At 66.9% G+C, this 57,671-nt stretch carries 31 protein-coding genes and 5 pseudogenes (2 of these 36 running past the window's edge); 19 read left to right on the top strand and 17 right to left on the bottom strand.

Going from position 1 to position 57,671, the window contains the following annotated elements:
- Window positions 1-1,384, top strand: partial view of a GAF domain-containing sensor histidine kinase gene (locus AO501_RS24095; protein ID WP_197419939.1) — the 3' portion only. Its footprint begins 266 nt before the window's first position; the window shows 1,384 of its 1,650 coding nt (coding positions 267-1,650); its start codon lies off the left edge, out of view; its stop codon occupies window positions 1,382-1,384.
- Between the two features lie 11 nt (window positions 1,385-1,395).
- Here AO501_RS24095 and AO501_RS24090 read toward each other — a convergent pair whose 3' ends face one another.
- Window positions 1,396-2,208: a universal stress protein gene (locus AO501_RS24090; protein ID WP_055580083.1), complete on the bottom strand. Its 813-nt coding sequence runs from the start codon at window positions 2,206-2,208 to the stop codon at window positions 1,396-1,398.
- A 209-nt stretch (window positions 2,209-2,417) separates the two neighbouring features.
- On the opposite strand from AO501_RS24090, the gene AO501_RS24085 reads away from it, so the two are divergent.
- Window positions 2,418-3,296, top strand: a complete 879-nt coding sequence (locus AO501_RS24085; protein ID WP_055580082.1) for a universal stress protein — start codon at window positions 2,418-2,420, stop codon at window positions 3,294-3,296.
- 9 nt (window positions 3,297-3,305) lie between these two features.
- Here AO501_RS24085 and AO501_RS24080 read toward each other — a convergent pair whose 3' ends face one another.
- The 4 genes from AO501_RS24080 to AO501_RS24065 all read right to left on the bottom strand — a co-directional run bounded on the left by AO501_RS24080 (window position 3,306) and on the right by AO501_RS24065 (window position 5,750).
- Window positions 3,306-3,854 carry a thioredoxin family protein gene (locus tag AO501_RS24080; protein WP_055580081.1) on the bottom strand — a complete coding sequence of 183 codons (549 nt, stop codon included), beginning with the start codon at window positions 3,852-3,854 and terminating at the stop codon, window positions 3,306-3,308.
- A gap of 42 nt (window positions 3,855-3,896) precedes the next feature.
- Complete coding sequence (locus AO501_RS24075) at window positions 3,897-4,226, bottom strand: DUF3253 domain-containing protein (RefSeq protein ID WP_231752591.1); 330 nt, start codon at window positions 4,224-4,226, stop codon at window positions 3,897-3,899.
- Window positions 4,227-4,357: 131 nt separating this feature from the next.
- Entirely contained in the window at window positions 4,358-4,810 is a 453-nt protein-coding gene (locus AO501_RS24070; protein WP_055580080.1) for a DUF5994 family protein, read from the bottom strand.
- Window positions 4,811-4,946: 136 nt separating this feature from the next.
- Complete coding sequence (locus tag AO501_RS24065) at window positions 4,947-5,750, bottom strand: transglutaminase-like domain-containing protein (protein WP_197419938.1); 804 nt, start codon at window positions 5,748-5,750, stop codon at window positions 4,947-4,949.
- Between the two features lie 442 nt (window positions 5,751-6,192).
- Here AO501_RS24065 and AO501_RS24060 point away from each other — a divergent pair, with 442 nt between their 5' ends.
- The 3 genes from AO501_RS24060 to AO501_RS24050 all read left to right on the top strand — a co-directional run bounded on the left by AO501_RS24060 (window position 6,193) and on the right by AO501_RS24050 (window position 9,341).
- Window positions 6,193-7,710 carry a wax ester/triacylglycerol synthase domain-containing protein gene (locus tag AO501_RS24060; protein WP_231752590.1) on the top strand — a complete coding sequence of 506 codons (1,518 nt, stop codon included), beginning with the start codon at window positions 6,193-6,195 and terminating at the stop codon, window positions 7,708-7,710.
- A gap of 248 nt (window positions 7,711-7,958) precedes the next feature.
- Window positions 7,959-8,741: a ParA family protein gene (locus AO501_RS24055; protein ID WP_231752596.1), complete on the top strand. Its 783-nt coding sequence runs from the start codon at window positions 7,959-7,961 to the stop codon at window positions 8,739-8,741.
- A gap of 30 nt (window positions 8,742-8,771) precedes the next feature.
- On the top strand, window positions 8,772-9,341 hold the full coding sequence (locus tag AO501_RS24050) for a dihydrofolate reductase family protein (RefSeq protein WP_055580078.1): 570 nt from the start codon (window positions 8,772-8,774) through the stop codon (window positions 9,339-9,341).
- On the opposite strand, the gene AO501_RS24045 is transcribed toward AO501_RS24050, so the two are convergent.
- Together AO501_RS24045 and AO501_RS24040 are read right to left on the bottom strand one after the other, a co-directional pair.
- A complete protein-coding gene (locus AO501_RS24045) occupies window positions 9,304-10,221 on the bottom strand; it encodes an SGNH/GDSL hydrolase family protein (protein WP_082658805.1) in 918 nt (305 codons plus the stop codon). The two genes, AO501_RS24050 and AO501_RS24045, sit on opposite strands and share 38 nt — an antisense overlap.
- A gap of 47 nt (window positions 10,222-10,268) precedes the next feature.
- Window positions 10,269-10,703: pseudogene (locus AO501_RS24040) on the bottom strand (DUF4383 domain-containing protein).
- 551 nt (window positions 10,704-11,254) lie between these two features.
- Between AO501_RS24040 and AO501_RS39625 the strand changes: the two are divergent.
- Window positions 11,255-11,470, top strand: a pseudogene (locus AO501_RS39625) (PE family protein); the annotation flags it as partial.
- Here AO501_RS39625 and AO501_RS39620 read toward each other — a convergent pair.
- Window positions 11,470-11,787, bottom strand: coding sequence for a hypothetical protein (locus tag AO501_RS39620; protein WP_055580075.1), 318 nt, complete (start codon window positions 11,785-11,787; stop codon window positions 11,470-11,472). The pseudogene AO501_RS39625 and the gene AO501_RS39620 overlap by 1 nt on opposite strands.
- On the opposite strand from AO501_RS39620, the pseudogene AO501_RS40800 reads away from it, so the two are divergent.
- A pseudogene (locus AO501_RS40800) lies at window positions 11,735-11,971 on the top strand (cellulose binding domain-containing protein); the annotation flags it as partial. The gene AO501_RS39620 and the pseudogene AO501_RS40800 sit on opposite strands and share 53 nt — an antisense overlap.
- 56 nt (window positions 11,972-12,027) lie before the next feature.
- Here AO501_RS40800 and AO501_RS40345 read toward each other — a convergent pair.
- Window positions 12,028-12,150: a hypothetical protein gene (locus AO501_RS40345; protein ID WP_269435188.1), complete on the bottom strand. Its 123-nt coding sequence runs from the start codon at window positions 12,148-12,150 to the stop codon at window positions 12,028-12,030.
- On the opposite strand from AO501_RS40345, the pseudogene AO501_RS39615 reads away from it, so the two are divergent.
- Together AO501_RS39615 and AO501_RS39610 are read left to right on the top strand one after the other, a co-directional pair.
- Window positions 12,104-12,343: pseudogene (locus tag AO501_RS39615) on the top strand (cellulose binding domain-containing protein); the annotation flags it as partial. The gene AO501_RS40345 and the pseudogene AO501_RS39615 overlap by 47 nt on opposite strands.
- Complete coding sequence (locus AO501_RS39610) at window positions 12,244-13,161, top strand: GH12 family glycosyl hydrolase domain-containing protein (RefSeq protein ID WP_055580074.1); 918 nt, start codon at window positions 12,244-12,246, stop codon at window positions 13,159-13,161. The pseudogene AO501_RS39615 and the gene AO501_RS39610, both read left to right, overlap by 100 nt.
- Before the next feature lie 25 nt (window positions 13,162-13,186).
- On the opposite strand, the gene AO501_RS24020 is transcribed toward AO501_RS39610, so the two are convergent.
- The 3 genes from AO501_RS24020 to AO501_RS24010 all read right to left on the bottom strand — a co-directional run bounded on the left by AO501_RS24020 (window position 13,187) and on the right by AO501_RS24010 (window position 16,617).
- Complete coding sequence (locus tag AO501_RS24020; protein ID WP_055580073.1) at window positions 13,187-13,882, bottom strand: hypothetical protein; 696 nt, start codon at window positions 13,880-13,882, stop codon at window positions 13,187-13,189.
- Window positions 13,883-13,952: 70 nt separating this feature from the next.
- A complete protein-coding gene (locus tag AO501_RS24015; protein WP_055580072.1) occupies window positions 13,953-15,509 on the bottom strand; it encodes a succinic semialdehyde dehydrogenase in 1,557 nt (518 codons plus the stop codon).
- A gap of 91 nt (window positions 15,510-15,600) precedes the next feature.
- A complete protein-coding gene (locus AO501_RS24010) occupies window positions 15,601-16,617 on the bottom strand; it encodes a TIGR03617 family F420-dependent LLM class oxidoreductase (protein ID WP_055580071.1) in 1,017 nt (338 codons plus the stop codon).
- A gap of 408 nt (window positions 16,618-17,025) precedes the next feature.
- Here AO501_RS24010 and AO501_RS24000 point away from each other — a divergent pair, with 408 nt between their 5' ends.
- The 5 genes and pseudogenes from AO501_RS24000 to AO501_RS23980 all read left to right on the top strand — a co-directional run bounded on the left by AO501_RS24000 (window position 17,026) and on the right by AO501_RS23980 (window position 44,626).
- Window positions 17,026-17,250 carry an MbtH family protein gene (locus AO501_RS24000; protein ID WP_055580069.1) on the top strand — a complete coding sequence of 75 codons (225 nt, stop codon included), beginning with the start codon at window positions 17,026-17,028 and terminating at the stop codon, window positions 17,248-17,250.
- Window positions 17,251-38,610, top strand: a pseudogene (locus AO501_RS40555) (non-ribosomal peptide synthase/polyketide synthase); the annotation flags it as partial.
- A complete protein-coding gene (locus AO501_RS23990; RefSeq protein ID WP_055580067.1) occupies window positions 38,604-40,319 on the top strand; it encodes an ABC transporter ATP-binding protein in 1,716 nt (571 codons plus the stop codon). The pseudogene AO501_RS40555 and the gene AO501_RS23990, both read left to right, overlap by 7 nt.
- A 21-nt stretch (window positions 40,320-40,340) precedes the next feature.
- Window positions 40,341-42,569, top strand: coding sequence for an MMPL family transporter (locus AO501_RS23985; RefSeq protein WP_055580066.1), 2,229 nt, complete (start codon window positions 40,341-40,343; stop codon window positions 42,567-42,569).
- Window positions 42,570-42,697: 128 nt separating this feature from the next.
- Window positions 42,698-44,626, top strand: a complete 1,929-nt coding sequence (locus tag AO501_RS23980; RefSeq protein ID WP_055580065.1) for a serine/threonine-protein kinase — start codon at window positions 42,698-42,700, stop codon at window positions 44,624-44,626.
- Between the two features lie 18 nt (window positions 44,627-44,644).
- Here the strand turns inward: AO501_RS23980 and AO501_RS23975 are convergent, their stop codons facing one another.
- The 4 genes from AO501_RS23975 to AO501_RS23960 all read right to left on the bottom strand — a co-directional run bounded on the left by AO501_RS23975 (window position 44,645) and on the right by AO501_RS23960 (window position 48,686).
- Window positions 44,645-45,091 (bottom strand): pyridoxamine 5'-phosphate oxidase family protein, encoded by a 447-nt coding sequence (locus AO501_RS23975; protein ID WP_055580064.1) that lies wholly within the window; start codon window positions 45,089-45,091, stop codon window positions 44,645-44,647.
- Between the two features lie 79 nt (window positions 45,092-45,170).
- Entirely contained in the window at window positions 45,171-45,914 is a 744-nt protein-coding gene (locus AO501_RS23970; RefSeq protein ID WP_055580063.1) for a VIT1/CCC1 transporter family protein, read from the bottom strand.
- Between the two features lie 48 nt (window positions 45,915-45,962).
- Window positions 45,963-47,240: an APC family permease gene (locus AO501_RS23965; protein WP_055580062.1), complete on the bottom strand. Its 1,278-nt coding sequence runs from the start codon at window positions 47,238-47,240 to the stop codon at window positions 45,963-45,965.
- A 9-nt stretch (window positions 47,241-47,249) separates the two neighbouring features.
- Window positions 47,250-48,686: a WS/DGAT/MGAT family O-acyltransferase gene (locus tag AO501_RS23960; RefSeq protein WP_055580061.1), complete on the bottom strand. Its 1,437-nt coding sequence runs from the start codon at window positions 48,684-48,686 to the stop codon at window positions 47,250-47,252.
- 168 nt (window positions 48,687-48,854) lie between these two features.
- Between AO501_RS23960 and AO501_RS23955 the strand changes: the two genes are divergently transcribed.
- Entirely contained in the window at window positions 48,855-51,032 is a 2,178-nt protein-coding gene (locus AO501_RS23955) for a glutamine synthetase III (protein ID WP_055580060.1), read from the top strand.
- 58 nt (window positions 51,033-51,090) lie between these two features.
- Here AO501_RS23955 and AO501_RS23950 read toward each other — a convergent pair whose 3' ends face one another.
- Window positions 51,091-52,497, bottom strand: coding sequence for a PPE domain-containing protein (locus tag AO501_RS23950; protein WP_371934957.1), 1,407 nt, complete (start codon window positions 52,495-52,497; stop codon window positions 51,091-51,093).
- A 276-nt stretch (window positions 52,498-52,773) separates the two neighbouring features.
- Between AO501_RS23950 and AO501_RS23945 the strand changes: the two genes are divergently transcribed.
- The 4 genes in view from AO501_RS23945 to AO501_RS23930 are tightly spaced (at most 57 nt apart) and all read left to right on the top strand, a layout consistent with a single transcriptional unit that may run on beyond the window.
- On the top strand, window positions 52,774-54,600 hold the full coding sequence (locus AO501_RS23945; protein ID WP_055580058.1) for a serine/threonine protein kinase PknE: 1,827 nt from the start codon (window positions 52,774-52,776) through the stop codon (window positions 54,598-54,600).
- A gap of 4 nt (window positions 54,601-54,604) precedes the next feature.
- Window positions 54,605-55,090, top strand: coding sequence for an SRPBCC family protein (locus AO501_RS23940; protein ID WP_055580057.1), 486 nt, complete (start codon window positions 54,605-54,607; stop codon window positions 55,088-55,090).
- A 54-nt stretch (window positions 55,091-55,144) separates the two neighbouring features.
- On the top strand, window positions 55,145-57,496 hold the full coding sequence (locus AO501_RS23935; protein ID WP_371935010.1) for a Tex family protein: 2,352 nt from the start codon (window positions 55,145-55,147) through the stop codon (window positions 57,494-57,496).
- Window positions 57,497-57,553: 57 nt separating this feature from the next.
- Window positions 57,554-57,671: the start of an acyltransferase family protein gene (locus AO501_RS23930; RefSeq protein WP_055580055.1), read on the top strand. 1,214 nt of this gene lie beyond the right edge of the window; only the first 118 of its 1,332 coding nucleotides appear in the window; the start codon lies at window positions 57,554-57,556; its stop codon lies beyond the right edge, outside the window.

Here is a 57,671-nt window from a genome sequence, read left to right as displayed (position 1 = left end):
CGTCTCGCTCGTCGAGACGCCCGCGCTTCGGCTGGAAGACCTGACCCGCCATCCGGCTGCGGTGGGCTTTCCCGAGCACCACCCACCGATGCGCGCATTTCTCGGTGTCCCGATCATGATCCGCGGGGTGGTGTTCGGCAGCCTCTATCTGACCCACGTCGACCCGGGCCGAACGTTCACCGAGTCCGACGAGTTCGCGGCTCGCGCGTTGGCGTTCGCCGCGGCGGTGGCCATCGACAACGCGCAGGTCTTCGAGCGCGAGCGGACCTCCGTCAAGTGGATGGAGGCGAGTCGTGAAATCACCACCGCGCTGCTGGCCGGCGATCATGCCCACCGACGTCCCTTGCAGCTGATCGCCGAGCGCGCCCGCACCCTTACCGGATCGGAGCAGGGGATCGTCCTGGTGCCCATCGACAGCGACCTGCCGTTGGACGAAGCGGACACACTGGTGGTCTCCGCGGCGGTCGGCAGGCACGCCGACGAGGTGATCGGGCAGCGGGTTCCGGTGGACGGCTCTACCAGCGGTGCCGTGTTTCGCTCGGGCAAACCGTTGATCACCGAGTCGTTGAGCTATCCGATCCAGGCTTTCACCGACGTCGGTCAGCGCTCTGCGATCGTCATGCCGCTGCGTGCCCACGATCAGACGGCGGGCGTGCTGGCCCTTGCCCGCGACGCCTATCAGCCGCCGTTCGAGGACAGCGACCTCGATCTGGTCGGCCAGTTCGCCACCCATGCCGCGATAGCGCTGATGCTGGCGTCAGGGCGGGAGAACGCGCGGCAGCTGACGATTTTGGCCGAGCGGGAGCGGATCGCCCACGACCTCCATGACCACGTCATCCAACGACTCTTCGCCGCCGGAATGGATCTACAGGGGACACTGGCCCGGGCCCGCTCGCCCGAAGTCGCCGACCGGCTCAACCGCACGCTCGATGACTTACAGAAGATCATCGAAGAGATTCGCACGACGATCTTCCAGCTGAAGCTGCCGGTGGGGTCCGACGGGGGCTTCCGGCACCGTCTGCAGCGGATCGTCGCGGATCTCACCGACGACCGCGACATCTACACCACCGTCCACATGGACGGCCCCATGAGCGCGGTCGACGGTGAGCTCGCCGATCACGCGGAAGCCGTTGCGACAGAGGCGATCAGCAACGTGATTCGGCATTCCGGCGCTTCGAGGCTGACCATCGAGGTCAGTGCCGCCGACATGTTCACCATGACGATCAGCGACAACGGCCACGGCGTCCCGGCCGACAATCGCCGGCGCAGTGGTCTGGCGAACCTGGAGCATCGGGCTCAACAACTCGGTGGCACTTGCGAAGTCAGCAGTTCGCCTGCCGACGGGACCCGGGTCCATTGGACGGTGCCGCTGCCCGTGGGCTGATCGGTCCGCGGTCAGCGCACCACCAGCACCGAACGTCCGGCGTGCCCGAAATGGGGATCGAGCGGCCCCACCATTTTGGCGACCTTGCCCGCGTCGCCGGCGCCTATCACCGCAAGGTGCACGGGTTCTTGTGTGTCGCCGAGGAATTCGGCGGCACCGTCGCGGGCGGCGGCCGGGCGGACATGCACACCGGGGTACTGGTTCACCCACCGGCCCAGCCGGTGCTCCAGCTGGGAGTAGGGGATCTCGCCAAATCCCCAGCGCCACACGCCGAGCGCCAGGATCGGTGCGGACCGCAGCCCTGCTTCCCGGAAGCCGTGCTCGAGCACCAGGTCGTTGTCCGCGGAATCGTCGACGACGACGGCGATCGAGCCGGAGGCCGGCGCTTCGGCGCCGCGACTCGTCCGGATGACGGCCGCTGGGCACAACGCGCCCCGCGCCACCTCCTCGGCGGTGGAACCCAGCACCCGCCGTGCGAAGCGTCCGATGCCCACGGAGCCGACGCAAACCATTGCCGCACTGCGGGATTCGTCAATCAAGACCCGCCCGGGCAAGCCGGTCACCAGGTCGGTCTCGATTTTCACCGGCTGCCCGGTCGCGTGCACCGCGGCACAGGCGGCACGCAGTGCGGTCTCACCGTACTCGGTGTCGAGGTTTTCTTCCCCCGGGGGCGCGTCCGCCGGAGGTGGCGTGACGGCATAGACCAGACGCAGTGGGATGTCGAGGGCGCCGGCCTCTGGAACGGCCCACCGGGCGGCGTTGATCGCCGCGTCCGACCCGTCGATTCCCACCACTACCGACCTCGGGGACTCTTTGTGGTCCATAGCGCAGACGCTATCGTGCGATTTGGGCCTGCCGGCAGGGTCGTTTGGCACCTGGCGGCGCGAATTTGGTCCCGTGAGCGGGCTTGGGCCGCAACAACGAAGGGTCTCACGACTTACGCGGTCGAGGACTTAAGGCCCGTGACCAGACACCTCCGGAGCAATAGCGTCATAGTCAGGGCGTCACAGATCAGGCGTCGAAGGAGGACACCATGTCTGGCACCGTGACTCGTTATGGCGTCGTCGTCGGCGTCGACGGATCGGCCGCATCCAATGCCGCCGTCTTCTGGGCGGCCCATGAGGCGGCGATGCGACACGTCCCACTGACCCTGGTCCACATGTACAACCCGGTCGTGCCGGCGTATCCGCAGGTGCCGACGGCGGCGGGAGTCACGTTGTGGCAGAAGGACGATGGCCGCGAGCTTCTCGAGCACGCGGTCAAGATCGCCGAGGACGCCCTGTCGACGGACCGGACGATCGGCATAACCAGCGAAGTGAAGGCGTCGGCCCCGGTACCCACCCTGATCGAGATGTCTCGGGACGCCGAGATGGTCGTGGTGGGTTCCACCGGGCGCAGCGCGGTCGAGCGCGTCCTGCTGGGGTCGGTCAGCTCGGGTGTGGCGCACAGTGCGAAGTGCCCGGTCGCCATCATCCGCGAGGAAGCCTCGTGGATGCCGCAGTCCAAGAGCGCGCCGGTAGTGGTGGGCATCGACTGCTCCCCGACTTCTGAGCACGCGCTGGCCCTCGCCCTTGATGAAGCATCACGACGCGGGGTCGAACTCACCGCTGTGCACGCCTGGAGCGACATGGCGGTTTACCAGTTGCCCTGGCTGGAATGGCGCGAGGAAGCCGAGCGCAACCTGGCCGAGTACCTGGCGGGGTGGCAGGAGCGGTATCCCGACGTCAAGGTCAACCGGGTGATCGTTCTCGACCATCCCGGTCGCGCCCTGATCGAAGAGTCCGAACGCGCGCAGCTCGTCGTCGTCGGCAGCCACGGCCGAGGCGGCCTGTCCGGCATGCTGCTGGGGTCGGTCAGTAACGGCGTGGTGCACGCGGTGCGGGCGCCGGTGATCGTGGCGCACCAGTCCTGACGGCCGGCCTCAACGCCACTTGATGCCGCAGCCGATCGACGGTCGCTGATTCGGGTCGACCGGCCGTCCGGCAAGGACCGCTTCCACCGCGCCACGTACGTCGGCCGCCGTTACCGGCAGTTCGTTCTTGGGCCGGGAATCGTCGAGCTGACCCCGATAAACCAGGCGACGGTCAGCGTCGAACACGAATGTGTCGGGAGTGCAGGCGGCCGAGAACGCGCGTGCGACGTCCTGGCTCTCGTCGTAGAGGTACGGGAAGGTCCAGCCGTGGCGCTCGGCCTCGGCGACCATCTGATCGGGACCGTCCTGTGGATACGCCACGACGTCGTTGCTGGAAATGGCGACCATCGGCACCCCCCGTTCGACGAGGTCGCGGCCCAGTTCGGCGAGGCCGTCGGCGACGTGCTGGACGTAGGGGCAGTGATTGCAGATGAAGGTGACGACCAGCGCTGGGCCGGTCAGGTCGTCGAGGCTCAGGGTGGCGCCGGTCGCGTGTTCGGGCAGGGCGAAGTGCGGTGCGGGAGTGCCGAGCTCGAGCATTGTCGATTCGATAGCCATTCCGCCAGCGTACGTCGGCGGCCCGTCACGACGAGGCGAGCGTCAGCCCCGGACGGCGCGGATGCGGATGGGGCCACGCCACTCGGTGGCGGGATCGAGCACATTTCCGCGTTGTGTGATTTCCACGCGGCCGGATTTGGCCAGCTCCCGTGCGATGGCGCGCGCCTCGTCCATCAGCTCACGCCACTGCTTGCCACCGACGGCCCGGGCCGCATCCGACGGGCAGGTGCTGCTGTCCGGACCACGCAGCTCTGCCAGAGCGAGGATCGCGGACTCCAGTCGTTGCCCCACCGGACCGTCACCCAGGGCGGTCTGGGCGTAAGGCGCTTCCGGTCTTGCTTCGTCTACGGCGCGGCCTAGTTCGGCGCGCATTCGGTCGACCATACTTCCATTCAAGTCCTAGCCGGACGTGCTTTCCACTGAGCGGGTCCGGTATTCCGAGCCCGACGACTCACAGCCGTAAGTCGTTGCGCTTCAACGGCTAGGCCGAATGGTGCCGCTTTCTAGTCCGCGATGCGCTCCAGAAGGTCCATGACCGTCGACGCGTTGTTGGGCCCGGCAGCGGCCATCAACACCGCGTGCGCCCGGGTCGGCTCAGTTTCCGGGGAAACCACCAGTAGCACGACCTTATTGCGATTCAAACCAAGAATCTCGACGGTGTTAGCAGGCTGGCGGCTATATCCGTCGAGTCGTACCACCCGACCGCCGGTCCTGAATTTGGCTGGGGAGCTTCGCCATTCGCCCACGTTGTAGATCACCCGGCAAATGGGACCGAGGCGAACCGAGAGGACCGACAGCAGATCGGGCAGCTCGGTTTCAAGCCTGTCGCTGCGCGGTTGCCAGGCACCGTCGACATAGCCGCTCAGTGGCGCCTTGGGCTTGAGCTTCAGCCGCGGTGTGTGCTCGGGTGGGGGGTGCCGGTTGCCGGCTTCCAACTGACCATTTCTCGGCGCCATGACGACGCTCCCGTCTTGACCGCGAGACTGGCCAAATCCTTCGAATCGCCAATGACACGACCTTGACTGATCATGCACGAGTTATTGCCGATGTTTTCCACTGTACGCCAGGTGTATTCGGGCCCGGTATGCGTTCTCAGCGAATGGAAACCAATTGATCGATCGAGTCAGCCGGCAAGTCGCCGTCGACGACAGCAGTCACCGACAGCTGGTTCAAGGTGATGGCGCCTTTGTGGTTGTCGAGAAATGCGGTGTCTGCGGCGTCACGACCGGTGGCGATCCGCACCAATGTCTGCCGAGGCGCCAACAGCGTCGCATCGACTACGCGCCACTGCCCTTCGACGAATGCCTCGGCCACCGCGTGAAAATCCATGGGATACAAGCCTGGTGCGTACACGGAAACCAGCCGGGCCGGAACGTTCACCGCACGGAGTAGGGCCACCACCAGATGGGCAAAGTCCCTACAAACGCCCTTGCCGGCAAGCAAGGTGTCTACTGCTCCGTCGATCGGATCGCTGGACCCCGGCACATAATTCAACCGGGTGCCCACCCATGAGCTGACATTCTCCAAGAGCGTCGCCGAATCGTTGTACGAGCCGAATTCGGTTGCGGCGAAACCATAGAACTTGTCGGCCTCGGCGTAGCGGCTGGGCCGCAGATACATCGACTGGTCGTATTCGGTGACCGGAGCCGGATCGGTCTGACCCACGATGGTCGCCGAGTACTCGACCTTCAGAGTCCCCACCGCTGCATCGAACTTGTGGATCCGGTTGCCATGGACGCCGCTGACCTCCAACGGTTGGATGAGGTCTCCGTTGAGAAGGAAGCGCAATGACTCGAATACCTCGGTGTGCGGATGCGGTGCAACGGCGATCTGAAATTCCAGGGTCGTAGGGGCGGTGATTTGCACTTCCATCTCGGTGCCCACTTCTCGTCTCATGGCGCGATAATGCGCCAATCGTGAGGGATTCGCCAGGCGAGCCGCGTGCTCTGTCATCTGGGGGCGGCCATGGTTCTGCGGGTGCTCGGTCGATTCCATCGCTACGAATCCGTCGTCCCGATCGATTCCCCGAAGCCGGGGTAGCGTGGGGGGATCAAGGTCGTCATGAAGAGCGCGGCCGCTGTAAATCGCTTCGTCGACGATGCGGCGAGATCTGGCCATTGTGGTCAAGACGGGAGCGTCCTGATGACGCGCGAATTGTCCGACGCGGTGGCCGGATCACCGGCCGACGCTATCAGCTTGTCGCCTCATAATTCGCTGGCGGCATAGTGCGCGTCCGCCGACCAGGGACAGCGCGACGACCTCCGGAACCATCGTCTGCCGCACCCACTGTTTCAGCGTTGTCTGAAAATACTTCTGGGGTAAGCGGTTTCGCAGCAGAATGTGCGACACATTGGTAACGCGCCTTTCCGGGCCCGCTGCTTTGTCGCTGCAGACGGAAGGCCCGTCGACACCTGCCCACAGTGTCGCGATCATCATCCTCGATGGCTCCGATCGGCTCAGCCACCAAAGCCTGCACCAACTGGTGGTCTCCTCGTTGCCGCGATTGGCCCGCTTCCGTAGTCGGCTAGTGACCAAGCCTCTCGGCATCGGCCACCCGGTATGGGCCGAGATCGCGGACTATGACCCGTCGGAGCACATTCACCGCGCAACGGCTCCGGCGCCTGGTGGTCGTGCCGAATTGGCACGGTTGGTTGCGGAATTGTCCAGCGGTCATCGTGAATGCCGCGAACGGCTCTGGGAGGCTTGGACTGTCGACGGACTGGCGGACGGTCGGTGGGCGCTGGTGGTAAGGATGTCACCCGTCCTGAACGACAGGTTCGCAGGGTGGGGGTCGGTATGGCCCAGACTGCTGAGTCGCGGTCCGCACCTTGGTGTGGTCGACGATCTACCGACCGAGCCGAGCCTGGGCACTGCGCCGTCCGTCGGTGAACTTGTGATCGATATGGTGACCGAGATCGTCGAGAACCAGGTCACGGGTGCGTGGCTGATTGCAGAGACGGTATTGGGCGCCCTGCAGACAGCGCATGGCCGACTTCTCGGAGCCGATCGGCGCCGCTCAACGCCTACATCATCCCAACCGACCCGGCCGACGCCCCAGACGGCGTTCAACTCGCCGCTGACCAAACGGCGCGCGGTCGCTTTCACCACACTGTCGTTGGCCGATGTCAGGGCGGTCAGCAAGGCTTTTGGGGGTAGCGACACCAATGTGATGCTGGCTGCGTGCACCCTGTCGCTGCGGGCCTGGCTACGCCGGCAAGACCAGTTGCCCGCCGATCCGCTGTCGATGCGGATACCATTCGAATTGCCGGCGAGGGACCCCGCGCGGGTCGGCCGGACTCTGTCGGTCGGGCGGCTTCGTCTACCGGTGCACCTGGACGACCCCGTCCAGGTTTTGGCGATCCTGCACACCGCCACCGAACGGCTCAATACTGTGCGTCGTGGCACTGACGAAAGTAGTTATTCTGCCGTCGATTTCATGGCAATCACGTCCCTGGTTCCGCCGAACATAGCTCGTGTCGCGATGCAGCTCTACACTCGCTGTGGCCTGCGGCGTCTGTTCGAGCCGACCTGTCACGGCAGCATCAGTTATGTGGTTGTAGGACCGACTCCCGCCTACTGTGCCGGCTCGAGGGTCGCTGGCGTTCACGCCCTGTCGCCGCTGGCCGAGTCCAGTGGTCTGAACATCGCGTTCACAGCGCGCGGTGACGAGCTCGACGTGAGCGTGTATGCGTGTCCCGACAATGTGCCCGCGATCGACGACATCGCCACCGGGATCGTCGACTCAATTAAGGTATTGCTGGCGGCGGCTCAGGACTCTCCGCGCGGTCAGGGCCGTTCTGTCGTCACCGAGATGGCGTCGCATCCGGCGAATCGATCACGCGGCCGCACGTACTGACCGGGGCATCGCACCGGCAACCGTCCACGCGGCCGGATTTGTGCACCTGGGTGGGCGTCCCAAAGACATCGTGGAATTGAAGGGCTTCAGGTTCAGTCATGGCTATGCTTGTGCACGCTGGGAGGCCCCACGTGTGCGCCCGGTAAGGCGATTTGCGCCCGTGCTTTCCGCTCGGTCGGTGCTGACGCATGGTTGAGTATTCGTTTGCCGCAGAAGTTCCGGAAGGTGAGGCGAGACAGTTGGCAGCAGTGTCAGCCGTGGTGCTCTCGGGCAAGGGCGGAACAGCCAAGACGTTGTGGCAGATGATGCTGGCGGGGGAGGCCTCGCGGCTGGGGATCTCCACGTTGCTGGTCGACGCGGACCCGGAGCGCAACCTGTCCAACCACTTCGGGGTGTCGCAGCACTCGACCGGGCTGGGCTCGGTGCTCGAGGACGCCGGCATCAATTTCTGGGGCGATCCCGGCACCGCGGCCAAGCGGGTCGATGAGGAGATCATCGACACCAAATGGCCGCACGTCGAACTGCTACCGGCAGGGGCGTCGTTGACCCGGGTGGCCGGGGTCGGCGTCTCGGACACCGGCCTGCTCCGTGGCATCTTCACCGCGGCGGGCGTGTTCGAGCGCTATGAACTCGTTCTGATCGACACCGGTGGCCGCACGGGCTCGCTCGAGGCGCTCGCCATGCACCTGGCCGATGTGGCTTATGCGCCGATCGCGCCTACCGGCGACGCGGTCCGCAAGGCCATCGAGGCGCGCAACAGGGTCGAGCGCATCCAGCGCATTCACCCGCTCAAATGGTGCGGGGTCGTGCTGTCCGGCTTCGACAGCCGCAACGGCATCGAGCAGTCGATCCGCGAAACGGTGTACAAGGAGTTCGGCGACGAGGTGCGCGCCGAAGTCCCCCGGCGCGCCATCATCAACGAGGTGTTCCAACTGGGAGATCGGCTGGGCGACCGCCACGAGTGGGTCGCGCGACAGCTTGCGCCCATCTTTCGCCGATTTCTGGAGGAGGACCTGCTGGGTCGGCGATGAGTCTCGGGTCTTCCCACGGTCGGTAATGACATGCGCTCACTGATCATCACGCAGAACATCACCCTGGACGGCTCGATAGAGATGCTCGGGGACTGGTTCAATCCCGAGACACACGACGATGAACTGACGGCTGAACTGCGCCGTCAGGACGAAACCGCCGACGCTCTGTTGCTGGGCCGACAGACATTCCAGGACTTCCGCAGCTACTGGCCGCACCAGACCGACGACCCCACCGGCATCGCGGACTACATCAACGGTGTCACCAAGTACGTGGTGTCCTCGACGATCACCGATCCGCAGTGGAGCAACTCGGTCATCGTGTCCGGCGATGCCGTGGAGCAGGTCAGGACGCTCAAGGCCGCCGCGGGCGGCGATATCGTCGCCACCGGCAGCATTACGTTGTGCCACAACCTGATTGCCGCGGGTCTGGTCGATGAATATCGGCTGTTCATCTACCCGTACATCCAAGGCGGCGGGCGGCGGCTGTTCCCGGACGGCACCACCATTTCGGGGCTCGTCCCGGCAGCCGCACCTGTGACGTTTCCCGGCGGCGTCACGCTGGCTAGCTGGACGGCCCGGACGTCGGCGGCTCGTCGCTGAGCGTCAGCTCGCCGGCGAGCGCGCTACCGACTGCTCCGGCTCCTAATGCGTTGGGGTGCAGGGGCGCGGCAAGATGTGAGAGCTCGAATCCTTCGATGTACCTGTCGCCGGGGGCGGCGCACATGTCGTGTCCCACCGAGACCGGTCGGGTATCGAAGAAGTCGACTTGCAACTTGGTGGCCAATCTCCGCTGCTGATCGTCGATCTCGTCTACCTTGGCCTGGAAGTAGTCGGCATCCGTGGGATTGATGGGCTGCGCTGCGAAACATCCCCCGGGCCGTATGTACGTCGCATAACCGACCAGCACGACGCGGGCCCGCGGGGCTTTCGCCCGCACAGCGCCAATCATGGCTTCCCACAACGGTATCTGCGTGCGGATAGCCGCGCTGAACCGGTCACTGCCGCCCGCGACGAAGTCGTTGAAGCAGGGCGGCTGCGTCAAGGAACTCCGGCGACACTGAGCCGCGCTGGCGGCCAGGCCGACGTCGTTGCCGCCGATCGTGATGGTGACCAGTTCGGTGTCCACAGAGACAGCGTCGATCTGCCGGGGCACCTTCCCGCCGCTGGTCGACTGTTCTCGATCAGTGATATCGGCGGCGGTGGCGCCGCTGCAACTGACGTCGACGAAGCTGGCGGCGCCGATGCGGCGGGCCAAGACCGCGGGATAGTCGTTCGTCGACTTGAAGCACCCGGGAGGGTCGGCCGCATCGGGTACCAGCGGCGCCGCAGCCGCAGAGTCGCCGAGCGCTACGTATTTGACGCCCCGGCGAACCACTTCGGCGCCCCGCGGTGCCGCGGTTGCGCAGACCGCGGTCACCGCGACCAGCAACGCCGCGGGGTAAACCGACGTCCTTCGACGCCACCGGGAAATTTCGGTCATTTCACCGCCAGAGTAGCGAAGCGACGGTGAGCCACTGGCCGGTTGCTTTACGGCGCTTTACCGAGATCGCCGAGGGAATTCCTGATCCCGCCGTCCATGTGGATCTGAACCGCTGCCACCGCGACCATCACCGCCGAGGTCACCAGATGCACCACGGCATCGGTGATGTTGTTGGGGAAGGTGAACACGTACGCGACCTGATGCGAGAAGAATGCCTAGACACCCGGCGTCGCGCCGGCGATCGCGGCAAGCACGAGATAGAGCACGGCCCATGATTTGCGGAGTGCGAACACTAGGCCAGGACCGAAGAGGGCCAGGCCGGCGACGGCATGCCAGCCGTTGTAATCCATGCCGAGGAGTTGGACGGTCGGCGCGTGTGGCCCGGTCGCGAAACTCGGTTCCATAATGAACCCGATCACCGCCTGGATGACGTGCAGAGCGCAGATGATCAGCAGCCCGATCTGGGCGAAGCTCCACCTCATACGGCACCTCCTCGTGCTGACGGGTTCGACGCAATACTACGCCTCGTAGTAGAGGTCTGTGTGGGGTCGTGGCAACATACAAGCGCGGCGCCAGCCCGCGGGCACACCCGATCTACGCGCAATTCGCGCGGCGTCAGCTAACGCAGTAGCGCCTCGCCAGGCGAATGGTCTCAATCCAGGAAGCGCCGTGGAATGGGTGCGTCGATACATATTGTTGAATTTGTCTAACCAATAGTCATACGAGTGTCCCAGAAATAGCTGCACCACCTGGCAAGCTCTGCCAAGAACGCCGCGGTACCTTCCCACGCCTGGCCAAAGTCCCAGCTCAATGCTATATGCATCGGCACAGTGGGATTGCCTCCGGTCGGAGCAGGCCGGCCGGAATAATTTTCTGTATTAGTCGGCACGAACGGTTGAAACTGGCGTCACTCTATGGCAGCCTTCGTGTCCGTGATGCAATCGTTATAGAGATCTGAGCGCGACCCCGCCTGAGGCAGATATAAGACAGTTATGTGGCTGTTATAAGACCGTGATTGACCAAAGGATTGTGCATGTCGTATGTGATCGCGACCCCCGAAGCGCTGGCTGCGGCGGTGACGGATATCGCCGGAATCGGATCCTCGCTCAGCGCCGCCAATGCCGCGGCAGCGGTTCCGACCACCGAGATTCTGGCCGCCGCCGCCGATGAGATATCAACCGCCGTCGCCTCGTTGTTCGGCGCCCACGCGCTGGACTATCAGTCACTGAGCGCCCGGGTGGCGTCTTTTCAGACCCAGTTCATGGACTCTCTCTTCGCCGGCGCGCAACGGTATGCCGGCGCCGAGTTGCTCAACGGTTCGCTGCTGCGCGACGTTGCGGAGCGGCTGCTGGGCGGCGGACGGCCGGGCAGCGACGGTTCGAGTGCGGGATCCGCGAGCGCCGAGGCGACCGGTGCGGCGACGAGCCAGCCGACTGGCGTGACGGCGAAGACGACGGCAGCCGCCGCCACCGCCACCGCGACGCAGGCATCGGGCGGCGCGACCGGCACGGGGATAAAGGCGACGTATGCCACCACATCGCAGTGGAACAGCGGATTCGTCGCCAACTACACGATCACCAACACCGGCACAACGCCGTTGACCAACTGGCAACTCCAATTCAGCCTGCCCACAGGCGAATCCGTGGCGAACCTGTGGAACGGACACGTCACGCAGTCCGGCACGCAGTACACGGTCACCCCGCAGAGCTACAACACCACCATCGCTCCCGGTGACTCGGTCACCGTCGGATTCCAGGGCGCTCAGTCCGGGACCTATTCACCACCGACCAATGTGTCGATCGGCGGTCAGCCGGTCATCGGCGGCCCGACCCCGCCCGTCACCACCCCACCGGTCACGACACCGCCGGCCGGCACCGGCGGACTGACGGCCGCGTATACGGCGACGTCGCAGTGGAACAGCGGATTCAACGGGAACTATGCGATCACGAATTCAGGTACCACGCCGCTGAGCAACTGGAACCTCCAATTCGACCTCCCCGCAAACGAATCCATCACCAACCTGTGGAATGGTCAGGTCACTCACACCGGCTCGCACTATACGGTGACCCCGGCCAGCTACAACGGCTCGATCGCGCCGGGCAGCACCGTCAACGTCGGCTTCCAGGCGTCCCAGACCGGCTCCTACGCGGCGCCGACGAACGTGCTCATCAATGGTCAGGCCGCGTCACGGGCGGCACGACCACGCCACCGATTACCACGCCCCCGACGACCACCCCGCCGACCACCACACCGCCGACCGGCGGCACCCTCATCTCCAACCAGTACGGGACCACCACGGTCGGCAACGCCTATGTCGTGCAGAACAACGCGTGGAACAACCCGGGCGGACAGGCGATCACCGTCAGCCAGACCGGCTTCACCATCACCACTGAAAACGGTTCTGCCCCGACCAACGGCGCCCCGCTGGGTTACCCGTCCATCTACACGGGCTGGCACTACGGCACGGGTTCACCGGGCACGATCCTGCCGATACAGCTGGGCCAGATTCAGACGGCGACCAGCAGCATCAGCTACACCTATCCAACCAGCGGGATCTACGACGCCGCCTACGACATCTGGCTGAATCCCACGCCCATCACCACCGGCGTCAACCAGCAGGAAGTGATGATCTGGTTCAACCACACCGGCCCCATTCAGCCGGTCGGCTCGGTGGTGGGCAATGCGACCATCGACGGGCAGAACTTCGCGGTGTGGAAGGGCAGCAACGGCCAGAACAACGTGGTGTCGTATGTGGCGAACTCGCCGATCACCACGTGGAACAGTTTCGATGTGATGGGTTTCATCGACAACACCCAGACGTGGGAGCCGGTGACCGACTCGTGGTACCTGACGAGCATCCAGGCCGGCTTCGAGCCGTGGAGCGGCAGTGTCGGCGCGGGCGTCAACAACTTCTCCGCCAGCATCAACGGCCACAACTGAACCCGCTGCGCGAGAACAGGTTTGATCAGTTCGCCGGCGCGGGGGTCATCGATCCGATGAAGTACGTTTCGCGGCCGGTGGGGTAGCCGCCGCCATTGGTGGCGATATGGACGTGGTCGTAATGGTTGGCCGTTTCGTTGCCCAGGTCGGCGGTCCAGCTTCCCGAGGCGGGGCCGAGGTAGATCTTCTGCCGCCAGATGACGTGGTCGATTCCCCAGCGTTTGGCGTTGGCCAGGGCCAGCCCCGCGATCTGATTGCCCAGCGCGATGCCTTCCGGGCTGTCATGGTTCGGGATCATCACGTCGATCGCCAGACCACTCGGGTGCCAGCGCAAGGCATCCTGCCGGAAGCCGCCGATGGTCTTGATCTCCGGGAACAGCAACTCGATGACCCGGGCCGCCCAGATCGTCTTGACCTGCAAGCCTCCCTCGGGGGCGATCCCGGCAGGCAGCGCCATCTGAAAGTCCTGGGCCGACATGGGCGCGTTGCCGGCCAACATCGCCGCCTCGGCCGCGCTTGCGGTCTGGGGGGCGGCGACCGACGGGGACGCCGTCGGGCTTGTCGCCGGCGGCGCCGCGACCAGAGGGCTGTCGGCGCAGCAGGGCGTGTTCTGCTTGGTGTCCTGGGCGTAGATCATCCCGCCGGCCAGCACCAGCGAGGCCGCGATCGCCAACCAGCGGCCCCAGCCTTTCGCATCGGCGTCTTTGCCCACCTGGAGCACTCTAGTGTCGTGTGGGGCGGATGTGGCACTCTTCGCCAGCTTGTCGGCGTTTTCTCAGCTCACTCGCAGCTCAGTTCCGCCCCGGCAGTTTCATCACGGTGCGCACGATGGGCAACAGCGACTTCTGCCAGAGGGTCGAAGGAAGACCAAAGGGCGGATCGAGATTGAACACCCGAGCGGTCGCGATCGTCTGCGACTCGGTGTATTTCAACAGGCCTTCGGGTCCGTGCCGGCGACCGACACCGGACTGGCCCATTCCGCCCATCGGTGCGCTGAGGCTGCCCCATGCGAATGCGTAACCCTCGTCGACGTTCACCGTTCCCGAACGCAACCGGGCGGCGATCTGCTGGCCTTCGGCCGGCGTGCGGGCCCACACGCTTGCGTTCAGCCCGTATTCGGTGTCGTTGGCCTTCTCCACGGCTTCATCGACGTCGGCCACCGGGTAGATCGAGACCAGCGGCCCGAACGTCTCGTTGGCCGCGCATTCCATCTCCGGGGTGACGTCGGTGAGCACCGTCGGCTCATAGAACAGGGGGCCGACGTCGGGCCGGGCCTTGCCACCCGCGATCACCTTGGCGCCCTTTGACGTTGCGTCCTTCACGTGCTCCGAGACGGTCTCGAGCTGGCCTTCGGAAATCAGGCTGCCCATGTCGACCGAGAAGTCGTAGGCGGTGCCGAGCTTCATGTTGCGCACGGCGTCACCGAACTTGCGGGTGAACTCGTCGGCGATGTCCTTCTCGACGTAGATCCGCTCGATGGAGATGCAGAGCTGGCCGGCGTTGGAGAAACACGCACGGGTGGCCGCCTTGGCCGCCTTGTCCAGGTTCGCGCCCCGGGTGACGATCATGGCGTTCTTGCCGCCGAGTTCGGCGGAGAAACCGATGAGACGGCGGCCGGCCTGCTCGGCGAGGTGGCTGCCGGTCTGGGAGGAGCCGGTGAACATCAGATAATCGCAGTTCTCGGTGATCGCGGTGCCGACCACCGAGCCCGGGCCCGGCACGATCGCGTACAGCGCTCGCGGAAGACCTGCTCGGTACAACAGTTCGGCGCAGGCCAGCGCGCAGTACGGTGTCTGGCTGTCCGGCTTGAGCACCACCGCGTTGCCGGCGAGCAGCGCCGGCACGGAGTCCGATGCGGTCAGCGTCATCGGGTAGTTCCACGGTGAGATCACACCGACCACGCCTTTGGGCTGGTAGCCCACCGTGGTCTTGCCGATCGCCGGCAGCAGCGCCTGCACGTTCTGCGGTTTGAGCAGCTTGGCGGTGACGCGAACGTAGTAGTTCGCGTTCGCCATCAGGTCGACGATCTCCTCCTGCGCCGCCCACCGCGCCTTGCCGGCCTCGGCCTGCAGCAGATCCATCAGGAACTCGCGGTTCTCGATCACCAGGTCCCGGTAGCGGCGGATGATCTCGATGCGCTCGGCGACGGGTCGCCTGGCCCATTCGACCTGTGCCGCCCGTGCCTGGGCGAACGCGGCAGCGACGTCGTCGGCGGTGCCGACCGGGATGGTGGTCAGCGGCTTGCCGGTGAAGACTTCGTCGATCGTCTTGGTCGGACGTTCGGCGATGTCCTTGATCGCGGCGAGCTGACGCAAGCGGTCGAAGACCTCGGCTGACGGTGCAGGCATATCGCTACCTCTCGAAGCACACGGGGTGTCTGTGACCTCAGCCTATCCGTCTGGACAAAGTGGCTATTGCGCGCTGGTCAGCGCTGTGCTGTCAACGAGCCGAAATCTGTTGCGCAATATCTCCGTATCGTTCGAACCGTTCCGGATCGCTCAGAGCGTTGTAGAGAACGATGCGGGTGGCGGTCCTCTGGTACTTGTCGACGAGCGCGTCCGCCAGCCCGTCCCAGGTCGCCTCGGTGGCGAATACCGCGATGTGGTCGTCGGTGATCTGCGCTGCCATCCCTTTGAAGTCACCCGCCTTCTGCTTCTCCCGAATCCGCGCCGTTGTGCCGTCGAATCCGGCTTCGTCCAGGATGAAGGCGTAATTGGGGGTGCTGGCGTAGAAGCTGAGACTTGCCCGCACGAGTTCCCGTTCGTTGTGCCGTTCCTCGTCGGTGTCACCGACGATCGTCATGACCGGCACGATCACCGCGATGTCGGATGTGTCGCGGCCGGACTTCTCGGCGCCGGCGGCGACGTTCGGTGCGACGTGGCGCGCGAGGTATCCGGGTTCCCCGAGGGGGTGGACGTGCACGCCGTCGGCGACTTCGCCGGCCATGCGCAGCATCCAGGGATTGACCGCGGCGACGTCGACCTTGGGGTCCGCCGCATCGATGGGGCCGGCGCTCCACTGGGGGGTGATGAAATCGAGGTCATAAAAATCGCCGTGGTGATCGAGTCTTCCGGTTCGGAACGCGCTGAAGCACGCCTTGACGGCCCGCACGTAATCGCGCAGGCGCGGGCCGGGACGTTCGAAAGGCATTCCGTAGCGGCGCACCACGTGCGTGCGCACCTGGGTGCCCAGACCGAGGCGGAAATTGCCGTTGGTTGCTTCCTGCAGTTCCCACGCCGTCGCCGCCGTGACGAACGGGCTGCGCGGAAAGGCGACGGCGACACCGGTCGACAGCTCCAGACCGGGAGCGGCCTGGGACGCCACGGCGGCGTTCAAGTAGGCGGTGCGTCCGGTTTCGGTGAACAGCAGGCCGGAGAACCCGGCTTCCTGAGTACGCCTGGCGGTGTCTCCGATCTGCTTCAACGGCTGCGGGATAGTCATCGCGTCGACCTGCACGGTCTGAACGCTACCTGCGGCGGCCCGGTGTGCGCACCAACACCGCACATCTGACCGATCCGGCGCCGGCGCGAGTGAATGCGGCTGATCGTCAGCCGATTTCGGCGCAAGAATTCCGCAAGAAGTTCGCGAACTTGTGGCAAGCGTTGTGGCGCATCGTATGTGGTGACCGACGGTTGCCTGGCGATCTTGGGATCGGTAGCGACCCGATGGGCATGCAATGTGACCCGACCGCCCCCGGTCTCGACAACGTGGGAGGCAGTGGCCGGTAGGGGTCGGGAAAGCCGGGCCGGCCCGAGCTGAATATCGCAGCTCGTTCCGGCCGCGGATTGAAGGTTGCTGGTGCTATGTTGACGACGCTGTCGGTCTTGTCCTTGGAAAATTACTGCTGGGTGGTTAGGGGAACGAGTGAGTGCCAACCCATTCGACGATGACAATGGTCGCTTCTTCGTACTCGTCAACGATGAGGAGCAGCACAGCCTTTGGCCGGAATTCGCCGACGTGCCCGCCGGCTGGCGCGTGGTGTACGGCTTGGCCGACCGGGCCGCTTGTCTTGAATACATCGAGCAGAACTGGCCCGATATACGACCGAAGAGTCTGCGCGAAAGGCTGGCGCAGGACGCGGGTCGCTGACCGACCAGCCATCTGGGCATCGGCGGCGTCATGACAACACTTGAGGGCGAACTCAAGCACAGCGACTCGCAGGAACCTTCGGTCGAAGAGGTTTTGACCGATATCTACGCTCATGTGCTGGGTGTGGAGCGCGTCGGTGTCGATGAGTCGTTCTTCGACCTCGGCGGGGATTCGTTGTCGGCGATGCGGGTGATCGTCGCCGTCAACGCCGCGCTGAACGCCGACCTGCGCGTGGGTACCCTCTTCGAAGCGCCGACGATAGCCCAACTGGCGTCGCGGATCGCGGGCGATTCCGGGCGGCTCAAACCTCTGCGCGCCGGTCCGCGGCCTGCGGTCGTGCCGTTGTCCTATGCGCAGAGCCGGTTGTGGTTCATCGACCAATTGCAGGGCGCGTCCCCCGTATACAACCGGGCGGTGGCGTTGCAGCTTCGTGGTCAGCTCGACGGACAGGCGCTGGGTGTCGGTCTGACCGATGTGGTGCGCCGACACGAAGCGCTGCGGACGGTCTTCCCGGCTGTCGACGGAGTTCCCAGGCAGGTCGTGTTGCCGGCCGCGAGTGCCGACTTCGGCTGGCAGGTGGTGGACGCGACGGGGTGGCCCGCCGAACGGCTGGCTGCGGCGATCAAGGAAACGGCCCGCCACCCATTCGATCTGTCTATCGAGATTCCCTTGTGGGCAAAGCTTTTCAGGGTCGATGCGCAGAATCACGTGGTGGTGGTTGTGGTCCACCACATCGCCGGGGACGGTTGGTCGATCAGCGTTCTCGCGAGTGACCTGATTGCGGCCTACATCAGCCGGTGCGCCGGGCGGGCGCCGGACTGGGCCCAATTGCCCGTTCAGTACCCCGATTACACGCTGTGGCAGCGGGAAAATCTCGGGGATCTGACCGATTGTGACAGTCCGCTCGCGGCTCAGGTGGCCTACTGGGAAGAGACCCTCGCCGGGATGCCGCAGCGGCTGGAGCTACCCACCGATCACCCCTATCCGCCTGTCGCCGATCATCGGGGCGATCAGGTCCGCGTGGACTGGCCGGCGCTGTTGCAGCGGCAGATTCACCAGCTTGCCCGTGAGCACAACGCCACCAGCTTCATGGTGGTACAGGCCGCACTCGCTGTGCTGTTATCACAGCTGAGCGCCAGTCCTGATGTGGCCGTGGGCTTTCCGATCGCCGGCCGCGGGGACCCCGCACTCGACGCCCTGGTGGGATTCTTCGTCAACACCCTGGTGCTGCGGGTAAACCTGGACGGCGACCCCACTTTCGCCGAATTACTCGCCCAGGTGCGCCAGCGCAGCCTGGCCGCCTACGAGCATCAGGATGTGCCGTTCGAGGTCCTGGTCGACCGGCTCAACCCTCCTCGCTCGCGGACGCACCACCCGTTGATCCAGGTCATTCTGAACTGGCAGAACAACGACCCCACCGTCGGACTGGTGGCGGGCGACTTGCAGATCACGCCGGTTCCCGTCGACACCGACACCGCCCGTATGGATTTGGCGTTCTTCCTGATCGACCGCGTCTCCCCGAGCGGGGAACTCGACGGCATCGGCGGGCGGGTGGAGTTTCGGACCGATGTGTTCGAGGTGAGCACGATCGAGGCGCTCATCGCGCGGCTGGAAACGGTGCTGGCGGTGGTCACCGCCCATCCGCGACAAGCGTTGTCGAAGCTGGACCTGTTAGACGACGGTGAACGCGCCCGGTTGGCCAGGTGGGGTAACCGCGCGACACTGACCCGTCCGGCCCCCGCCGCGACGTCGATCCCAGCGGCGTGGGCGGCCCAGTTGACCCGCACACCCACGGCGGTCGCGCTGACCTACCGGGACCGGTCGTGGACCTATCGTGAGCTCGACGAGGCGTCGAACCGGTTGGCGCATCTGCTGTCTGGTTTCGGGGCAGGTCCGGGCGAAGTGGTGGCGTTGTTGATGGAACGCTCCGCGCAGGCCGTGATCGCCATCCTGGCCGTGCTCAAGACCGGCGCCGCCTACCTGCCGCTGGACCCCGGGCTGCCCGCCTCGCGGCTGGACTTCATGCTCGACGACGCCGCGCCTTGCGCAGCCCTCATCAGCGCCGGCCCCGGCACCTCGCTGACCGGGCGAGAGTTGCCGACGATCGATGCCGCCGCCTTCGATTCCGCTGAACTGCAATCGAGTTCGTACACAGCCTGGCCCGGGCCGGATCCCGGGGACATCGCCTACCTGATGTACACCTCCGGAACCACAGGTGTTCCGAAAGGTGTGGCCATCGACCACCACAACGTCACGCGGCTGATGGGGTCGCTGGACGCGAAGCTGGGATACGCGCCGGGGCAGGTGTGGACACAGTGCCACTCCCTGGTTTTCGACTTCTCGGTGTGGGAGATCTGGGGAGCGCTGCTGCACGGCGCCCGGCTGGTAGTGGTGCCCGACGACGTGGTGCGCTCACCCAACGACTTCTACGCCCTGCTGGCCGCCGAACAGGTCAGCGTGCTCTGCCAGACCCCGTCGGCGTTCTATGCGCTGGCAGCCGTGGACGCGGCTCAACGCGGTGTCGCCGGGCGGCTTCCGTTGCAGGCTGTGATCTTCGGCGGTGAAGCGCTGCAGCCGCAGCGCCTCCGGGGGTGGCTGAACAACAACCCGACGTCGCCGCGGCTGTTCAACCTTTACGGGATCACCGAGACGACCGTGCACGTCTCGGTGCGAGAGATCGTCGCGGCCGACGTCGACTGCATCGTGAGTCCGATCGGGGTGCCGTTGCCCGATATCACGTTGTTTGTGCTGGACCGCTGGTTGCGAACGGTGGCCGTCGGGGTGGTGGGCGAGCTGTACGTGGCCGGCCAGGGGGTTGGGGTCGGATATGTGGGCCGGGCGGGATTGACCGCCTCCCGGTTCGTGGCGTGCCCGTTCGCCGGCGCGGAAGCTGCCGGAACACGCATGTATCGCACCGGAGACCTGGTGCGGTGGGGTCCCGACGGCCAGCTCGTCTACGTGGGACGTGCGGACGAGCAGGTCAAGATCCGTGGGTACCGGATCGAGTGTGGTGAGGTGGCCGCCGCGTTGGCGGAGGTCGACGGGGTGGAGCAGGCCGCGGTAACGGTCCGCGAAGACCGTCCCGGCGACAAACGTCTGGTGGCGTACGTCACCGGATCAGTCGCGGCGAATCTGGACCCGAACGGGGTACGTGCCGCGGTGGCGGAGCGGCTGCCGTCCTACATGGTGCCGGCCGCGGTGATCGCTCTCGAAGCGCTGCCGCTGACGATCAACGGCAAACTCGACACCAAGGCCTTACCGGCGCCGGCGTATGCCGACGACGATCACTACCGGGCCCCCTCGACGCCGATCGAAGAAATCATCTCCGGTATCTACGCTCACGTGCTCGGCCTCGAGCGGGTCGGTGTGGATCAGTCGTTCTTCGACCTAGGCGGCGATTCGCTGTTGGCCATGCGGGTGGTCGCGGCGATCAACGGCGCCCTGGATGCCGGTCTTGCCGTCCGGACCCTTTTCGATGCGCCGTCGATCGCCCAGTTGGCGCCGCGGGTCGCAGTGGGGGACAACCGGACAGAGCCGCTCGCGGCGTTCTCGCGGCCCGCCGCGATTCCGCTGTCGTACGCTCAGAACCGGTTATGGATCATCGACCAGTTCCAGGGGCCGTCCGCGATCTACAACATACCGGCGGCCTTGCGGATATGTGGCCCGCTTGATGTCGAGGCACTCGGTGCCGCGCTGACCGACGTGGTGAGCCGCCACGAGAGCCTCCGCACGGTGTTCACCGCGGTCCAGGGAGTGCCCAGTCAGACAGTGATCCCGTTGCGGCAGGCTGACTTCGGCTGGCGCGTCGTGGATGTGACGACGTGGCCGGCGGACCGGATCACCGCGGCGCTCGCTGCCACGGCGTGTCACCACTTCGACCTGGCGAGCGAAATCCCGCTACGCGCGGCACTTTTCAAGGTCTCAGAGCAGGAACACGTCCTGGTGGTGGTCGTACACCACATCGCCGGCGATGGCTGGTCGGTCGGTGTGCTGGCGGCCGACCTGGGTACGGCGTATGTGGCCCGGTCTGCCGGACAGGCACCCGGCTGGGCTGAATTGCCGCTCCAGTACGCCGATTACACGCTCTGGCAGCGCCGGGCCCTCGGCGATCCGGCCGATCCGGACAGCCCGGTGGCCGGTCAGCTGCGGTATTGGGAGCAGGCGCTGGCCGGGCTGTCCCCGTATGTGGAGTTGCCCACCGACCGGCCGTACCCGCCGGTGGCCGAGCACCGCGGGGACAAAGTCGCCATCGAATGGCCGGCCGCGGTGGCCCGACGGGTGCGTGAGGTCGCCGGTGCCTACGGTGCGACCAGTTTCATGGTGGTCCAGGCCGCGCTGGCCGTGCTGCTGTCCAAGCTCAGCGGCAGTCGTGATGTGGCGGTCGGCTTTCCGATCGCCGGTCGCGGCGACCCGGCACTGGACGGGGTGGTGGGATTCTTCGTCAACACCCTGGTGCTGCGGGTCGACCTGAGCGGGAATCCGAGCTTCGCTGACCTGCTCGCCCAGGTGCGGGAGCGCAGCCTGGCCGCCTACGAGCGTCGCGATGTGCCGTTCGAAGTGCTGGTCGAACGCCTCAATCCAGCCCGCTCACTGACCCATCACCCACTGATCCAGGTGATGCTGGCCTGGCAGAACAACACCGCTCCCAGCCTCGCGCTGAGCGATCTCGACGTCACGTCCATTCCAGTCGAGACCCACACCGCGCGAATGGATCTGGCGTTCTCACTGGCCGAACAGAGCACCGAGGACGGCCGGCCCGCGGGGATCGCCGGGACCGTGGAGTTCCGCACCGACGTGTTCGACGCGGCTACCATCGACGCGCTGGCCGGTTGGCTGGAGACGGTACTGGTTGCCGTTACCACCCACCCGAAGCACCCGCTGTCGTCGGTAGATCTCGTCGCGGCCGAGGAGCGGTATCGGCTGAACCGGTGGGGAAATCGCGCGGTGCTGACCCAGCCCGCACCGCCCGCCGTGTCGATTCCGGAGGCGTGGGCGGCGCAGGTGTCGCGCACCCCGATGGCGGTGGCGTTGACCTGCGGAGCGCATTCGTGGACCTACCGCGAACTCGACCAGGCCTCGAACAGGTTGGCCCACTACCTGTCTGCTCGCGGCGCGCATCGCGGAACTCTAGTCGCGCTGGTCTTCTCGCGATCCGCCGAAGCGATCGTTGCGATGCTGGCGGTGCTCAAGTCGGGCGCCGGCTACCTACCGGTCGACCCGGCGCTCCCGCAGGCGCGGATCGGGTTCATGCTCGCCGACGCCGCGCCGGTGGCCGTGATCACCACCACCGGGCTGACCGAGCGCCTCGAGGTGCACGGCGTGCCCGTCATCGACATCGCCGACCCTTACCTGCGGTCCTGCCCCGTCACACCGCGGCCGATGCCGACTCCCGACCATCTTGCCTACCTGATCTACACCTCAGGCACCACGGGTGTGCCGAAAGGCGTGGCGATCACCCACCACAACGTCACGCAACTGTTGCGCATCACCGGCTTCTTCGGCCGCCCGGACCAAAGCGGCTCAGCCGCATTCGCCGCGACACAGTGGCACTCGTATTCGTTCGACGTCTCGGTCTGGGAGATCTGGGGCGCACTGCTGCGCGGCGGGCGGTTGGTGATCGTGCCGGAGGACGTGGCCGCCTCGCCCAGCGAATTCCATGACCTGTTGACCGCCGAGCGCATCGACGTGCTCACCCAGACCCCTTCTGCGGCAGGCATGTTAGAGGTTGCGGGGCTGGAGGCGACAGCGCTGGTGGTCGGCGGTGAGGCCTGCCCGCCCGAGCTGGTGGATCGATGGGCCCCCGGCCGGGTGGTCATCAACGCCTACGGACCCACCGAGACCACCGTGTACGCCGCGATGAGCGCACCGCTGCAACCGGATTCGGGTGCGCCGCCGATCGGGTCACCGGTGTCGGGTGCGGCGCTGTTCGTCCTGGACCGGTGGCTGCGTCCGGTGCCGACCGGTGTGGTCGGCGAACTGTACGTCGCGGGGCGGGGTCTGGGGGTCGGGTACTGGCGGCGGGCGGCCCTGACGGCGGCCCGTTTCGTGGCGTGCCCGTTCGGCGGACCGGGATCACGCATGTACCGCACCGGCGATCTGGTGCGGTGGCGCGTTGACGGGCAGTTGGTTTACCTCGGGCGCGCCGACGAACAGGTCAAAATCCGTGGCTACCGAATCGAGCTGGGGGAGGTTCAGGCCGAACTTGCCGCGGTCGACGGTGTCGGCCAGGCGGTGGTGGTCGCGCGTGAGGACCGTCCCGGCGACAAGCGTCTGGTCGGATATGTCACCGGGGCATGTGACCAGTCCCGCATTCGCGCCACCCTGGCCGAGCGGTTGCCGTCGTACATGGTGCCGGTCGCCGTGGTCGCGCTGGATGCGTTGCCGCTCACCGTCAACGGCAAACTCGACGCCCGCGCCCTGCCCGCGCCGGAGTATCAGGACACCGACTGGTACCGAGCGCCGGACGGCGTCGTCGAGGAGATCCTGGCCGCGATCTACGCCGAAGTCCTCGGACTCGATCGCGTCGGCGCCGACGAACCGTTCTTCGACCTCGGCGGGGACAGCATCCTGGCGATGCAAGTGGTGGCGCGTGCCCGGGATGCGGGCGTGGTGTGCCGGCCGCGTGACGTTTTCGTCGAACAGACCGTCGCCGGGGTGGCGCACGTCGCCGTTCTCACCGACGACGACGCCCGTCCGGCCGACGAAGGCATCGGGGAACTGGTGCCCACCCCGATCATGCGCTGGTTGCAGAGTCAGCGTGGAGCCGTTGATCAGTTCAACCAGACGATGGTGCTGCAGGCGCCGGCCGGCGTCACCGAAGCCGACGTCGTGGCGATCCTGCAGGCCTTGATCGACCGGCACCCGATGCTGCGGCTCACGGGCGACGCTGACGGCTGGTGGGTGCCCGAACCGGGCGCGGATGCCCGCGGCCGGCTGCAGCGGGTGCCCGACATCACGCCGGAGACGTTGGCGCAGGCCCGGTCCCGGCTGGACCCGGCGGCCGGTCGGATGCTCTGCGCGCAGTGGGATGCCGATGCCGGTCAGCTGGCCTTGGTCATCCACCATCTGGCCGTCGACGGCGTGTCCTGGCGGATTCTGCTGCACGACCTCAATACGGCCTGGGGCCAACTGAGCGGTGGCCGTGAGGTGGCGCTGGCTCCGGCCGGCACCTCCTTCCAGCGCTGGGCGTCGTTGCTGAACGAGCACGCCCATGCTCGGTCGGTGATCGACACGGCCGACACGTGGCGGCAGCTACTGACCGCCTCGACCCAGCTGCCGCCGGTGCAGCCCGAGGTGGACACTCTGGGCACCGCCGGGCACGTCTCGGTGGCCTTGGACACCGATACCACCCGGATGGTGCTCGCAGCGGTGCCGACGGCGTTTCACGCAGGGGTGCAAGACATTCTGTTGATCGCATTCGCCCTGGCGTGGGCCGAGTTTCTCGGCAGTGACGGCGCGCCGATTCTGGTCGACGTCGAGGGACACGGGCGTCACGACGAGTTAGCGCCCAGGATGGACCTGTCGCGCACGGTGGGCTGGTTCACCACCAGATACCCGGTGGCCCTGACCGTCGCGGGACCCGATTGGGCCCAGGTGGTGACCGGGGCCGGGGCGCTCGGGTCAACCATCAAGGACCTCAAAGAGCAACTGCGCGGTGTGCCGCATCCCATCACCTACGGCCTCTTGCGCTATCTGAACAACGATGTCGATCTGTCCGGGGCCGAGCCGGCGATCGGTTTCAACTACCTGGGCCGCCTCGGCGCGCCCGCCAAGTCGGATGGCCAGGGCTGGTCGATCGGCACCCGAGTCGCCGACAGCAACGCGGGGCTGTCGCTGTCGCTGATGCACACCGTGGAGGTGAACGCCTTCACCGTCGACACCGAGGCCGGCCCACAACTGCACGCGGACTGGATGTGGGCACCGTCGGCGCTGGACCGGGTGCAGGTGAACCGGTTGAGCCAGTTATGGTTTGAGGCCCTCGGTGGCATCTGCGCGCAGGTGCGCGGCGGTGGGGGCGGGTTGACGCCGTCGGACATCGTGCCGGCCCGGCTGACCCAGGAACAGATCGACGAACTGCAGTCGCAGTACAGCATCGTCGATGTGCTGCCGCTGACCCCCGTGCAGCAAGGTTTGCTCTTCCACGCCGCCGCCACCGGCGGCGACGTATACGCGGTGCAACTGGATTTCGAGATCGTCGGTGCTCTCGACCCCCAGCGGCTGCGTGATGCCGTGCAGATCGTTCTCACCCGGCATCCGAATCTGGCGGCCCGCTTCTGTGACCATGAGCCGGTTCAGCTCATCCCGGCCGACCCTGCGCTGCCGTGGCAATACCTGCAACTCGGCACCGACGAGCAGGTCCGGCAGGTGTGTGCCGCCGAACGCGCCGCGGTGTGCGACCTCGCGGATCCACCTTCCTTCCGCGCGGCCTTGATTCGCACCGGGGAGGACCGGCACCGGTTGGTGCTGACCAATCACCACATCGTCGTCGACGGCTGGTCGATGCCGATCATCCTGCGGGAGATCTTCGCCGCCTATCACGGGCAGCGGTTACCGGCGGCCGTGCCCTACCGGCGCTTCGTGACTTGGCTGGCCGACCGAGACGGCGTGGCCGCCGGGGGAGCCTGGCGGCAGGCGCTGCAGGACTTCGACACCCCCACGCTGATCGGTACGCCCGGCCGGTCGGGGCCCGGCCCTCGGCGCGCGACTTTGTTCCGGCTACCTGCCGCTACCACGCGGGCCCTCAACGAGCTGGCGCGCGCTCACCACACAACTGTCAATATTGTTCTGCAGGGCGCATTTTCGCAGCTTTTGGTGCGCTTGACCGGTCAGCACGACATCGCCTTCGGCACCACCGTATCGGGGCGGCCTGCCGAGGTGGCCGGTGCCGACGCGATGGTGGGCCTGTTCATCAACACGGTGCCGGTGCGCGCGAAGCTCACGGCGGGGACCACCACGGCGGACCTGCTGAGGCAGTTACATGGCGCGCACCGCGACACCCTCGAGCATCAGCACCTGGCGCTCACTGAGATCCATCGAATCAGCGGTCACGACATACTCTTCGACACGCTGTTCGTGTATCAGAACTTTCCGATCGACGCCGCGGCGCTCTCGGATGCCGACGGGTTGGTCATCTCGGAGATGTCGCGGCACGACTACAACCACTATCCGCTGACGATCCAGGCGCTCCCCGGCACCGAACTGGGGTTGCGGGTCGAATTCGACCCCGACGTTTTCGACCCCGCCGGCATCGACGCGCTGATCCGTGGCTTCGAGCGGGTACTGGGCGCGATGACGGCCGATCCGGGCCGGCCGCTGTCGTCGATGGACGTCCTCGATGACACTGAGCGTGCCCGCCTGGTGCAGTGGGGTAACCAGGCCGTGCTCATTCGGCCGGTGCCCGCGGCGGCATCGATTCCAGTTTTATGGGCCGCTCAGGTCGCGCGGTCGCCCGACACGGTAGCGCTGCGCTTTCAAGGTGATTCGATCACCTATCGCGAACTGGAGGACACTGCGAACCGGCTCGCGCACACATTGTCCAGGGCCGGCGCGCGCCCGGGAACATCTGTGGCGCTGGTGTTTCCACGTTCGGCCCAGGCGGTCGCGGCGATCCTGGCGGTCCTGAAAACCGGGGCCGCGTATCTGCCGATCGATCCGGCACTGCCGGAAGCCCGCATCGCCTTCATGCTCGAGGACACCGCCCCGGTTGCCGCGGTGACCACCGGTGCGCTGGCCGACCGGCTCGCCGGGCATGACCTACCTGTCATCGACATCAATGAGCTTGCGGATCTCGGCAGTCCACCGGGCACCGCCTTACCCGCGCCTGGACCCGACGACATCGCCTACCTCATCTACACTTCGGGCACGACCGGCGTCCCGAAAGGCGTTGCCGTCAGCCATCGCAACGTCACGCAACTGCTCGGTTCGCTCGGTAGCCACATCCAGCACTCGGAGCAGGTGTGGTCCCAGTGGCATTCGCTGGCGTTCGACGTCTCGGTGTGCGAGATCTTCGGTGCCCTGTTGTCCGGCGGCCGTCTGGTCGTGGTGCCCGAATCGATGACTCGCGCACCCGAGGAATTTCACGCACTGCTTGCCGCCGAACGGGTGACGGTGCTGAGCCAGACACCTTCGGCGTTCTACGCGCTGCAGGCCGCCGACCGGCTGTCACCGGCTGCAGGCCGGTCGCTCCAACTCGAAACGGTGTTGTTCGCCGGGGAAGCACTGGAACCGCAACGTCTTCGGGCCTGGCTGAGGAATCACCCACGATCGCCGCGTCTGCTGAACCTGTACGGCACCACCGAGACCACGGTGCACGCCTCAGTGCGGGAGATCGTCGCGAGCGATGTCGACGCCGGCGACAGCCCCATCGGTGTGCCGCTGAGCCATCTAGGGTTCTTCGTGCTGGACGGCTGGTTGCGTCCGGTGCCGCCGGGGGTGGTGGGGGAGTTGTACGTGGCCGGCAGTGCCGTGGGAGTGGGGTATTGGCGTCGTGGTCCGTTGACGGCGGCACGGTTCGTAGCCTGTCCGTTCGGGCGAAGCGGGGCACGGATGTACCGCACCGGGGACCTGGTGTGCTGGGGAGTGGACGGTCAGCTCCGCTATCTGGGGCGGGCGGACGAACAGGTCAAAGTCCGCGGGTACCGGATCGAACTCGGCGAGGTGCAGAACGCGCTGCTGGCCTGCCCGCAGGTCGACCAGGCCGTTGCCGTCGTGCCGGACAACGTCACCGGCGGTGCAAACCTCGTCGCTTACATCACCCTGTCGCACGACACCACAGCCGCACCGGATACCGGTCGGGACATGGAGATCGTCGAACAGTGGCAGCATCTCTACGACGACCTGTACGGGCCCGGCGACGGTGCCGCCGCAACGGGTTTCGGCCAGGATTTTCGGGGCTGGAACAGCAGCTACACCGGTGAGCCCATCCCCGTCGAGCAGATGCGGGAATGGCGTTCGGCCACGGTGGATCGGATCCTGGCCCTGCAGCCGCGGCGCGTGCTGGAGGTCGGCGCCGGCTCCGGACTGCTGCTGTCGCAGATCGCTCCGCACTGCGAGGAGTATGTCGCCACTGACCTGTCCGGGGTCGCCATCGGCAACCTCGCGGCGGCATTGCGGCACATCCCGTGGCGTAACCGCGTGCGGCTGCTGGCCCAGCCCGCCCACGTGCGGGCCGGACTGCCGCACAACCACTTCGACACCGTCGTCCTCAACTCGATCGTCCAGTATTTCCCGAACGCGGGGTACCTGAAACAGGTCATCGACAACGTCATGGACCTACTGGCCCCCGGCGGCACCCTGTTCTTCGGCGACATCCGCAATCTCACCCTGCGGGGCGCGTTCTACACGTCGGTCGCGTATGCCCAAACCGCCGGCGACGCCGACGAGATCCGCAGAAGGGTCCGCCGCGCCGTCATCAGCGAATCCGAATTGCTGCTGGCGCCCGAATTTTTCACGACCTGGGCGGCCGATCATTCGGCGGTGGCCGGGATCGACATCCAGCTCAAACGTGGGTCCGCCGACAACGAGCTGAACCGGTACCGCTATGACGTGGTCGTACACAAGTCCCCGGCATCGGTGCGGTCACTTGCCACCGCACCCACGTGGCCCTGGAGTGGGGATGCGCAGTTGCTCGCCCGGTTGCGCTCCGATCGTCCCGGCGCCGTGCGCATCACCGGCATTCCCCGCACCGGACTGATCGGCGACGTACTCCGCGAGCAGTCCCTCGTCGCCGGTCTGTCCCTGGCCGACGCCGGGACCCGTGCTGAGAGCGTCAGGCCCGAAGAGCTGTACCGCCTCGGGACGGCCGCCGGATACCGCGTCGCGGTCACCTGGGGTGCCCAGCCCGGCACCCTCGACGCCGTCTTCCTGACCGACGAAGCGCCATTGACCGATGTGTATCTGTCCGGCAAGGACATTCGGCGGGGCGCCGCTCATGCCAACGACCCGCACACCAGCAGCACGATCGATGCGGTGCGCCGGCAGTTGAGCGCGCAGCTGCCCGCCTACATGGTGCCGGCGCACATAGTGGTGCTCGAGGGGTTCCCGCTGACATCGTCGGGCAAGTTGGACCGCAAGTCTCTGCCGGCGCCGGAATACCAAAACGCGCAACACTATCGGGCCCCGGTCGGCGTCGTCGAGGAGGTGCTGGCCGGGATCTACGCCCAGGTGCTGGGGTTGGCGCGGGTCGGCGTGGACGAATCCTTCTTCGAGTTGGGCGGCGACAGCATCCTGTCGATGCAGGTGGTCGCGCGGGCGCGGGCTGCCGGGGTGCTCTGTAAGCCGCGCGACATCTTCGTGGAGCAGACCGTCGCCGGGGTGGCCAGGGTGGCCACGGTCACCGACGGCGCCGTCGGCGTGGTCGACGACGGCGGCGGGCCGGTTGCGGCCACTCCGATCATGTGGTGGTGGCGCGGCCTCGAAGGCGGCCGCGACCAGTTCAGTCAGGCCGTGGTGTTGCAGGCGCCCGCCGGCGTGACCGAGGACGACGTGGCGGTCGTGCTGCAGGCCCTTCTCGACCACCACCCCATGCTTCGGCTACGAGTGGTCGAAGACGCGTCGGGGGATTGGTCACTCACGGTGCCCGACCCGGGTTCGGTGTCCGCGGCGAGTTGCCTGCAGACAGTGCCGGAATGGTCCGATGAGGCGCTGACAGCGACCCGGTCGCGCCTGCGGCCGGCCGCAGGGGTGATGTTGAGCGCCCTGTGGGTGGCCGGCGATCGACAGCTGGTCTTGATGATTCATCACCTGGCCGTCGACGGCGTATCGTGGCGAATCCTGCTCAGCGACTTGATAATTGGGTGGGCTCAGCAGAGTCATGGACAGCCGGTGGCGTTGTCCGGAACCGGCACATCTTTTCGGCGCTGGGCGTCGCTGCTGGGCGAGTATGCGGGCCGCCCCGAGGTGGTGCGGACGGCGCGGGCATGGCGGCAGGTGTTGGCGACTCCCGCGGCGCTACCGGCGGTTCGTCCGGACGTGGACACCCACGCCAGTGCCGGCCACCTGTCGGTGTCTCTCGACGCCGAGACCACATCCATGCTGCTCGGTGCCGTACCGGCAGCCTTTCATGCCGGCCTGCAAGACATTCTGCTGATCGCCTTCGGTTTGGCATGGGCAGAGTTCGCCGGCCGCGGGTGCACCGCGATCGGCATCGACGTCGAAGGGCACGGACGTTACGAGGACGTGGTGGCGGATGTCGACCTGTCCCGCACCGTCGGTTGGTTCACCACGAAATACCCGGTGGCCCTCGACCTGGACCGGCTGGACTGGACGCAGGTCGTCACCGGCGACCCGGCGCTGGGCGCAGTGATCAAAGCAGCCAAGGAACAGCTGCGCGCGCTCCCGCACCCGCTGACCTTCGGGGTGTTGCGTTACCTCAACGAGGACGTCGACCTGTCCGGCCCCGACCCGGCAGTCCTGTTCAATTACCTCGGCCGGCTGGGTGATTCGCCGGCGCTGCTGCCCGCAGACGGTTGGCGCCCGGTGCAGCGGCCACTACCCACTGACGCGATCTCGACTCCGTTGACGTACGCCGTCGCGGTCAACGCCGGCACGCTCGACACCGGGGAAGGGCCGCGCCTGCAGGCGAACTGGACATGGGCGCCCTCGGCCCTGGACCAAACGCAGGTCAGTCGGCTAGGCCAACTCTGGTTGGACGCGCTGGCCGGCGTATGCGCGCACGTGCGACGCGGCGGAGGGGGGCTGACGCCGTCCGACATCGCTCCGGCCCGGTTGAGTCAGTGCCAGATCGATGAGCTGGAGTGCGGTCAACCGGTCGCCGACGTGCTGCCGCTCACCCCGTTGCAACGAGGGTTGCTCTTTCACGCGGACACTGCGGAGGACGATGTCTATGCGGTGCAACTGGATTTCACCGTCAGTGGCCCGCTCGATCCCGCGCGCCTGCACGCCGCGGTCCAAGCCGTGGTCGCGCGGCATCCCCACCTCTGCGCCCGATTCACCGAAGAGTTCGACGAACCGGTGCAGATCATCCCTGCCCGCCCCGAGGTGCCGTGGCAATACCTGGAACTCGAGAACCACCAGATCGAGGCGGTGTGCGCGGCCGAGCGCGCCGCCGTGTGCGACCTGACGAATTCGCCGGCGCTGCGGACGGCCCTGATCCGCACCGGCGAACACCTGCACACCTTCGTGCTCACGAACCACCACATCGTGCTCGACGGCTGGTCGCTGCCGATACTGCTGCAAGAGATCTTCGCCAGTTATCACGGGCACCCGCTGGCTTCCCCCGTGCCGTTTCGCCGTTATGTCACCTGGCTCGCCGATCGAGATGTCTCCGCGGCCCGGGCCGTATGGCAGGAGATGCTGGCCGGTTTCGAGGTACCGACGCTCGTCGCGCCGGGCAATCAGTTGCAGGCAGGGCGGCAAAGTGCTGCCTCGTTCACGCTGCCCGCCGAAATAACCAGGGCGGTCGGCGATTTGGCGCGCTCCTGTCACACCACCGCCAATATTGTGCTGCAAGGCGCGTGGGCGCAGCTGCTGATGTGGCTGACCGGCAGCCGCGACGTCGTCTTCGGGACCGTCGTCGCCGGGAGGCCGTCCGAGCTAGCCGGCGCCGAGACGATGCTGGGACTTTTGATCAACACGGTGCCGGTGCGCGCCACGATCACCGCGGCCACCACCACCGTAGAACTCGTCGACTTTCTGCAACGCGCCAACAACGACACCCTGGAGCATCAGCACCTGGCGCTCAACGAAATCCATCGCATCGCCGGCCAGCAACTGCTGTTCGACACGCTTTTCGTATACCAGAACTACCCGGTGGACACCGCGGCGCTGCTCGATGCCCAAGATCTGGTCATCGCCCAAGGCGTCGGCCGCGATCTGACCCACTACCCGTTGACCATTCGCGTCCTGCCAGGGACCGAGTTGACCCTGCGGGTGCAATTCGACGCCGACCGGTTCGCCGCCGAAGACATCAACACGCTTGTCGCGCGGTTCGAACATCTGTTGGCGGCCATGACCGCCGACCCGGCGCGCCGGTTGTGCTCTCTCGATGTGCTCGACAGCGGTGAGCATGCCCGGCTGGCCGAGTGGGGCAACCGGGCGGCGCTGAGTCGACCGGCCGGCGAGACAGCGTCGATTCCGGTGTCGATAGCGGGTCTGTGGCGTGCTCAGGTTGCGCGTACCCCCGCGGCGGTCGCGGTGTGCGCCGACGGCGATTCGATGACTTATCGCGAGCTCGACGACCTCGCGGATCGAATGGCGCAGCTGTTGGCAAGACACGGTGCCGGCCCTGGAACGGTTGTCGCTCTGCTGCTTTCGAGATCCGCCCAGGCCATCGCGGCGATTCTGGCGGTGCTGAAAACGGGGGCAGCCTATCTGCCGATCGACCCGGGGCTGCCCGCGGCGAGGATCGAATTCATGCTCACCGACGCCGCGCCGATGGTCGCGCTCACCACCGGCGCCCTGGCTGCTCGGCTCGACGGGTTCGCCGGCCCGGTGATCGATGTCGATCAGTCTGAACTGTACGAGTTCCCGGGTCCACCGCTGCCGGGACCGGCGCCCGACGACATCGCCTACCTCATCTACACCTCTGGCACTACCGGAGTTCCCAAAGGTGTTGCCATAACTCATCACAACGTGACCGGGATGCTCAGTGTGCTGGCTGACCGCCTGCCGCGCCGGGGAGTGTGGTCGCAATGTCATTCGCTGGCTTTCGATTTCTCGGTGTGGGAGATCTTCGGCGCGCTGCTCAGTGGTGGGCGGCTGGTCGTGGTGCCCGACTCAGTGGCCCGTTCGGCGCAGGACCTCCATGCCATGCTGGTCGCTGAAGAGGTCAGCGTGTTGAGCCAAACCCCTTCTGCCTTCTACGCGTTGCAGTCCGCAGACGCGGTCAGCTCCGAATCGAGCCTTCGATCGCACCTCGAGACCGTGGTCTTCGGTGGCGAAGCGCTCGAACCGCAGCGGCTCGGCGCATGGCTGGACGACCACCGCGGCTTGCCGCATCTGCTCAACCTCTACGGCATCACCGAGACGACGGTGCACGCGTCGGTACGGAAGATTGTCGCCGACGACCGCGAAAGAGCTTGCAGCCCTATCGGAAGGCCGCTGAATCACCTCGGCTTTCTCGTGCTGGACGGCTGGCTGCGACCGGTGCCCGTGGGTGTGGTGGGTGAGCTGTATGTCGCCGGTGCGGGGCTGGGAACCGGTTATGTCGGACGGCAGGGGCTGACGGCAGCGCGATTTGTGGCGTGCCCGTTCGGCGCTCCCGGAACCCGCATGTATCGCACCGGGGACTTGGTGTCGTGGGGTGCCGACGGGGAACTGCTGTATGTGGGGCGGGGTGATCATCAGGTCAAGATCCGTGGCTACCGCATCGAACTCGGAGAAGTTCGCGCGGCTCTGGCCGGGTTGCCCGGGGTGGAGCAGGCCGTGGTCATCGCCCGCGAGGACCGTCCCGGGGACAAACGGCTCGTCGGCTACCTCACCGAGTCAGTGCCCGGTGTGGTCGACGCGTCCGCGGCGCGGCAAGCGCTGGCTCAGCTGGTGCCCGCGTACATGGTGCCGGCCGCGCTCGTGGTAGTCGACGCGATGCCGTTGACCGTCAACGGCAAACTCGACCAGCGGGCTCTGCCCATGCCGGATTACGGTGCCGGGGTATCTCGTGCTCCCGCCAATCCGCTGGAGGAGATCCTGGCCGATATCCAAGCGCGGGTACTCGGTTTGGAGCGGGTAGGAGTGGAGGAGTCGTTCTTCGATCTGGGCGGGGATTCGCTGTCAGCGATGCGTCTGGTCGCCGCAGTCAACACCACACTTCATGCCGGGCTGTCGGTGCGTATGGTGTTCGAGTCGCCGACAGTTGCCCTGTTGGCGGCGCGCGTCGGTTCCACCCCTGCCGGGCGGGATCCGCTGACCGCGGGCCGGCGGCCCGCCGTAGTTCCGTTGTCGTCCGCGCAGAGCCGATTGTGGTTCTTGCACCAATTCCACGGCCCGTCAGCGATATACAACATTCCGGTGGTGTTGCGGCTGCGCGGGCAGCTGGACGAGAACGCCTTGGGCGCGGCGTTCGTCGACGTAGTCACCCGCCACGAAATCCTGCGCACGGTGTTCGCGATGTCGGAGGGGATACCGCAGCAGGTGGTGCTGCCCGTCGACAAGGCGGACCCGGGCTGGCGCACCGTCGACGCGACAGCGTGGCCGGACCGGCAGCTCACCGGGGCCATCGAGGCGGTGGGCCGGCACGCATTCGACCTGACCACTGAAATCCCGATACGCGCAGAGCTGTTCGCGGTTGCGCCGGACGAGCACCTGCTGGCGATCGTCGTGCACCACATTGCGGGGGACGGGTGGTCGATCGCCCCGCTGGCCCGCGACCTCGGGCTGGCCTACGCGGCGCGGTGCGCGGCCGGCTCGCCGCAATGGTCGGAGTTGCCGGTTCAGTACGCCGATTACGCGCTGTGGCAACGAGAGAGCCTCGGCGATCCGTCTGATCCGGCCAGCCGGTTGAGTCGCCAGCTGGCCTACTGGGAAGACGTGCTGAGCGGCCTTCCCGAACGGGTGCAGTTGCCCACCGACCGCCCCTACCCGTCGGCGGCCGACTATCGCGGTGCCAGCGTGGCGGTGGATTGGCCGGTGCAATTGCAGCGGCAGGTGCGAGATCTGGCCCGCGAGCACCATGCGACCGCTTTCATGGTGGTGCAGGCTGCGCTGGCGGTGTTGTTGGCCAAACTCAGCGCCAGTACTGATGTCGCAGTTGGGTTTCCGGTCGCCGGTCGCAGCGACCCGGCGCTGGATGATCTGGTGGGGTGTTTTGTCAACACCCTGGTGCTGCGGGTCGATTTCGTCGGTGACCCCACGGTGGGTGAGCTGCTGGACCAGGTGCGCGAGCGCAGCCTGGCCGCCTACGAACACCAGGACGTGCCTTTCGAGCTCCTGGTCGAGCGACTCAATCCGACCCGGTCACTTACCCACCACCCGCTGATCCAGGTGCTGTTGGCCTGGCAGAACAACATCGCGCCGCGTTCGGTCCTGGGCGAGCTACAGGTCGAGCCGCTGCCCGTCGATACCCACACCGCCCGAATGGATCTCGCATTTTCGCTGTCCGAGAGATTCACCGGGACCGGAGAACTCGCGGGGATCGGTGGGTCGGTGGAATTCCGCACCGATGTCTTCGACACGGCCACCGTCGAGAACGTGGTGTCGCGGCTGCAGCGCCTCCTGCAGGCCATGACGGCCGGGCCGAACATGCCGGTGTCGTCCCTGCACCTGCTCGAGGCCGCCGAACTGACGAGACTGTACGGCTGGGGCAACCGCGCCGTGCTGACGCAACCCGCACCGCCGGCGACATCGATCCCGGCGGCTCTGGCTGCCCAGGTCCGGCGCACTCCCGACGCCGATGCGCTGACCTGTGACGGGCGGTCGATGACGTATCGACAACTCGACGAGGCGTCAAATCGCCTGGCACATCTGCTCGCCGAGCACGGCGCGGCGCCGGGGGCCTGCGTGGCGTTGCGGTTCGCAAGGTGCAGCGAGGCCATCGTGGCGATAGCGGCGGTCCTGAAGACGGGTGCCGCCTACCTGCCGATCGACCCGGCCTGGCCGGCGGCGCGGGTCGAGTTCATGATCGGGGACGCGGCGCCCGTCGTCGCCCTCACCGGGCAGGCCGGCAGCTTCGACGGCTACGACCTGACGGTCATCGATATCGGCGACCCGAGAATCGCCAACTGCCCCGCCACCGGCCTGCCGGTGCCCTCGGCGCAGGACGTCGCGTACCTCATCTACACCTCGGGCACCACCGGAGTACCCAAAGGCGTTGCTGTCACTCATCACAACGTCACCCAACTCATCGGGACGCTGGATGACGCGCTGCCTCCCGCGGGCGTCTGGGCGCAGTGCCACTCCTATGCCTTCGACGTCTCGGTGTGGGAGGTCTGGGGTGCGTTGTTGCGCGGCGCCCGACTGGTCGTGGTGCCCGAGGACGTGCTGGCGGCACCCGACGACTTCCACGACCTGCTGGTCGCCGAGCAGGTCAGTGTGCTCGATCTGAGTCCGTCTGCGGCACAAGTCCTTTCCCCGCACGGCCTCGAGTCCCTGGCCCTGGTGGTCGGTGGTGAAGCCTGCCCGGCCGATGTGGTGGACCGGTGGGCCGCCGATGGCCGGCTGATGATCAACGCCTACGGACCAACCGAGGCGACGGTCGACGCCGCCAGAAGCGCGCCGCTGACGGGCGGCGTGCCCCCGATCGGATCGCCGGTGTCCTCGGCGGCGCTTTTCGTCCTGGACGAGCGGTTGCGGCCGTCGCCCGCCGGGGTGGTGGGGGAGTTGTATATCGCGGGGCATGGCCTCGGCGTGGGGTATTGGCGCAGAACGGCTTTGACCGCTTCGCGGTTTGTCGCGTGCCCGTTCGGCGGGACCGGAACACGGATGTACCGGACCGGGGACCTTGCTTACTGGGGTGCTGACGGGCAGTTGCGGTACGTCGGGCGCGCCGACCAGCAGGTCAAGATCCGCGGCTACCGCGTCGAACTCGGAGAGGTGCAGGCAGCGCTGGCCACCGTCGAAGGGGTCGATCACGCGGTGGTGATCGCCCGCGAGGACCGTCCCGGGGACACCCGCCTGGTGGGATACGTCACCGGAACAGCGGATGCGATCCGGGCCCGCGCCGAGTTGGCCGGCCGGCTGCCCTCGTACCTGGTGCCCGCCGCCGTGGTCGCCGTTGACACAATCCCGTTGACGATCAACGGAAAACTCGATTTCCGCTCCCTTCCGGCACCGGACTACCACGATGCGGTCCAGTATCGGGCTCCCGCCACCCCCGTCGAAGAAATCCTGGCGGCCAGCTACGCCGAGGTTCTCGGCCTGCCCAGGGTCGGCGTCGACGAGTCGTTCTTCGATCTGGGCGGCGACAGCATCTCCGCCATGCGGGTGATCGCCGCGATCAACAAGGCCCTCGATGTGCCGGTGAGCGTACGCACCCTGTTCGACACACCCACGGTGCGCGGACTCAGTCGGGTGATCGGCACCGCACCGGCCGTCGATCCGCGCTATGCCGCCGTGCACGGGCGGGGCGCCAGCGAGATTCACGCCGCTGATCTGTCGCTGGACAAGTTCATCGACGCGGCGACGCTGGATGCTGCGCCCGGCCTGCCGGGTCCGAGCGCGGAGGTGCGAACCGTCCTGTTGACCGGCGCAACCGGTTTCGTCGGGCGCTACCTGGTCCTGCAGTGGTTGCAGCAGCTGGAACTGAGCGACGGGACACTGATCTGCCTGGTGCGTGGGCAATCGGACGAGGACGCGCGGCGGCGCCTGGACGAGACCTTCGACAGCGGCGACCCGCAATTGTGGCGCCTCTATCAGGAGCTGGCCGCCGACCGCCTGCAGGTGATCGCCGCCGACAAGGACCAGGTCGATCTGGGACTTGACCGGCAGACCTGGGACCGCCTGGCCGAAACGGTTGACCTGATCGTGGATTCCGCGGCGGCGGTCAGCGCGGTCCTGCCCTATCGCGACCTGTTCGGGCCCAACGTGGTGGGGACCGCCGAACTGATCCGGCTCGCCGTCAGCACCAAGCTGAAGGCCTACACATTCGTGTCCACAGCTGACGTCGGGCGCCAGGTCGAGCCGTCTGAATTCACCGAAGACGCCGATATCCGAGTCGTGAGTCCCAGCCGCGCCATCGCCGCCGACCCGGCCAACGGCTACGGCAACAGCAAGTGGGCCGGTGAGGTGTTGCTGCGTGCGGCCAATGACCTGTGCGGGCTTCCGGTCACGGTCTTCCGATGCGGCATGGTGCTCGCCGACACCAGCTTCGCGGGCCAACTGAACCTGTCGGACACCTTCAGCCGGATGGTGCTGAGCCTGGTGTCGACCGGCATCGCGCCGGCATCGTTCTACCGACCCGATCCCGACGGCAACCGGCCGAGGGCGCATTTCGACGGTCTGCCCGTCAATTTCGTCGCCGAGGCGATCACCACCCTGAGCGCCCAGAGCGCTTCCACGGTGACCGGGTTCCAGACCTACCACGTCATGAATCCGCACGACGACGGCATCGGACTGGACGAGTACGTCGACTGGCTGGTCGAGGCCGGCTACCCGCTCCGGCGCATCACCGACTTCGGCGAGTGGGTGCGCCAATTCGAGGCCACCCTGCACACCTTGCCGGAGTGGCAACGCCGCCACTCCGTGCTGCCGATGTTGGCGGCCCGCAATTCCGCTGCGGTGCAGCCACTCCCGCCGACGAACGGGTCCTACGCGCCCACCGATCGATTCCGCGCCGCGGTGCAGGAGTTCAAGATCGGTCCCGACAAGGACAATCCGGATATTCCGCACATCTCCCCGCCGGTCATCGTCAAGTACGTGACCGATCTGCAGTTGCTCGGACTGCTCGGTGGAGGAACACCCCAATGCTGAGTCTGCTGCGCCCGCACTGGGTCTCGATGACCGTGAGTATGTCGCTGCTCAGTGCCGCGACAGTACTCATCCTCTGGCAACCGCTGCTGGTCGGCCGGCTCGTCGACCGGGCGACGACGGGTGCGCTGAACCTGGGCGCCGCCCTCGCGGTGCTCGCTGTTCTGATGTGCCAGCTCGCGCTGGAAGGTGTGGGGCACTTCCAGCTGGACCGCACCGGTGAAAGGATCGTGCTGCGGCTGCGCACCGAGTTCACCGAACATGTCGTACGCCTGCCCATCGGACTGCTCGACCGGGCCCGCACCGGCGACCTGCTGGCCCGCGGAACGAGCGATGCCGGGCAGTTGCGAGACATGCCCCGCGCCGTGGGCGACATCGCGTTCGGAATGCTGACGCTGCTGGGCGCGGGAGCATTCATGCTGTCGATCGATGCGCTCACCTTGTGTGTGGTGGTAGCGGTCATGACGGTTGCGTTCGGTGCCGGTAGCCCGTTCCTGTCCCGGATCCAGCGTGACTCACTGAATCGCCAAGTGGCCTTGAGTGACTACACGGCCGGCTTGGACCGGGCGCTGGGCGCGGCACGCACGGTCAAGCTGTTCGGGGCCGAAGGCCGCGAAGTGGGATTCATCGGTCTCAGCGCGGCAGCCGCCTACCGGGCCGGGGTGCGGGTGGCGTCGTCCACGGCCATCAACATCCTGGCAATCCGGCTGGGCGTCACGGTCTCGTTCCTGACCATCATGGTCATCGACGGACGCCGGGTGGCCGACGGAGGACTGTCCGTGGGTCACTTCGTCAGCCTCTTCGCTTTCGCCATGTACGCGGTTTTTCCGATCACGGCCGGCTTCGCCGCGCTCGCCACCTTCCGCACCGCCGCGGGTGCCTATGAGCACCTCGTCGCCACCCTGCGCGAGCTGCCCGAGGGCGACGCACCGGTGCGTGCGGAGGCCGCCGCGCCGCCGAGCCCGATGCCGCACCAGGCCGGCGCGCCACTGGTCGAGTTCGATCACGTGTCGTTCGCCTATGGTTCCGGCGCAGCGGTGCTCGACGATGTCTCCTTTACACTTCACGGAGATCAGATCACCGCGCTGATCGGCCCGTCCGGCGCGGGAAAGTCGACGATCCTCGCGCTGTTGTGCCGCTTTCACGATCCGGACGCCGGGACGATCCGGTGGGAAGGCCAGGACATCCGCACCATGACGCTGCGGGACCTGCGCGGTCGGCTCGGGCTGTTGGAGCAGGACGCGCCCGTGCTGCACGGCAGCGTTCGTGACAACCTGCTGATCGCCGACCCCGACGCCACCGACGACGACCTGTGGCGCGTCCTGCGACAAGCAAACATCGCCGACGAGATCGCCCGTCTACCAAACCAACTCGACAGCCCAGTGCTGGAGCGGGGCCGCAGCCTGTCCGGTGGCCAGCGTCAGCGACTGGCCCTGGCCAGGGCTTTCCTGTCCCGGTCGCAGCTGATCCTGATGGACGAACCGACCTCACATCTCGACCGCGCCAACGAGTACGACGTCATGGCCAATCTGCTGCACGCGCGCGGGCGGCGCAGCATTCTCGTGGTGGCGCACCGTTTGTCCACCGTCACCAACGCCGGGCAGATCCTCGTTCTGCAGGGCGGCCGCATCCAGGCCACTGGAACCCATACCGAGCTGATGGGCACGCCGATCTACCGCGAATTGATCGAACACGAACTCGTGCGGCACTAGAGAGCCAGGGGAGAGATCACCGTGCTGTACCGGATCAGTCTGCTGGCCATCGCGTTCCCGCGACGGGTCATCTCTGTGGCACTGCTGGTGCTGGTCGGCGCCGCGATCTTCGGTGTCCCAGTGGTCAGGCAACTTTCGGGCGGGGGCGGGCTCGACCCCGGCGCCGAATCATCCAAAGCCACCGAGCTGCTGTCCCGCAAATTCGACCAGGGTGACACGACGCTGGTGATCGCCTTGACCTCGCCGGACGGCGCGAACTCGGCTCGGGCCAGGGCGGTCGGCACCGATCTCGTTCGGCGGCTGAAGAATTCACCGGATGTGCGCGAAGTGCAGTCGGGCTGGACCGCACCACCGGAAGCGGCGCCGGCATTCTTCGGCAAGGACGCGAAGACGGGCCTGATCGTGGCCGCCATCGGCGGCGGCGAGAACAGAGCCCAGCAGAACGCCATGCGACTGTCCGACGAAGTCGTGCACGACCGCGACGGCGTCACGGTGCGTGCCGGCGGCGATGCCGCCGTCTCCTGGCAGGTGAACGCCCAGACCCAAAAAGACCTGTTCCTAATGGAATCCGTCGCGTTGCCGCTGAGCTTTGTCGTGCTGGTCTGGGTGTTCGGCGGACTGGTCGCCGCGGCGCTGCCGGTGGCGGTCGGTGTCTTCGCGATCCTGGGCTCACTCGCCTGCCTGCGCACCATCGCACTGTTCACCAACGTGTCGATTTTCGCCTTGAACCTTTCGGTCGCGATGGGCATGGCGCTGGCGGTGGACTACACGCTGCTGATCCTCAACCGGTTCCGGGACGAGCTGGCGGCGGGCCAGACCCGGGAGGATGCACTGGTCCGCACCATGGCCACCGCCGGGCGAACCGTGCTGTTCTCGGCGATGACGGTGGCGCTGTCGATGTCGACGATGGTGCTCTTCCCGCCGTACTTCCTGAAATCCTTCGCCTATGCCGGATCTGCGGTGGTGGCGTTTGCCGCCGCGGCAGCGATCATCGTGACGCCGGCGGCGATCGTGCTGCTGGACCGCCGTCTGGATTCCGGGGATGTGCGCCCGTTGCTGCGCCGGATCTTCTGGGGCAGTGCCGGCCGAAACCGATCCCGGCAGCAGCGAACCTGGTATGACTGGGCCAAGTCGGTGATGCGCCACGCGCTGCCCATCGGCCTCGCTGTCGTCGCTGTGCTGTTGCTGCTCGGCTCACCGTTTCACCGTGCGCGGTGGGGCTTCGCGGACGACCGGATCCTGCCCACCTCAGCCTCGGCCCGCCAGGTGGGAGACTTGTTGCGCAACGACTTCCCGAACCGGGGAGTGCCCGACATCACCGTCGTGTTGCCGGACGCTGCCAATCTCAGTGCAGCCGAACTCGATTCGTATGCCGCCGCGCTGTCGCAGGTGCCCGAGGTGAAGTGGGTCGCCTGGCTGGGCGGCACGTTCGTCGACGGCAGACGGTTCGGTCCACCCTCGGCGCCCTATGGGATCAGGGACGGCAGCGCCTTCCTGACCGTCGGCACCGCCGCACCTTTGTACACCAGCGCCTCAACCACCCAGCTGGACCGGCTGCACGCCGTCCCCACTCCGAAGGGCAGACCCGCCTGGCTCACCGGTGTGGCACAGAGTAATCGGGACAGTGTGCACGCCATCGCATCCCGGCTGCCGGTGGTGCTGGCGCTGATCGCCGCGATCACCCTGGTGCTGGTATTCCTGTTGACCGGAAGCGCGGTGTTGCCCGTCAAAGCACTGTTGATGAACACGCTGTCGCTGACCGCCGCGTTCGGTGCCCTGGTGTGGGTATTCCAGGAGGGCCATCTGGGCGGGCTGGGCACGGCGGCCACCGGCACCCTGGGTGTCGAGTTGCCAGTTCTGTTGTTCTGCATCGCTTTTGGCCTGTCCATGGACTACGAGGTGTTCCTGATATCGAGGATCCGGGAGTACTGGCTGGCATCGGATCAGGGGCCGGGCGCCAACGACGAGAGCGTCGCGCTCGGGCTGGCGCACACAGCGCGGGTGATCACCGCCGCAGCGCTGATCATGACGATCTCTTTTTCCGCCCTGATGGCCGCGCAGGTGTCCTTCATGCGGCTGTTCGGATTCGGCTTGACCGTGGCGGTGGTCGCCGACGCCACTCTGGTCCGCATGTTGCTGGTGCCGGCGTTCATGCATGTGATGGGCCGGTTCAACTGGTGGGCACCGAAGCCCATGGTCCGCTTGCACGAGCGGGTCGGGCTGAGCGAGGAACCCCCAACCACTCGTTGAGGCGGTTGCGCCGCAAGAATTTCGCAAGAATTGCGACAAGATGCGGCAAGCGTTGCGGGGCAGGGTATGTATGCCGGCCCATCGGGCGGCCCCGGCAGGGTTGACCGCAACGCAGAAGGAAAGACACCGTGGACACCACTCACCCGCTGACGCTGACGACCGGACAGCTGTTCGCCGGATTCCGGATCATCCGGGTGCTCGGCGCCGGGGGAATGGGCACCGTATACCTGGCGGCGCACCCGCGACTGCCGCGCGAGAATGCCCTGAAAGTGCTGCCGGCGCAGTGGAGCGCCGACCCGGTGTACCGCGCGCGTTTCGAGCGCGAAGCCGAGTTGGCCGCGAATCTCTCGCACCCGCACATCGTCCAGGTCCACGATCGCGGTGAGCACGACGGTCAGTTCTGGCTCTCGATGGACTACGTGCCCGGGACGGACGCGGCCCGCCTGCTGCGCGAAAGATTCTCCGGCGGAATGCCGTTGGACGAGGTGGTGAAAATCATCGGCGCGGTCGCGTCGGCGCTGGACCACGCCCACCAGCGGGGCCTGCTGCACCGGGACGTCAAACCTGCCAACATCCTGCTCAAGGATGACGGTCCCCAACAGCGAGACGTTTTCCTCGCCGACTTCGGCATCGCGCGGCGCATCGACGACGTGGGCGGACTCACTTCCACGAACATGACAGTAGGGACGGTGAACTACTCCGCCCCCGAGCAGCTTCGCGGTGACCCGGTCGACGCGCGCGCCGATCAGTACGCGCTGGCCTGCACCGCGTTTCATCTGCTGACCGGCGCACCACCCTTCGACGACGCCAATTCCGCGGTGGTGATCGGTCGGCATGTCGGCGCGCCACCGCCCTCGATCGGGGCGCTGCGTCCCGAGTTGGCCGGGCTGGACTGGGTTTTCGCCACCGCGATGGCGAAGGACCCGGCCCACCGATTCGGCACTTGCCGGGAATTCGCCGACCATCTGGCCGGGCAACCGGCCCCGGCGTTCGCCTATGCCGGCGAGATCCCGGAAGGCTCGGTCCTTCAGTACCCGACGCACCCCTCGCTCAGCGCGACGCTGCCGGCTCTGCCACGAGTCACCGACGGGCGCGCCCGACGCACCCGGGTGCTCGTCGCCGCCCTGTTCTGCATCGCACTGCTTATCGGCGGCGGCATCATCGCGGGGGAGAAACTGATGTCCCACTACCGCTCGGGCGCGGCCGCCAAGACCCCGGTTGCCCTGCCTACCACCACCACTCCCGCACCCAATACCGGGCCGTTCACCGGGTCGTTCCAGGTTGAGTACGGCGTGGTGACCGGCGTGGACGGCCAGCGTGCTGAGAAGCCGGTGCCGCCGACCAGTGAAACATGGTCGGTGCGATCGGTATGCGGTAACGCCGGATGCGTGGCAACCGCGTCGCGGTACGGCGGTGAGACCATGCAGGTGCCGGAGATCGTGTTCGACCAGGTGGATGGGACGTGGGTGGCGGTCAGCGTCGGCTCGACCAACTGCGGTGACGCCGTAGGTGAAGTGTGGGAGACGTTCACGCTGCGGGCCCGGCCGGATGGCACGCTGGCCGGTGAAGCGACCCAGACGATGGCCAAGGGCTGCGCGAACAAGCGGACGGTGACCTTCACCCGCACCGGAGACACCGACGTGAACAGCCTGCCGGATCCGGCCGCACTGCCCCTGCGGAAGACGTCACCGGCGGCTGCGCTGCACGGCCAGTACCACCAGTTCTCGATCCAGCCGAACGGATTCAAAGATCAGAACGATCTTGCTGCCCGGACCGACTGCCTGCGCACCGGTGATCGGTGCGTGACCCTCATGCACACCGCGCCGGCCACCGCCATGGTGTTGGTTTACGCCGACGGAACCTGGAACTATGACCGGGAGTTCGACGGCACTTGTGGGCGGGGCCGTGCCACGCATGTGAGAATCGTTGTGCCCTTTGCCCTTCCGCAGCCGCCACAAGACCCGATCACGACGCTGAACGGAAATGGCCACGAGGACCTCACGGGCGGTTGCCCCAGTACCGACGTCCAGGTGACCTTTACCCGCACCGGCGACTGAGACGGAGCGCTATCGGGTTCAGGAAGTCGTCGCGATGTGCTGACGTGCCCGTGGGCTGAAGTGGAATCGCCGGCCGGTCACCGATTCCGGAATCACCCGGACATAGTGCGATTTCTCTGAATCCGTCCAGGGCAGCAGGTGCGCGCGCTCGGCCTCGGCGATGTCGTCGTCGCTGCGCACCGAACGCGCGGTGCCCTTGACGATCACGCTCCAGCCCTCGGCGATGTTGTGGTCGTCCACCTCGAACACGACGTTGTTGTTGATCGCGGTACTGACCAGCTTGGTCCCGCCGGCGGTCCGGAACAGGATGGTCTTGCGCTGTACGACGTAGTTCACCGGAAAGATCTCAGGGCGCCCGTCGACGGCTGTCACCAACCGGCCCAACGTCATACTCGCCAGCAGCTGCCAGCATTCGTGTGCGGACAGGATGGCGGCGCCGACGTGGTCCTCGCTCTGGTGCGTCATGTCCTCAGACTATTGAATGAGGACCCACCGGCGCGCCTGCCAAAGGTCCTCTTCTGGCGGTGACCAAAAGCCGTACGGCTCAGGTGACCGCGGTGCCGAAGAGGTGGCCGACCCCGTAGGTGAACGCCAGTCCCGCGGCACCGCCGATGGTCACGCGCAGCACCGCGCGGCTCACGCTGCTGCCGCCGATCCGGGCGCTCAGGGCACCCGCGACAGCCAACGCGATCAACACCGCGATAAACGTCACGGGCACCCGCCAGGCCGCCGGGGGCAGGAGAATCGCCGCCAGCGGAAGCGACGCTCCGCCGATGAAGGAACCGGCCGAGGCCGCCGCGGCGTGCCACGGGTTGGTCAGTTCCTCCGGATTGATCTGCAACTCGGCTTCGGCGTGCGCGGCGAACGCGTCATGGGCGGTCAGTTCCTTCGCCACCGTCGCGGCGGTCGTGGGCGAAAGACCCTTGGCCTGGTAGATGGCGGTGAGCTCAGCCAATTCCGCCTCGGGCGTGTCGCGCAGTTCGTGACGTTCCTTGTGCAACAGGGCCCGTTCACTGTCGCGCTGACTGGACACCGAAACGTACTCGCCCAGCGCCATCGACACTGCGCCGGCCACCAGACCCGCCAGTCCGGCGGTGAAGATAGGGCCGCGTGCGGCGGTGGCTCCGGCGACACCGACCACGATGCCGGCGACGGAGACCACGCCGTCGTTGGCGCCGAGCACCGCGGCCCGCAGCCAGTTCAACCTGCCGGACGCGCCTTCGCGGTGCGGCTCGGACGGATGATGTCCTCGTTGATCCCCAAGTCGGCTCTGTTGTTCGTCAACCACGGGGTAAAGCCAACAGCACCGACGCGAGTACCGCCAGCAAGCCCAGGCTCACCAATGCCGTCGCAACCGGCGCCGCACCCAGAACACCACGGCGCCCAACGCGAGGAAAGCGGCACCCGCGATCACCGATGTCACCGGCAGGGCGAAGGCCACCACGATGCAGCCCAGCGCCCCGAACACCGGAACGATCTTGGGCAACGAGCCCTCCTGCGGCCGCAGCGTGAAGGCGGATGCGTTGGCGATCGCGTAGTAGGCCAGCACCGCGAACGACGAGAATCCGATCGCGCCACGCAGGTCGACCGCGGCGGCCAGTGCGGCGGCCGCCACCCCGACCGCGATCTCGGCGCGATGCGGCACCGCGAACCGCGGATGCACCGCGTCGAGCTGGTGCGGAAGATGGCGGTCGCGTGCCATCGCCAAGGCGGTTCGTGACACCCCCAATAGCAGCGACAGCAGGGAACCGAGCGCCGCCAGCACCGCGCCGACAGCGACGACCGGCACCAACCAGCTCGCGCCCGCCACCCGCACCGCGTCCACCAGGGGCGTGGCAGTCGAAGCGACCCGCCGCGGTCCGAGCACTGTCAGCACGGCGACCGCGACGCCGGCATACACCACCAGCGTGATCGCCAGCGCGATCAGAATGGCGCGCGGGATGGTTCGGGCCGGGTCACGAACTTCCTCGCCCAGGGTGGCGATCCGGGCATAGCCGGCGAACGCGAAGAACAGCAGTCCAGCCGACTGCAACACGCCACCCGGCGAAATGCCCTGCACCGTAATGAGATTCGCGGCGAGGTCCGGCGCTGCGGAGCCGAACGCGGCCACCGCGACGGCTGTTACGACCCCCGCCAGCACCAACAACACCGTGGCGACGATGCTCCGCGCCAGCCACGTCGACTTCTGCACGCCGAGGTAATTGACGACGGTGAGGGCCAGCACCGAGATCACCGCGACCGCGTGCGCGTGGGCGGGCCAGGCGTACGTCCCGACGGTGAGAGCCATCGCCGCGCAGGAGGCGGTCTTGCCGACGACGAAGCCCCAGCCCGCAAGATATCCCCAGAACTCGCCCAGCCGCTCGCGGCCGTAGACGTAGGTACCGCCCGACGCGGGATACAGCGCCGCCAACCGCGCCGACGAACTCGCGTTGCAGTACGCCAGCACACCGGCCGCCGCCAGGCCGATCAACAAGCCGGCCCCGGCGGCCCGCGCCGCCGGCGCCAGCGCCGCGAAGATGCCGGCGCCGATCATGGAGCTCAGGCCGATCACCACCGCGTCGCCGACACCGAGGCTGCGTCGCAGCCGATTCGAAGGCCGGCCGTCGCTCGTCACCCGGCCACGCTATCCCGCAGCGGCGAGCAACTCCTCGAAGGCGTTGTCCATGCACTGGGCGTAGTGGGCGGGATCGGGCAGCGCGTCGCGGTCCGCGGTGGCGCTGATCGACAGAATCCCGTTGTAGCTGGCCACGACATGGCAGAGGTTCAAGCCTCCGATCAGCGGGCCGAGGCCGGCGGCGCGCAGCAGCCGGGCACCGCGGAAGAAGATCGGATCGGGCGGACCCGGGACGTTGGTGACGGTCGTATTGGCGACGGTGGGCCCCGAGAAGGGAAGCACGCTGGCGGCCTTGGCGGTGACCCCGAGCAGGGCCGTCGGCAGGGTCGCCACCAGTTCCAGCATCTGCGTCCTGGTCGTCTGCTCGGCTTCGGAGCGGCTCTGCGCGGTCGACTCGGCAATGGCGGTCAGCCGTTCGAGCGGATCGGCGATGTCTGTCGCCAGCGTCTGCAGCCGGCCGGCCAGCATGTTCCCCTTACCGCTGGTATCGCCGGACTCGCGCAGGGAGATCGGGCACGCCGCGACGAGGGACTCGCCGGGAAGCTCGTCGTGCCCGGCCAGGTACTGGCGAAGGGCGCCACCGACGTAGGCGAGGGCCACGTCGTTGACGGTCGCGCCGGGCACCCGCGCCTTGATCTTCTTGAAGTCGGCGAGGTCGTGGAACCGGGCTTCGAAAACGCGATGCGGCGACGCCGTCTCGTTGAAGCGGGTCCTCGGTGCGAACGAGGGCCGGCCACCGTCGGTGACTCTGCTCACCAGGCCACCGGCCAGTTTGCCGGGTAGCCCGGCCAGTCCGCGGACCAGCTGCGGAGCACTCGACAGCACGACTTTGCCGGCCCGCACCGGGTACAGCGCCGCATTGACCGCCGTTCGGGACAGCAGGTCTGAGGTCGAGGGCAGCGGGGCCGGGCGCCAGGGTCGGTCCGGGCCTGGCGGGCGTGGGCTGTCGGCGGCCAGGTCGTGCAACGCCGCGATCATCTGGACACTGGCGATCCCGTCCACTGCGCAGTGGTGCAGTTTCAATGCCACGGCAAACGAGCCCGCGGGAACGCCGGGCACAGCGTTGAGCCCCTCGATGACCGTGATCTCCCACGGCGGACGGCGCAGGTCGATCTGCCGGGCGTGCAGCCGGGCGACCTGGATGCACAGCTGCCGCCAGTCTCCCGGCTGTGGCAGCCCGATATGGCGCACGTGATATTCGAGGTCGAAGTTCGGGTCCTCCACCCAGTACGGCATGTGCAGGCCGCCCGGAAGCTCGGTCAGCCGCCGGCGGAAGACATCGGCCAGATGCAGCCTGGCGTCCAGTTCCTCCAAGATGCCCTTGAACGTCACCTTTCCGCCCGGTGCGGTGGACGGGTCGTAGATCAACAGCATTTGAATCTGCAACGGCGTGGCGGGGCCTTCGGCCCGCAGCATCATGTCGTCACTCCAACTCAACTGCTGCACGTCAAGCCCCCTTCGCGCTTCGCGTCTCACGTTCGCAACCAATGCTGCGCCACCGTTGACGCGTGCGTAACAAGATCGCCATCGAACCTACCTACGGTGAGGCGGTCTAGCGTCCGTCGGCGATGAGTCACGGACCCCCCTCAAAGCACGATAATGATAGGAACTCCATTGAGCGGAAACGCGGTCCGCCTGCAGGCGATTAACAATGTCGAGGCATATGTACCCCCGGCGATCAGTTTTGTACCGGGTGAAGCTCCGGGCGAGATCTTCGGCTCCAACGTCTTCACCAAGGCCGAGATGCAGGCACGGTTGCCGAAAACGGTCTTCAAGTCGATCGTCGCCACCATCGAGAAGGGTGCTCCGCTCGACCCCGCCGTCGCCGACACGGTCGCGGTGGCGATGAAGGACTGGGCACTGGAGAAAGGCGCCACGCACTACGCGCACGTCTTCTACCCGATGACCGGCCTGACCGCGGAGAAGCACGACAGTTTCCTGGAGCCGGTCTCCGACGGCGCCACCCTGGCCGAGTTTGCCGGCAAGACATTGATCCAGGGTGAGCCCGACGCCTCCAGCTTCCCGTCCGGCGGCCTGCGCAGCACCTTCGAGGCACGGGGCTACACCGGCTGGGATGTCACCAGCCCGGCCTACATCCTGGAAAACCCGAACGGCAACACGCTTTGCATCCCAACGGTTTTCGTCTCCATGACCGGCGAGGCGCTGGACTACAAGACCCCGCTGCTGCGCAGCCAGCAGGCCATGGGCATTCACGCCGAGCGCATCCTGACCCTGTTCGGTCACCAGGACCTCAACAAGGTCGTGTCCTTCTGCGGCCCCGAACAGGAGTACTTCCTGGTCGACCGGCACTTCTTCCTGGCCCGGCCCGACCTGATCAACGCCGGGCGCACGGTGTTCGGCGCCAAGCCGCCCAAGGGCCAGGAGTTCGACGACCACTACTTCGGCGCGGTGCCCGAGCGTGTCCTCGGCTTCATGATGGACACCGAGCGGGAGCTGTTCAAGCTCGGGATTCCGGCCAAGACCCGGCACAACGAGGTGGCCCCCGGCCAGTTCGAGGTGGCGCCCATGTTCGAGCGGGCCAACATCGCCTCGGACCACCAGCAGCTGCTGATGACGATCTTCAAGACGATCGCCAAGAAGCACGGCATGGAGTGCCTGTTTCACGAGAAGCCGTTCGCCGGCGTGAACGGCTCCGGCAAGCACGTCAACTTCTCGGTGGGCAACTCCGAGCTGGGGTCGCTGCTGGTGCCGGGCGACACCCCGCACGAGAACGCCCAGTTCCTGGTGTTCTGCGCGGCGGTCATCCGCGCCGTGCACAAGTTCGCCGGACTGCTCCGGGTGTCGGTGGCCTCGGCCACCAATGATCACCGGCTCGGAGCCAATGAGGCGCCGCCGGCGATCATCTCGATCTTCCTCGGCGAGCAGCTGGCCGACGTCTTCGAGCAGATCGCCAAGGGCGCGGCAACGTCGTCAAAAGGCAAGGGCACCATGATCATCGGTGTCGACACGCTGCCGCCGCTGCCGACCGATGCCGGCGACCGCAACCGCACCAGCCCGTTCGCGTTCACCGGTAACCGGTTCGAGTTCCGGGCACCGGGGTCCGGGCAGACGGTCGCGGTGCCGATGATCATCCTCAACACGATCATGGCCGACTCGTTCGACTACATGGCGACGATCCTCGAGCAGGCGGTGGAGGCCGGCGAGGATTTCGACGCCGCGGTGCAGAAACTGCTCACCGATGTCATCACCGAGCACGGCGCCGTGGTGTTCAACGGCGACGGGTACTCGGAGAATTGGCAGATAGAGGCGGCCGAGCGCGGATTGCCGAACCTGAAGACGACGCTGGACGCCATCCCGGAGCTGATCAAGCCGGAAGCGGTGGCGGTCTTCGAGAAGTACGGAGTCTTCAACGAACGGGAGCTGCACAGCCGCTACGAGGTGCGTCTGGAGCAGTACGCACTGACCATCGCCGTGGAGGCCAAGCTGGCGCTGGAAATGGGTACGACGGTCATTCTGCCGGCGGCCTTGCGTTACCAGACGGAGCTCGCCCAGAACGTCGCCACTTTGAAGGCGGCCGGTGTCGAGCCGAACACCGCAGCGCTGGAAGCGGTTTCGGCTCCGCTCGCGGACCTGACCTCGGCGCTGGCGACTTTGAAGGCGGCGTTGTCGGACCACTCGGCGAGCACCGCGCTGGACGAGGCCACCCACGCCCAGAAGGAGCTGCTGCCGGCGATGGATGCGGTCCGGGCGGCGACTGACGCACTGGAAGGCATTGTGGCGGACGACCTTTGGCCGTTACCGACTTACCAGGAGATGCTCTACATCCTCTGAGAGACCGTCGTCGGGCGTGAGGGCCGGCCGCAACAGCGGACCTGGTGATTCCCGGTCCTCACGTCCGGCGACTCGTGTCATCCCAGGTGGTAGGGGTCATCGGGACGACCGGCAAGTCGCTGAAAGAGCTGCCCGCGAGCGTGGCCAATCCGGCGGCGTCTATGCCGGATACCGTTGCGGTTGCGGTGAATCCGAATGATCCTGCCCCAGCGCTCGAGTGTCCGGCCGGCGGTTCCGGCGGCGCCGCGGGCTCCTCGATGGTCAGAAACTCGTCGCGGTAGCCACGGCTGTCGACGGTGCCGCGACGGCGCCGGCGGGGCGCAACGGCACCTCTGGCATCGGCCGCGGCGGACGTGGCGATCTGTGCCCCAGGGGCACTCGCTGCCGCCTTGGTGCGCAGAGCGGGACCGAGCGTCGGGCCGGCGCCGGGACCCGGGCCGACGAGATAGGCGACGCCAGGGGAGGGCGTAAGTGCGGGTGCGCCGGCAGGAGCGGGAGCAACCGGCGTCTGCGGGGCAGGGGCAGCGCCGGGTGCCGGTGCCGCACCCGCCGTCAGGGGCGCGGTGATGCCGGCGACGGGCACGACGCGTTCGGCGGCCGCGACGGGTGCTTCGGCGCCGGCTTCGGCGGCGACGGTGGGTAGGGCGCACAACGTGGAGAGGCCGAGCGCGAGCGGGATCGCGGCGAACCCCGGCGCCGCGACCACGGTATAGATGGGAGAGCCCAACAGCGCGAACGTTGCGGCGTAGGCGAACACGTAGATCAGCGGGAGCCAGGTGGTCAACGCGGCCGCCGGGTTGGTGGCGAAGTCGGTGATGATCTGCACCACCGTGCCGAACGGGTTAGTGACCAGGCTCTTGAGAACCCGGTACATGCTCGAGAAATGTTCGGACCAGGCCAGCGCTTCTTCGATGGGATCGGTGGGAGGCAGTTTCGCCGGTTCCGCGGTGCCGATCGGTGGCGCCGCGTCCGTGGGCGTCACCGAAGTGACCGCCGATGACGAAAGTGCCTGGTACACAGTCATCGTCGTGGCCGCCTGAATCCACATGCGGACATAGTCGGCTTCGTTGAGCGCGATCGGGATCGTGTTGAGCCCGAAGAAGTTCGTCGCGACCAGTACGCCGTGCATCGCATGGTTTGCGGCCAGTTCGGCCATGGTCGGCATCGCCGCCAATGCCGCGGTGTACGCGGCGGCGGCCAACTCGTGTTGGGCGGCTGCGTTTGCGCTCTTGGCGCTCGCGCGCGTCAGCCAGTCCAGATACGGCACGTGGGCGGCGGCGTACCGCGACGCCGTCTGACCGTCCCACACTCCGCCCTGCACGGTGGCCAGCACGGCGGTCAGTTCGGTTGCCACCACGGCGAACTCGGTGCTGAGCGTCTGCCACCCCGACGCTGCGGCCAGCACGGCACCGGGTCCCGGACCGCTGCTCAACAGGCTCGAATGCAGTTCGGGGGGTGTCGCCATCCATAGGGTCATCGGGTGCCTCGCTGTCCTCGCCGCTCTCGTTGTCTGAACTATGGTTAACCTAACCTAACTTAGGGTGGCCTATCTAGAGTTCGGGGCAACTGCTCAGACGCCTCTTTGCCGCTCGGCCCGGCAAAGCACGCCTGGTGCTTGCCGAAACCATTAGCCTTATGCCTGGCACGCCACCGCGTACTCGTGTCCGGCGCAGGTCATGGTCGGAGGCGCGAAGGCGCTTCGGATCGGATTGCTGTGCGAAAGGCGGGTGGGAAGTCGGCGATGGGTGACACGTCCGAAGGTTCGCGGGTGGGGACGCAGTTCGGGCCGTACCGCTTGCGGCGCCTGGTAGGGCGGGGCGGCATGGGTGACGTGTACGAGGCCGAGGACACCGTGCGCGAGCGTGTCGTCGCCCTGAAGCTGATGTCGCAGTCGCTGTCGCAGGACCCGGTCTTTCGCTCCCGGATGCAGCGGGAGGCCCGCACGGCCGGACGTTTGCAGGAACCGCATGTCGTGCCCATCCACGACTACGGCGAGATCGACGGTCAGCTCTACGTGGACATGCGCCTGATCGACGGCAAAGACCTGGCCGCCATCTTGAAGCGCTATGGACCCCTCACCCCGCCGCGCGCCGTGGCGGTCATCCGGCAGATCGGCGCCGCACTGGACGCGGCACACGCCGCCGGAGTGACGCATCGTGACGTCAAACCGGAGAACATCCTGGTCAGCGCGGACGACTTCGCGTACCTGGTCGACTTCGGCATCGCCAGCGCGGGTTCGGACGAGAAGCTCACCCAGATCGGCAGCACGGTGGGGACTCTCTACTACATGGCTCCGGAGCGCTTCGGCGAGGCCGAAGTGACCTACCGGGCCGACATCTACGCGTTGGCCTGTGTGCTGTATGAGTGCCTGGCCGGCACCCCGCCCTACCGGGGCGACCAGCTCAGCGTGATGGGCTCACACCTCAATCAGCCGGTTCCGCGGCCCAGCGTGGCGCGTCCGGGCATCCCGGCGGCCTTCGACCAGGTCATTGCCCGGGGTATGGCCAAGGATCCGGCGGACCGTTACCCCACCTGCGGAGACTTGTCGGCCGCGGCGTATGCGGCGCTGGCGACGCCCGACCAGGATCGGGCGGCGGACATCCTTGAACGCAGTCAGGTCGGGAAGCTGCCGCCACAGTTCGCCGGTCAGACACCCGGAAGTTTCCCGGCCACCGCGCCGCCCGCGATGACGCCGGGAACACCCTGGCCGGCGCCTCCGGCCCCGATGCCGGGAACGCAGCCCGCGGCCCAGGGTGGCCCCGCGCCGGGGCAGTGGGCTCCCACCCACGGCTGGGCAGCCACGCCCGCGGGCACCACCGGAGTACCCCCGTGGGGCCAACCCCAGCAGTCGCGGGGGACCGGCCTGCTGCGTAAGCCCTGGCTTTGGGCGGGTCTGGCGATCGCCGTGATCGTTGCGGTCGCGGGCGGGCTGATCATCGGTTTCTCCCACCCCAAGCATTCGGCCTCGCCATCGAAATCCTCCACGCCGCCGCCGGCCCCGGATGCCGTGCAACTCAATGTGCTCAATGACGGCGTGTTCATCGGCAGCTCCGCGGCCGTCGCGACGATCGACGTCTTCAACGAACCGATCTGCCCGCCGTGCGGTGCGTTCATCAGGTCCTACGCCAGCGACATCGACACCGCGGTCAACAACAAGAAACTCGCGGTGCGCTACCACCTGCTCAACTTCCTCGACGAGCAGTCACACACCAAGAATTACTCGACCCGCGCCGTCGCGGCATCGTATTGTGTTGCGGCGCAAAATGATCCGAAGGTATACACCGGCTTCTACTCCGCTCTGTTCGGAAGCGACTTCCAGCCACAGGAGAGCGCTCCCGCCGACCGTACCGACGCGGAACTGGCGCACCTCGCCCAGACCGTCGGGGCTAACAGCACCGCGACCAACTGCATCAAGTCGGGCGCCGACCTCGGGACCGCCCAGACCAAGGCCAACAACGCCAGCGCGTCGCTGGCCGGGTTCAACGCCAACGGCACACCGTTCGTGTGGGACGGCAGCAGCGGCGTGGACCTGCAGAATCCCAACTGGCTGACGAAACTGATCGGATGATCCGATGACGGAACGCATTGAAACCGAACGCACCATCGCGGCTCCCGCCGCGCAGATCTTCGCGCTGCTCTGTGAGCCGCGTGGGCATGTCGCGATCGACTCGTCGGGGATGCTGCAGGACGCCGAAGGTGACCCGGTGAGGGCTGTCGGCGACACGTTCGTGGTCCACATGGACCGCGAGTCGTTGAACGACTTCCCGCAACTGGGGAAGTACGACGTCACGGTCGAGATCACCGAGTTCGAGCAGGACCGGCTGATCGCCTGGACCATCCTGGGCCAGATCCGCCCCCAGATCGGCCATGTCTACGGCTATCGTCTGGACCCGACCGACGACGGCGCGGGCACCGTGGTCACCTCGTTCTACGACTGGTCGAACATCGACCAGCAGTGGCGCGACGCGGGAATCTTTCCGGTCATCTCCGAAGGCGCGCTGCGAGCGACGCTGGGCATCCTGGACCGGACGGTACGGGGGCGCGCCGGACCCGGTTGACGGGTGCCGTCGGAGGTGTTCGGTAGGGTCCTCCGCGTGACGCCGACAGCCACCATCAAATCCGTAAATGCCCGTCTCGCTGAGGAACTGGCGGTAGAGCTGCCCCAGGTGACCGCTGCGGTCAAGCTGCTCGACGAGGGCGCCACCGTGCCGTTCATCGCCCGTTACCGCAAAGAGGCCACCGGAAGCCTTGACGACGGGCAGCTCCGTCTGCTCGAGGAGCGGCTGCGGTACCTGCGGGAGCTGGACGAACGCCGGGCCGCCGTGCTCGCGTCGATCGCCGAACAGGGCAAGCTGACCGACGAGTTGAAGGCCGCGCTGCTCTCGGCGGACACCAAGGCCCGGGTCGAAGACATCTATCTGCCGTACAAGCCCAAGCGCCGCACCAAGGCACAGGCCGCGCGGGAAGCGGGCCTCGAGCCGCTGGCCGACCGGCTGGTCGGCGACCCCGCACAGCTCCCCGAAGCGGCCGCCGCCGAGTTCGTCGGTGAGGAGTTCCCGGATGTCGCTGATGCCGCGGCGGCGCTGGAGGGTGCACGGCACATCCTGATCGAACGCGCCGCTGAGGATGCCGAACTGGTCGGCGCGATCCGTGAGACGTTCTGGGGGCGGGCCGCGCTGCGCACTACGCCGTGGTCCGAGGAAGCGGCGAAAAGTCCTGAAGCGCAGAAGTTCCGCGATTACTTCGACTTCTCCGAGTCGCTCGAGAGTATGCCGTCCCACCGGGTGTTGGCCGTGCTGCGCGGCGAGAAGGAGAAGGCGCTGGCGTTCAGCTTCGACGGCGGGCCCGACGATGTCTACGAGGCCATGATCGCGCGCACCCTCGATGTCGACCTGTCTGTCAAGGCCCCGGCCCAGCGATGGCTGGCCACCACCGTCAACCTCGCCTGGCGGGCCAGGCTGATGTTCTCCGCGACGGTCGACGCGCGCATGCGGTTGCGGCAGCGGGCGGAAGAGGACGCGGTGGCGGTATTCGCCAGAAACCTCAAGGACCTGCTGCTGGCGGCACCGGCGGGGGCCCGCACCACGTTGGGCCTCGATCCCGGTTTCCGGACCGGCGTGAAGGTGGCCGTGGTCGACGGCACCGGCAAGGTGCTCGACACCTGCGCCATCTACCCGCACCAACCCCAGCGGCAATGGGATGCCGCCAAGGCGGCTCTCGCCGCGCTGGTCGCCCGGCACGGCGTCGAGCTGATCGCGGTGGGAAACGGTACGGCCTCGCGTGAGACCGATGCGCTGGCAAGCGAATTGATCGCCGATATCCGGGCAGCCGGGGGCGCCTCGATCCGGGTCCCGGCGAAAGCAATGGTGAGCGAGGCGGGCGCATCGGTGTATTCCGCCTCGGCCTACGCCGCGCACGAACTGCCCGACCTCGACGTGACCCTGCGCGGCGCGGTGTCGATCGCCCGGCGCCTGCAGGACCCGCTCGCGGAACTGGTGAAGATCGAGCCGAAATCCATCGGCGTCGGCCAGTACCAACACGATGTGACACCCGGGATCCTGGCCCGCAGTCTGAACGCGGTGGTCGAGGACGCGGTGAACGCCGTCGGCGTGGATCTCAATACCGCCTCGGTGCCGCTGCTGGCGCGAGTCTCCGGCATCTCCGAATCGCTGGCGGAGGCCATAGTCGCGCACCGGGACCACACCGGCCCATTCGCGAACCGGCGCGCGCTGCTGGACGTTCCCCGCCTCGGGCCCAAGGCATTCGAACAGTGCGCGGGCTTCCTGCGAATCCGTGGCGGTGACGATCCGCTCGATGCCTCGGGTGTGCACCCGGAGGCCTACCCGGTGGTGCGGCGGATCCTGGACCGCTCGGGCGTCACCTTGGCGGAGATCATCGGCGACGAACGTGCGTTGCGCAAGCTTCGCCCCGCCGACTTCGCGGACGACAGGTTCGGTATTCCCACGGTGACCGACATTCTGGCCGAACTGGAAAAGCCGGGCCGCGACCCGCGCCCGGCCTTCACCTCCGCGACGTTCGCGACCGGCGTCGAGAAGGTCGCCGACCTCAAGCCGGGCATGGTGCTGGAAGGCGTGGTCACCAATGTGGCGGCTTTCGGCGCCTTCGTCGATGTCGGCGTGCATCAGGACGGTCTGGTGCACATCTCCGCGATGGCCGACCGCTACGTGTCGGATCCGCATGAGGTGGTCCGCTCCGGTCAGGTGGTGCGGGTGAAGGTGATGGAGGTCGACGTTGAACGTCAGCGCATCGGGCTGAGCCTGCGCCTGGGCGATCAGCCGCAGCGCGACAAGCGGCCGGATCGAACGGCAGCGTCCCGTCCCGGGGGCAAAGGCTCACCGCAGCAACGAAATTCGCAGCACTCCGGGAATTCCCGGCGCAGGGCGCCCGAGCCGTCGGGCAATTCGATGGCGCAGGCCCTGCGGGACGCGGGCTTCGGGCGGTGAACTCCGACGCGTAGTACTACTCATCCGGTGGTCCGGCCGGCTGGGCATGCTGGACGAATGCCCCTCGCTACTTCCCTGCCTGATCCTGCTGTGCTCGCATCCGACCGCAAGCGCGACCGTGCCGTCGACGTCGCGCGCCTGACCGCCCTGGTCGTGGTGATGTTCGGGCACTGCG

It is taken from the genome of Mycobacterium gordonae, assembly GCF_001417955.2.
GTDB classification, from domain to species: Bacteria; Actinomycetota; Actinomycetes; order Mycobacteriales; family Mycobacteriaceae; genus Mycobacterium; species Mycobacterium gordonae_B.
This window is presented reverse-complemented; position numbering and strand designations above follow the sequence as displayed.

What these genes read in the sequence shown, in the direction of transcription:
- AO501_RS24090 (WP_055580083.1), bottom strand. Translation starts at nt 2,208, where the DNA reads ATGGACCACAAAGAGTCCCCGAGGTCGGTAGTGGTGGGAATCGACGGG.
- AO501_RS24085 (WP_055580082.1), top strand. Translation starts at nt 2,418, where the DNA reads ATGTCTGGCACCGTGACTCGTTATGGCGTCGTCGTCGGCGTCGACGGA.
- AO501_RS24080 (WP_055580081.1), bottom strand. Translation starts at nt 3,854, where the DNA reads ATGGCTATCGAATCGACAATGCTCGAGCTCGGCACTCCCGCACCGCAC.
- AO501_RS24075 (WP_231752591.1), bottom strand. Translation starts at nt 4,226, where the DNA reads ATGCGCGCCGAACTAGGCCGCGCCGTAGACGAAGCAAGACCGGAAGCG.
- AO501_RS24070 (WP_055580080.1), bottom strand. Translation starts at nt 4,810, where the DNA reads ATGGCGCCGAGAAATGGTCAGTTGGAAGCCGGCAACCGGCACCCCCCA.
- AO501_RS24065 (WP_197419938.1), bottom strand. Translation starts at nt 5,750, where the DNA reads ATGAGACGAGAAGTGGGCACCGAGATGGAAGTGCAAATCACCGCCCCT.
- AO501_RS24060 (WP_231752590.1), top strand. Translation starts at nt 6,193, where the DNA reads ATGTGCGACACATTGGTAACGCGCCTTTCCGGGCCCGCTGCTTTGTCG.
- AO501_RS24050 (WP_055580078.1), top strand. Translation starts at nt 8,772, where the DNA reads ATGCGCTCACTGATCATCACGCAGAACATCACCCTGGACGGCTCGATA.
- AO501_RS24045 (WP_082658805.1), bottom strand. Translation starts at nt 10,221, where the DNA reads ATGACCGAAATTTCCCGGTGGCGTCGAAGGACGTCGGTTTACCCCGCG.
- AO501_RS24015 (WP_055580072.1), bottom strand. Translation starts at nt 15,509, where the DNA reads ATGCCTGCACCGTCAGCCGAGGTCTTCGACCGCTTGCGTCAGCTCGCC.
- AO501_RS23990 (WP_055580067.1), top strand. Translation starts at nt 38,604, where the DNA reads ATGCTGAGTCTGCTGCGCCCGCACTGGGTCTCGATGACCGTGAGTATG.
- AO501_RS23975 (WP_055580064.1), bottom strand. Translation starts at nt 45,091, where the DNA reads ATGACGCACCAGAGCGAGGACCACGTCGGCGCCGCCATCCTGTCCGCA.
- AO501_RS23950 (WP_371934957.1), bottom strand. Translation starts at nt 52,497, where the DNA reads ATGGCGACACCCCCCGAACTGCATTCGAGCCTGTTGAGCAGCGGTCCG.
- AO501_RS23945 (WP_055580058.1), top strand. Translation starts at nt 52,774, where the DNA reads ATGGGTGACACGTCCGAAGGTTCGCGGGTGGGGACGCAGTTCGGGCCG.
- AO501_RS23940 (WP_055580057.1), top strand. Translation starts at nt 54,605, where the DNA reads ATGACGGAACGCATTGAAACCGAACGCACCATCGCGGCTCCCGCCGCG.